Origin of the sequence: Aquitalea sp. (genome assembly GCF_030150775.1) — a bacterium.
Taxonomy (GTDB): Bacteria; Pseudomonadota; Gammaproteobacteria; order Burkholderiales; family Chromobacteriaceae; genus Aquitalea; species Aquitalea denitrificans.
Genome location: NZ_JASLFG010000034.1, coordinates 57055 through 113661 on the forward strand (window position 1 = coordinate 57055; position 56607 = coordinate 113661).

Here is a 56607-nt window from a genome sequence, read left to right on the forward strand (position 1 = left end):
AGTGCAATAGTGAAATTGTCTACTTGCTGGGTGATGTAATCACCTTGTTTTAATTCATTTATTTTCAATTAATTTCCTTGTGACCATATTTTCATGCTTGGTCTTTAGCGTCTTGGCCTTCTTTGAGGCTGATGTGCTGGCTTGGCAGTCGGGTGGCGGAAATTGATACGTCCTTTGGTTAGGTCGTAGGGTGACATTTCAACAGTGACCCGGTCGCCTTGCAGTACGCGGATGCGGTGTATCTTCATCTTGCCTGAACCGTACGCGAGAATTTCCACATTATTATCGAGCCGGACACGGTAACGTGATTCCGGCAGCATCTCGATGACAACGCCTTCGAGCTCAATCATGTCTTCTTTGGACATGGTGTTTCCAATCTGAAAAAGTAAGCTGTCACACCGGTAAAAATACGGTGTGGCATGAGGATTGGCTTCGTGGACCTGGGCGGAAATTGCTGTAGCGAAACGGCAGCAGTTAAGGCAAGGCAGGTGATAAGAACATCACCTTTGGGAAGAGGTGACAGAACGATAAACTTATCTCATTGATTTGTCAATAATTATTCCCAGCCAGTACCGGCAGGGACATAGGATGGCATGCACTCCCGCGTATTCGGCCTTGCCGCACATGGGCAGGGCTTGCAGGCACTCGGGATGCACGACCTCACAATCTGCAGTTGCACGAGCGGCGGATCGATGCTTCTGCTGGTGTAGGAATCAAAGCATAAGGTCAAGCTTATAAACACAAGACTGTTTGGTGGACCTGACTATATGCAACACATTGTATCGTCACGCACAATCCTGGCTGGTGTGTTGCTGGCCTTAGCGCTTGTCCTGCCTTTGCTGCTTGGCCGACTTGGCGGTTGCGCCGCTGGTCAGATATCCAGAGGTAGCCGTGAATTGAACTTTATTTCCTTCAGTGCCAGGTTCGAATGGATTGAGCTGATTCCGGGGATGGCCCGCAGCGCTTCGATAAAATTGCTGTAATCGTCCAGATCATGAGCCAGTACTACCAGCAGGTAGTCCGCTTCGCCGGTGATTTTGTGACAGGACAGCACCTGTACATGGTCCTGAATGAGTGCTTCGAACCGGTTGGGCTGTTTGTCACCAACATTGCCAAAGCTCAGGCTGACAAAAGCCATGACGTCTAGTCCCAACTTGCGCCGGTCCAGATTAGCCTGATAGCCCAGGATATAGCCTTCTTCTTCCAATCGCTTAAGTCGTCGCCAGCAGGGCGTTACGCTCAGTGACAGCTGCTCAGCCAGCTTTGGAGTGGACATCGCGCCATCGCTCTGCAGATGTTTCAGGATGGTTAGATCTACAGCATCTAATGCTGCTATTGGTCTGTTCTTCTTCATATTTTGGTAAAAAGTGATTTTTCTTTTCTTATGTTGCCTAATTTTCGACAAGAAAAGCAAAAAAATTACTTACGCCAATCTGCATAATTTGCATCAGGACAACCGCCATGTGATGTCAAGATGCTTACATTCCACAACCCCGATCATCATCTGCACCATGCTTCCGAACTCAAGGATGGCAAGGTGTCTCCCTGTTTTGAACTCCCCCATCGCGCAGACACCATACTCGCCCGCGTACGTCAGACCGGCTTGGGTGGAATTGCCTTGCCTGCCTACTACGTCAACGAACGCTATGCCCGGGTTCATAGTGAGCGGTATGTACATTTCCTGGAAACGGCCTGGCAGGAGTGGACCGCACTGGGTCATCGGCACGATGCCTTGCCTCTGGTCTGGCCGGTACGTGATTTGCGCAGTGATATAGAGCCTGAGCATATCGACGGCAAGCTGGGTTTTTATGCCATGGATGCCGGTGTCGCCATTACTGCGGGGACTTGGCAGGCAGTACGTCGCAGTGCCGATACCGCGCTAAATGGCATGGACCACCTGCTTCAGGGCAATGGCAGTGCATTTGCACTCTGCCGCCCACCCGGCCATCACGCTGCTGCTGAATACATGGGGGGCTACTGTTACCTCAACAACGCCGCGATTGCTGCTCAATCCTGCCTGGATCAGGGCGGGAGGCGGGTGGCCATTCTAGATGTGGATTTCCATCACGGAAACGGTACGCAGAGCATTTTCTACGATCGCCCAGACGTGCTCTTCGTTTCATTGCATGGAGACCCGCGTTGCTCCTATCCCTATTTTTCCGGACACCGTGATGAGACCGGCAAAGGCGCAGGCCAAGGCTTCAATCTCAATTACCCCCTGCCGCACGGTACCGCCTGGGAAAGCTATGCGGTATCACTAAGTCATGCATGCCAGCGCATTCGCGATTACCAGCCTGATGCGCTCGTGATTTCCCTCGGGGTAGATACCTTTGAAAATGACCCGATCAGTCACTTCAGGCTGACGAGCCAGGACTATTTCAAGATGGGGGCGGCTATTGCTTCCATCGGAGCGCCGACGCTGTTTGTGATGGAAGGTGGGTATATGGTCGATGAAATTGGCATCAACGCGGTCAATGTGCTGCAAGGTTTCGAAGGAGAAAAATGAATGAGTGTTCGTACATCCGAACTCACGGCTCCAAGAATCTGGCAAGCCAATTTCAGACGCGCTATTCGATATTGCTGACATTCGCACCCTCCTGAGCCGGAAAGGCATGGAAAACGTATTGCTGGAGCTGGTGGCAGACATCGAATCAGCTTATCGCCGCGGGCAAAATTTTCAGAAGTAGGCCCGTGTAGCCAATCACTTGCAGGAAGGCGTCATTGAGCTGATGCCGGTGTCTGACAGCCAGTTGTATGGTTTCAAGTATGTAAAGACCATCCTGCCAACACCTTCCGGAACATGCTGACGGTGATGGTATTTGGTGCTCTTGCTGATGTTGCAAGCGGTTTTTCTTGGCGGCTGAGTGAATTCACCATCGTCACGGCCTTGCGTACGGTGGCTACTTCAGCCTGGGTTGCCGGTTCTGCCGGCCCCAAGCGCTCGATAACTGATAATCCGGGAAGGCTGTGCAGGGCAAAACAACAGACATTAAAGTATCTGGCAAATCAGTCGTAATTCAGCCATAAAACTATTTAGCAAACTAGTGGGGCCGCCAAGGGTTTTTTACCGTGCGAGACATGCCGTAAAAGTAGACATGGGGTTAGTCAGTCTAGGGATCGGGGGCAAGCAGATGAAATGGAAAGAGCATGGCAGTATGCGGGCCGGCTGGCTGTGCTGGTTCTTCCTGTTGCTGGCACCGATGGCGATGGCGGAGGAGGCGGGTATCGGTACCATCAAGACGGTAAGCGGCAATGTGCAGGTCAAGCGCGGCGCACAGATTGTGCCGGCGCAGCCCGGGCTGACACTGCAAGAGGCCGACCTGGTGCAGACCGGGGCTGCGAGCGCGGTGGGTATCATATTGCGCGACAAAACAATGCTGTCTGCAGGGGCGATGTCGGTGTTGCAACTCGATAAATTCAACTTCGACAACAAAACGCAGCAGGGAGCGCTGCAGGCCACGCTGAGGAAAGGCCGACTGGGAGTGATTTCCGGTGCTATTGCCAAGCATTCGCCCGAGGCGGTGCAGTTTCGCACCTCGACCATGACCCTGGGTGTGCGCGGCACCGAATTTATCATCGAAGCACAGGACCGGGGGGATACGCCATGAATGGGGTAATCCTGGTAGTGCTGACGGGCATAGCGGCCTTGGTATATCAGCCGACTTCGGATCGAGTGGTACTGTTGCCGGCACCGGATGGCAGCGTGGGCAAGGTGATTGTTCGTGCTGCCGGTGAAGAGAAGGAAATCGCACAGGCCTACGGCACGGCGGCGGTCAAGCCCGGTGGCAGCATGCAAAGCGGTAGCGAAACCGAGGCCGAGGTTGCTACCCATTATGCTGACGTACTGAAGGCGCAACCCCGACGCCCCGCCAGCTACCTGCTGTATTTCCAGAACGATAGCGACCAACTGACTGCTGCATCAGAGGCCACGCTATCGGCACTGAAGCAGGATGTGGCCAGCCGACCGGTGCCGGAAATCCTGGTGATCGGCCATACCGACCTGGTGGGCAGCAGCGAGTACAACGACACGCTGTCGCTGCAGCGGGCGCAGGTGATTGCCGGCATGCTGCAGCAGCTTGGGGTACAGCCCCGGTCGCTGGAGGTGACCGGCCGCGGCATGCGCGACCCGCTGGTGCCGACAGCCAGTGGCGTGGAGGAGCCGCGCAATCGCCGGGTGGAGGTCTCGGTGCGTTGACCCGTGGCCGATGCCCGTCACCGGCCGGCTGAGCTGACAAGTGGGGTGTCATGTCTTTTCCCTTGCGTTCACAAAACATGCTGCGTCGCCTGCTGGTAGGGGGGCGTGGGCGGCCGATGGCTGCCTTGCTGCTGGCGATGCTGTTGCTGTTGCAGCTTGCAACCCAGCTGCCGTCCGTCTGGCTTCAGCAACTGCCGCCTCAGCTTGCGGTAGGGCTGGCTGTAGCGGGTGCACCGCTGGAGGGGGCCCGTAGCTGGCTGTTCGACAGCTTCCAGAAGCTAATGCCGCGCAAGGTACATAGCCAGCCGGTGACCATTGTCGCCATCGACGAGAAAAGCCTGCGGCAAGTGGGGCAATGGCCATGGCCGCGTGACAGGCTGGCAGCATTGATCGGCAGCATCCAACAGCGCCAGCCGGCGGTGTTGGGGCTGGACATCTATATGCCGGAGGCGGATCAAAGCTCACCGGATCTGCTGGCGGCACGCCTGCCCGCCAGTCAGCAGGCGCTGGCAGGCCAGTTGCGTGCCCTGCCCAGCAATGACCGTTTGCTCGCCCAGGCGCTGGCGGCAGCACCAACGGTGCTGGGCGCTGCCGGTTTCGATTTTCGGGCCTACACCACCACCAGCGGCATGCGCAGCGTGCCGGTACGGGTGATGGGGGATGACCCGCGTCCCTTCGTGCATCACTATCCGCAGGTGCTGGCCAGCCTGCCGCAGCTGCAGGCCGCAGCCAGCGGCCAGGCATTGCTGAGCGTGGACGCGCAGAGTGGCGGTGTGCGGCGTATCGCCATGATCGCCACGGTAGACGAGCAACTGGTGCCGGGGCTGGCACTGGAAATGTTCCGCGTCGGCACCGGTGACGATGCGATCCGGGTGACTACCAACGCACACGGCGTGGCATCAGTGCGGGTGGCCGAGCTGGATGTGCCCACCCAGAGCAATGGCGACATCTACCTGCACTTTGCCCGCCAGGCGGACGGTATGGCGCGCTACGTTTCGGCGGTGGATGTAATGCAGGGCCGGGCGGATGCCTCGATGCTGGCTGGCAAGCTGGTGTTGGTGGGGCTGACCGGCTCCGGACTCAACGATATGCGCTACACCGCACTGCAGGAGCTGGTGCCGGGCATCGAGATCCAGGCACAAGTGATGGAGGCGCTGTACGACGGTGCCTTCCTGCAGCGGCCTTGGTGGTTTCTGTGGGCAGAGCTGGCAGCAGGACTGCTGTTGGGCATCAATCTGCTATGGCACATACCGCGTGGTGATAGCGGCCCGGCTCGCTGGCTCAGGCAGCGGCCACAGCGTGCGGTGTGGCTGAGCCTGGTGCTGGTGCTGCTGGCCTATGCGCTGGGGCTGGCGCTGTTCCAGTATCGCGGCCTGTTGCTGGATGTCAGCGCCATCGTGATCGAGCTGCTGCTGCTGTTGGCGGTGCTGTTGGGTAGCAGCATCCTGGCCAGCCTGACCGATGCCCGTATCAAGCTGGCGGGTCTGGTGGAAAGCGGCCTGGCGCTGGGGCGGCTGCAGCAGCGTGACCTACTGTTGCAAACCACGCTGCAAGCGGCATGCGACATGGCCTATTGCGAAGGCGCGGCGGTGCTGCTGCTGGGCGACGACAACATCTTGCGCTACGTGCTGCATACCTATCCGGGTGCGCTGCCGGCAGACACCCGCTGGCAGAACAGCCTGCCGGGACAGGTGCTGACCAGCGGCAAATCGTGCCAGGTTACCGGGCTGGCCGCCAGTGATGACAAGCTGGAGGCCAATACTTACGAGTTGCTGCGGCAGATTGGCATCGAGGCGGACTCGTTGCTGGTACTGCCGATGAAAGCACACGAAAACGCCGTGGTCGGGGTGATGCTGCTGTGCAATGCCCGCGACGACTACAGCAAGGCGCAGATTCCCTTCGACCCCAAACTGCTTCCCTTCATGGAAGCGCTGGCTGCGCAGGCGGCAGTGGCGATGGAAAACCTGGCACTGGCAGAAGCACAGAAGGCGCTGATGGAGGCGATGATCCGCGTCCTGGCCGGTGCCATCGACGCCAAGAGTCCGTATACCGGTGGCCACTGCGAGCGAGTGCCGGAGCTGGCTTTCATGCTGGCCGAGGCCGCCTGTGCAGCAGAGCAGGGGCCGCTGGCCGATTTTTCCTTCCGCAACGAGGACGAGTGGCGCGAGTTCCGCATCGGTGCCTGGCTGCACGACTGCGGTAAGGTCACCACCCCGGAATACGTGGTGGACAAGGCCACCAAGCTGGAAACCATCTACAACCGCCTGCACGAGGTGCGTACCCGCTTCGAGGTGCTGCTGCGTGACGCGCGCATCGCCAGGCTGGAGGCCATTTACCTGCACGGCGCAGACCCGGTGCTGGAGGATGCAAGCTTGGCCGCACGCGAGGCCGAGCTGCAGGACGACTTCGCCTTTGTGGCAAGCTGCAACCTAGGTGGTGAATTCATGGCACCGGAGCGCATCGAGCGCTTGCAGCATATTGCCGCACAAAGCTGGTGGCGCCATTTCGACGACCGGCTGGGGCTGTCGCAGGAGGAGGAGATGCGTTGCGCCAGCATGGCAGCAGCTGCGTTGCCCGCCAAGGAACAGCTGCTGGCCGACAAGGTGCAGCACCTGTTCGAGCGCCCGCCCAGCAAGGCGCTGGACCCGAAATACGGCTTCCGTCTGCAGGTGCCGCATTATCTGTACAACCAGGGCGAACTTTACAATCTCAGCATTGGGCGCGGCACGCTGACCGAGGAAGAGCGTTTCAAGATCAACGAGCACATTATCCAGACCATCGTGATGCTGGATCAGATGCCACTGCCCAAGTCGCTGCACCGGGTACCGGAATACGCCGGCACCCACCACGAAACGCTGACCGGCAGCGGCTACCCGCGCAAATTGACTGCCGACGTGCTGTCGATACCGGCGCGCATCATGGCTATTGCCGACATCTTCGAGGCGCTGACTGCCTCCGACCGGCCGTACAAGCGCGGCAAGACCTTGTCCGAGTCGGTCGCCATCCTGTACCGCTTCAAGCAGGACAAGCACATCGACCCGGTACTGTTCGACCTGTTCCTCACCTCTGGTATTTACCGCCGTTACGGTGAGCGCTACCTGCGCCCGGCACAGCTGGATGAAGTGGATATATGCCGCTATCTGGGGTATTGAAGCAGCGGGATTTCTCTTGGTTTGTTCATTTGTACTTATTTCTGTTTTCTCTACAGGTGAATGCCTGCCATTTCTTCGTCAGTTAACGCCAGGATGCTGGCTGTTCTTCTTGTTTCCAGCCCGGCTTCCCCAATCGGCGACATTAGGTTTTGGCAAGCGTTTGCCAGCCAATTGACGTGCGAATTGAAAGTCATATTAGGTATTTTTACAAGTAAAAATCCGTTAGGAAAATTCAATTTCGTACATTATGCTTTTTGTATTAATGCGCAAAAAATGGCGAGTTGCATCGCTGTTTTTTCTTCTATCTTGGTCATTGCCTTCCTTTCTGTACTCAGAGTGCGGTCGGAGCGGATCGGGATACCAAGCTAGAAATAAATCCGGGAGAGCAAGATGGGTTGGTGGAAATCAGCGCAGCACGCGAAAGCCAGCGATAAAAAAAACAATGAATCCAAACCCTCCCGCGTGCTCTTGCAGGCGCTGGAACCACGTTTGATGTTCGATGGGGCTGCAGCGTCCACGGTGGCTGCAGCGGCACATGTGGACATACCACACCCCGCCGAACGCAGCTTGCCTGCATCACCGAGCCCGGATAGCCCGCATCCTGGCAACGATCGTTCCACAGAGAAAATGCCCGCGCTGCTGGAGGCGGCGCAGGCAGCCAAGCAAGTCGTATTCATTGAGTCCAATGTCAGCAATTACCAAAGCCTGATCGCCCAACTGCCTGCGGGCATGGAAGTGGTCATTCTGGATGCCAGCAAAGACGGCTTGAGCCAGATTGCCACCTGGGCAGCAACCCATCATGGCTATGCCGCGATTCATATTATTTCGCATGGTGAGAGTGCTGATCTGATGCTGGGCAGCAATGAACTGACCACCGCCAAGCTGGATAGCCGTCAGGCAGACCTGAACACCATAGGCCAATCCCTGCGCTCCGGGGGAGATATCCTGCTGTATGGCTGCGACATCGCAGCCGGCAGCGGCGGCGCCGCCTTCGTCAGCGCCTTGTCGCGCTATACCCACGCCGATGTGGCGGCTTCCACCGATGCCACCGGCGCGGCAAGACTGGGCGGCGACTGGACGCTGGAGCGCAGCAGCGGCCATATTGACGTGGACGCGCTGCATTTCAGCTACGACGCGCTGCTGGCGCGGCCCACGACGGGCACTACCGATTTCACCGCCTCGGATGGCAACTCGTACAACCCTTCCGGCAGCGTGGTCAATGCCAGCCCTGTCCAAGGCTGGGATTTCTCGCTGCAACTGGGCTCCATCAATAACGGTGGCCAGACGATTATTGTCGAAAAACCCGGATCGGTGACCACGGAAACGGTGGACGGCTACAGCGACGGCACCATCCCCATCTCTTATTTCAGCGTCAAGTCCAACGACAACAGCCGCTTCACGCTGAATTCCATCGGCGTGGTGCTGAACGGCTACGATTCCGGCACCACCGGCGGCAATTTGCAGTTGGTCGGCTATATCAACGGCGTGGCGGTCAGCGGCGCGACGCTGACGCTGAATGTGGGCGACGCCTTGCAGGGCAGCGGCGGCCTGGTGACCTTCACTGTGTCCGGCAACAGCGCTTTCCAGGGCATCGATTCCTTCCGGGTTCTGGCGGCCAACGGCCATACGGTGACCGGCATGATAGGCATCGGTGCCATCAATGCCATTAATTTCGGCTTTGCGCCGACGCTGACCACCAGTGGCGGCTCCAGCGCCTACAGCAGCGGCAGCGGCAGCGCGGTGGTGGTGGACAGCGGCATCACGCTATCCGACTCCGACAGCAGCACCCAGGCCAGTGCCACGGTGTCCGTCACCGGCAACTTCCACAGCGGCGAGGACGTGCTGGCCTTTACCAACAACGGCAGCACCATGGGCAATATCAGCGCCAGCTACAACAGCGGCACCGGGGTGCTGACGCTGACGTCCAGCGGGGCGACGGCGACGCTGGCGCAATGGCAGGCGGCCTTGCGCGCGGTGACCTATTCCGACAGTTCGCTGACCCCGAACACCAGCAGCCGCACCATCAGCTTCCAGATCAACGACGGTGCGATCAACAGCAGCGCGGTGACCAAGACGGTGACGGTAGCTGCGGACTCAGCGCCGGTGATAAGCAACCTTAACGGCGACAATCCCACATTCACCGAAAAAGGCGGTGCGGTGAAGCTGGATGTGGGCACTGCGGTGACGGTGACGGACAGCGACACCTCCAATTTCAACAGCGGGAATCTGACCGTACATATCTCCGCCAATGGTCAAAGCGGCCAGGATGTGCTGGGCGTGGATACCAGCGGCACAGTGTCCTTGTCCAGCGGCACCAGCGTGGGCAGCGTGGTGACGGTGGGCGGGGTATCCATCGGCGTGATCGCCAGTAATGGCGACGGCGTCAGTGGTCATGATCTGATTGTCACATTCAACAGCAACGCCACCGCGTCGCGGGTGAGCACGCTGGTGGCGGCGCTGACTTACAACAACACCAGCAACGATCCCAATACCGCCACCCGTACCGTCAATGTCAGCGTCAACGATGGCCGCGGCGGCACCGGGTCCAGCAATGTGACGGTGGCGGTGGCGGCGGTCAATGACGCGCCCACCGGCAGTGCCAGCGCCAGTAACCCCACCTTCGCCATGGGCGGTTCCGCGGTGACGGTGTTCAGTGGAGCCAGCATCAGTGCGGTGGAGTCCAGCCAGAACATCATTTTTCTGACATTGACCGTATCCGGTCTGCATGACGGCAGTAGTGAAATCCTGTCCATCGATGGCAGCAATGTGGCGCTGACCAACGGCAACTCAGTTACCACCAGTGGTAACGGTCTGGGCATCACCGTGTCGCTCAGCAGCGGCACCGCCACCGTATCCATCAGTAGCAGCGGCATTTCCTCCAGCACCGCGGCCAGCGTGATCAACGGCATCAGCTACCGCGATAGCAGCGGCAGCCCCACCGCCGGCAATCGCGTGGTGACGCTGACCAGCGTCCAGGACAACGGCGGCACCAGCAACGGCGGCGTGGACACCACCACGCTGGCCGTGGCCTCCACCGTCAATGTGGCGGTGGTGCCGGTGGTGACCCCCAGCGGCGGCAGCGCCGCCTTTACTGCTGGTGACAACACCGCATCAACGCCAGTGGCGGTGGACGGCAATATTAGCGTGACCGACAACGCCAGCAGCACGCTGGTCAGTGGCACGGTATCCATCACCGGTAACTTCCACAGTGCCGAGGACGTGCTGGCTTTTACCAACGATGGCAGCAGCATGGGCAATATCGTTGCCAGCTACAACGCAGGCACCGGGGTGCTGACGCTGAGCTCCAGCGGTGGTAGCGCCACCTTGGCGCAATGGCAGGCTGCTTTACGCGCGGTGACCTACACCGATACCGCAGTGACGCCCAACTCAGCCTCCCGTACGGTCAGCTTCCAGGTGAACGATGGCAGCTCCAGCAGTGGTGTGGCCACGCGCACGGTGACGGTAGCTGCCACCGATCAGACGCCCATCGCCACCGCCAGCGGCGGCAGTGCAGCGTTCACCGCGGGTGACAATACCGTGTCAACGCCAGTAGCCGTGGATTCGGGCTTTACGGTCAGTGATCTGGACAACACCACATTGGCCAGCGGCACAGTGTCGATTACGGGCAATTTCCATAGCGGCGAAGATGTGCTGAGCTTTACCAATACCAGCGCGGTTACTTATGGCAACATCGTCGCCAGCTATAACAGCGGCACCGGGGTGCTGACGTTGACATCTAGCGGCGCAACGGCAAGCCTCGCCCAGTGGCAGGCAGCCATGCGCGCGGTGAAGTACACCGATAGCGCGGTCACGCCCAACACCGCCACTCGCACCATCAGTTTCAGTGTCAACGACGGCAGCAAGAGCAGTGCGGCGACAACCAGGACGGTAACGGTAACCAGCACAGATCAAACACCCATCGTTTCCGCCAGTGGCGGCAGCGCAGCATTCACCGCCGGCGATAATGTCACCTCGACACCGGTGGCGGTAGACAGTGGCATTACCGTATCAGACCTGGACAACACCACGCTGGCATCTGCCACGGTATCCATCTCCGGCAATTTTCATAGCAGTGAAGATGTACTGGCCTTCACCAATAATGGCAGTACCATGGGCAATATTGCCGCCAGCTACAACAGCGGCACCGGCGTACTGACGCTGACGTCCAGCGGTGCTACGGCCACGCTGGCGCAGTGGCAAGCTGCTTTGCGCGCCGTAACTTATACCGACAGCGCCATCACACCCAACAACGCCACGCGTACCATCAGTTTCAGTATTAACGATGGCAGCAAGGACAGTGCTGTGGCGACGCGGTCGGTAACGGTGTCGGCTACAGATCAAACGCCCATTGTCACCACGACAAGCAGCAACGGCAGCTACACACTCAGCAGCACGCCGACCCCGGTGGCGGTAGACAGCGGCATTACTGTATCGGACCTGGACAACACCACACTGGCATCCGCCATGGTATCCATCTCCGGCAATTTCCATAGTAGTGAAGATGTGTTGGCCTTCACCAATAATGGCAGCACGATGGGCAACATTACCGCCAGCTACAATAGCGGCACCGGCGTACTGACGCTGACTTCCAGCGGCGCAACGGCCGCATTGGCGCAATGGCAGGCTGCACTCCAGTCGGTGACTTACAATGACACCTCGAGCACCGCCAGTACCGCCACCCGCACCATCAGTTTCGTAGTCAGTGACGGAACGACAAACAGTACTGTCGCAACCCGCAGCATAGCCATCCAGCTGCCGGCCCCAACTGTCAGCGGTTTGACCACTGCAACCGATACGGGTAGCAGCCACACGGACGGCATTACCGGCAACAACACCCCCACCGTAACCGGTACCGCACTGGCCAGCAGTACGGTGACGGTATACGTCGATGGCGTCAGCGTTGGCACTACCACGGCTGATGGCAGCGGTGCCTGGAGCTACAATTTGGCCTCCAGCCTGGTCGATGGCAGTCATGCCATTACCGCGATGGCGAGCAGTGGCGGGGTGAACAGCAACGTGTCCTCCAGTTATTCCATCGCGATTGACACCAGTGCCCCCAGTGCGCCGACCAGCCTGGCGCTGACCACGGCAACCGATACCGGCAGCAGCCATAGTGATGGCATTACCAACGACAATACCCCCACCGTACAAGGCAGTGCCGAGGCCAATAGCACGGTGACGGTATACGTTGATGGCACCGCGGTAGGCACAGCTACCGCCAATGGCAGCGGGGCGTGGAGCTACACATTGCCTTCTGCACTGGCTGACGGCAGCCACAGCATCCGTGCCACTGCAACCGATACTGCTGGTAATGCCGGCGCGTTGGCTACGGCATACAACATCACGGTGGATACCGCGGCACCACAGGTTCAATCGATAACACAGCTGGATCCTGCTTCAACCAGTTCCAGCAGCGCCCGCTATGATGTTGTATTCAACAAGGCAATCAGTGGCCTGACTGCAGATGCATTCAGCCTGATAAGCAGCGGCAGTGCTCATGGCGTGATCGCCTCGGTTACGGCCATAAGCGATAGCCACTACATCGTAACCCTTGCCAGCCTGGGAGGAGATGGTTCATTGGCACTGGCAGTCAGGCAGAATGGTGCCAGTGATGTGGCGGGCAATAGCAATGGCCAGCAGTTTGTCGCACAGGCTTATCAACTGCTTGCACCGGTGGTGATCTCTCCTTCGGTACCCAGCCCGGCACCGGTTACCGTGCCGGACAGTACTGCCACCATCATCAATGTTGGCACCATCACGCCGAATATCGTGCTGGCTGCGGTCAGCGGTACCGGCCATCCAGTCAGTACGGGAAGTGTGATGCCGGCAATCACAGGTGATCCGGGCATTGTTGGGCAAACAGCAGGCCAGATCCAGTTTGGTCAGGACCACTTTGTCCCGTCGTCGCTTGAGCCCTTTGGCACCGGTCATGCCAATCCGTCCTTTGTTTCAAATCTGACAGGCAGCACCGGCCCCGCTTTGCAGGTGATGCCGGACCTGGGTACCCAGCAGCTGCAGGCCGGACAAGGCTTCACTTTCAACTTGCCGCACAGTACGGTGATCACGCAGGGCTCGGACATCGTGCTGAATGTCCAGGTCCGCCAGAGTAATGGTCAGCCATTGCCAGCCTGGCTGAAATTTGATCCGCAGACCGGGCGTTTTAGCGGCACACCACCTGCCGGCTGGGACAAGTCTTTGTCTCTGGAGATTACCTTCCGTGATCAGCACGGCCATCGTGGCGTGAGTCATATCAAGTTGCAAACTCGCCAGGGACAGCAAGCTGCTACGGTGAGCGACAAAGTGGCAATGGCCGGCAAGCCTGCCTTGCATGAGCAGTTCCGCCAGCACGGCAAGTTGTCTTTTGACGAGCAGGTGGCTGAATGGCTGCAGCAGGAAAATATAGTCTGAAACGTCCAGGACGGACGTAAATCAACAATGTGCAATTCAAGCAGCAGTTTTAGGGGGACACTATGACTCGACCGACCAAACGGCATGCATCCCGGGCTTTTCCGGTTCTGGCAACGCTTACCATGCTGGCCTTGACAGGTTGCGCCGTCAGCCCGGCACCAATGAGCCTGGGTGACAGACAAGCCACACTGCAGGCAGACCGCCAGAACATGTTTGGCCATCAAGAGCCGCTGAGCGGGCCTGTCAGCTTGCAAGAAGCCATGGCGCGTGCACTGAAGTACAACCTGGACTACCGGGTCAAGTTGATGGAAGAGGCCATGGCGCAGCGCCAGCTGGATTTGTCCAGCCTGGACATGCTGCCCAAGCTGGCTGTGGCTGCTGGCTACACTGCCCGCAACAAGGATAATGCGTCCTCATCGCAAAATGTTGTCACCGGCGAACAATCCCTGGTGCCGTCTATTTCCTCCGAAAAGCGTAGCAGTACGGCAGATCTCAGTCTTAGCTGGAATGTGCTGGACTTTGGCGTCAGCTATTACACCGCGCAGCAACAATCTGATCGCGTTCTGATCCTGCAACAGCGCAAGCGCAAAGTTGCACAACAGTTGATACAGCAAGTCCGTGAAGCATGGTGGCAAGCGGTAGGTGCGCAGCAGCTGGAAGATCGCATTGATACATTGCTGGCCGAAACCAACCGTGCCCTTGAAGATGCACGCCAGGTGGAGAAACTCAAATTACGCGCTCCACTGGAAATGCTGAACTACCGTCGCCAGCTGCTGGATGTCATTCGCCAGATGGGCATGGTTCGCAACGCGCTGGCCCAGGCCAAGCCAAGACTGGCCTCCATCATGAATGTCCCGCCGGGTACCGATTTCAAAGTGGCTGTTCCCAAAGACCTGCCCAGTCCGGAATTGGGCATCAAGCTTGAGCAGATGGAAGAAATGGCGCTGCTTGGCCGCCCCGAGCTGAATGAAGCGCGCTACAACGAGCGTATCAATGTCATCGAAACCCGCAAGGCTATTGCCAAGCTGCTGCCGGGTCTGGAATTCAGCATTGGTCAGCACTACGACAGCAACAAATTCCTGGTCAACAATTCCTGGAGTGATGCCGGTTTGCGTGTCAGCTGGAACCTGTTGAACCTGTTCAGCGCCGGGCCCATCACCAAGGCAGCCGATGCCCAGTTGCAAGTAGCCCAGGCTCAGCGCATGGCCCTGAACATGGCGGTACTCACCCAGGTGCACGTGGCCTACCTGGACTTGCAGGGCAAGTCCCGTCAGTTTGCTCAGGAACAAGAGCTAAACGATGTTGAGCAACGCATCTATCAGCAAAACCGCAATGCCACCGATAGTGGAGTGCAAGGCCGCTTGCCTGCGATTCTGGCTGATGCCAACGCGGTATTCTCCACCTTGCGCCTGTATCAGAGTTACGGTGACCTGCAAAACGCCTATGGCCAGATGGCCTCCAGCCTGGGCCTGGATGCATTGCCGGAAAGAACCAGCAGTTATGAACTGCCTGCCTTGACCGCCGCTTTCCAAGGGGCGGAAACACACTGGCAAAGCCAGGTTTCCGGGAGCAAGCAATGACACGGGCGGCAAGCCATGCTTTGGCTTGCTTGCTGATTTCGGCAAGTACTCTGGCGGCAACGCCACCATCCAAGCCACTGGTCACGCCAGCGGGCAATATCAGTGACGGTCGTATTCGCGTGCAGTTGATTGCACGCAACGCCGTTACCTTGTCTGGCGAAATAGCAGCCAAGATTGCGGCCCTGCCCGTACCAGAGGGCGGTAGCTTCAGCAAGGGCCAGGCATTGGTGCAATTTGACTGTGGCAGTTATCGGGCCCAGCTGCATAAGGCCCAGGCCTCGCTGGAAGCAGCCACCCAACTGCTCAAGGTCAACAACCAGTTGGCCAAACTTAACTCGGCAGGTGCGCTGGACATTGCCCAGGCAGAGGGAAAAGCCAAGGAAGCCGCTGCCGACACCAGCTATATGCAAACCCTGGTGGGCAAATGCGTTATCAATGCGCCGTTCAATGGCAGGGTGGCACGCCGCATTGCAGCCGTACACCAGTATGTCAGCCCGGGCAACCCGGTACTGGATATCGTCGATTCCGGTGCCCTGGAGCTGCGCATGCTACTCCCTTCCAAATGGCTGACCACTCTCAAGCCCGGCAAGAAATTTACCGTGAGTGTGGACGAGCTGGGCAGCAGTTTCCCTGCCCGGATTGAACGACTGGGAGCGCAAATCGACCCGGTAAGCCAGTCCATTCTTGCAATAGGCGTCATCGAAGGCAATGGGTCCAGCCTGCTGCCAGGGATGAGTGGCTGGGCCAGCTTCAAGTAGGACATTTATGGGTCATGCGGATAGAAGCCGGGAATTAGCCGGCCTGTTACAACTGTTGCACCGTGCGCGGGATGCCATCAGCGCAGAGCAGTTGGGATTCATCATTGTCAACGAAAGCCAGCAACTGTTGCCTTACCGGCAGGCAGCATTTTGGCGGGAAGGCACCCTCCGCCACGTTGCGGCACTGTCCGGCCTGGCCGAGCTGGACCCCACCGCACCGTATATGCAGTGGCTGTCCCGGTTGTTCCGGCATTTGGCAGCCACGCCAGCGGCCGACGGTAGCAAGCCGGACAGCCTGCGGGTGGATACCCATGCGCTTCCGCCTGCATTGGCCGAGGAGTGGCAGTCCTGGCTGCCAGCCCATGCACTATGGTTGCGGCTGGGCGAGCAGGGTGCCTGCCTGTTGGTCCGGGACATTCCCTGGAACGACTACGAATGCAAGCTGGCGGAAGAGTTGGCGCATGGCTACGGACATGCGCTGCTGCGTTTTGCCCCGCGCCACAACTGGAGAGAGCAGGCAGGCCAATGGTTGCGCCCCGGACGCAAGCAACGGCGTGTGTTGCTGGTTCTGCTTCTGCTGGCCTGCATGCCGATACGGCTTAGCGTACTGGCCCGCGGTGAAGTCACACCACAAGATCCGGTATTGCTGCGTGCACCGCTTAGCGGCGTCATCGACCGGATTCAGGTTCAGCCCAATCAGCAGGTAAAAGCGGGGGATGCCTTGTTCGACCTGGACGCTACTGCGCTGGCCGGTCAATTTGCCATGGCCGCCGGTGAGCGTGATGCCGCGCAGGAAAGCTTTCGTGCCAGCGCCCAATTGGCAGTGACCGACGACAAGGGCAAGCTGGCCATGGCGCAGGACCGTGCCAGGCTGGAAGAAAAAAGCATCGCCGCAGAGTACACCGGTCTGGAGCTGCAAAGACTGCACGTTACCGCACCCAGTGCAGGGGTCGTGGTATTTTCCGACCGCAATGACTGGCAGGGCAAAGCCGTAACCCTTGGTGAAAAAGTCATGACCCTGGCCGATCCTGCTCATGTAGAGCTGGCCGCCTGGCTACCCGCAGCCGAAGCCATCGATGTGGCACCCGGAGACAAGATCACCCTCTACCCCAATGCCTCGCCCACCGAGTCTTATGATGCTGAAATCACCCGCGTCGCCTACAAGGCAGAAGCCGTGGAAAACGGCTTGCTGGCCTATCGCTTGCAAGCGCGCTTCGTCAATGGCAGCACGCCAAGACTCGGCCAGATGGGAACCGCCCGGGTTTACGGCAATTGGGTGCCACTCATTTATTACGCTTTGCGCCGGCCACTGACCGCAGCACGACAATGGCTGGGATGGTGAACATGAAAACCACCGTCCTGCCGGCACTGCGCCAGGAGCTTACCCTGTACCCGGGCCCTACACAGTCCGATGGCTCACCCAGCTGGACGCTGCACGATCCGAGTGCCAACCGCTTTTACCAGCTGGGCTGGGCCAGTTTTGAAATTCTGTCGCGGTGGTCGCTTGGCAATGCCGCCGACGTACTGCAGGCGGTCAATCAGGAAACCACGCTGCAACTGGGTAGCGAAGACCTTGATGCCGTATTGCTGTTCCTGTCGCGCCATCAGCTATTGCAAACAACGACGGCCGAGCAAAGCAACTGGCTGTGGCAGCTTCACCAAGCCAACCGTCCCAGCCATGCCATGTGGCTACTGAAGAACTACCTGTTTTTCCGGATTCCGCTGGTACGACCAGAAGCCCTGCTTAACCGCTTGCTACCGTGGACCGCATGGTTGTTTCACCCCCGCTTCTGGTTGGGCATGGGCGGTGTATTGTTGCTGGCGCTGGCCTTGGTATCGCGACGTTGGGACGAATTCACCCACACATTTTCCGGTTATGGCGGTGTTGGCGCAGCAATTGGCATTGGCCTGTCACTCAGCTTGGCCAAAATCCTGCACGAAATGGGGCATGCACTGGCGGCACGCCACTTTGGTTGCCGGGTTCCAGCCATGGGTGTTGCCTTCCTGGTGATGATGCCCGTGCTGTACACCGATACCAATGACGCCTGGAAACTCGACAAGCGGCGCCAGCGCCTGTTGATTGGTGGAGCCGGCATGCTGGCAGAACTGCTGCTGGCGGCCTGGGCCACATTGTTATGGAGTTTTTTGCCGGATGGCCCACTGCGTGCTGGTGTGTTTCTGCTGGCCACCACCACCTGGCTTGCCACGCTGGCCATAAATGCCAGTCCCTTCATGCGTTTTGACGGCTACTTCCTGCTCGCCGATTACCTGGGGCTGCCCAATTTGCACAGTCGTGCCTTTGCGCTGGCACGCTGGCAGCTACGCAAGACCTTGCTGGGACTGGACGACCCGGTACCAGAACACTTTCCCAAATTGCGCCAACAGGGTCTGATCCTGTTTGCCTGGGCAACCTGGCTCTATCGGCTGGTACTGTTCCTGTCGATTGCCTTCCTGGTTTACCACCTGTTTTTCAAGGCAGTTGGCTTGCTGTTGCTGGCTGTGGAGCTGGGGTGGTTTATTGCCCGTCCCATCGTCAGCGAGCTGAAAATCTGGTGGCAACGCCGTAAGGAATTGCACTGGTGCAGGCAAGTCCGCCGCAGTACAGCACTCTTGCTGTCACTGCTATTGGTCCTGATATTACCCTGGCAACAGGAAGTGGCCAGCCCGGCCGTGCTGGGTGCCCTGCAATCACAAGGCTTGTACGCGCCGGCCTCCGGGGTGGTGGCGGAAACGCTGGTGCGCGATGGCCAGCAAGTCAGGGCAGGCCAGGTGCTGGCTCGCTTGCGATCGTCAACACTGGAAGCGCAGCTGGCGCTGGCCAATGCCCGCGAGCGTGACCTGGCCTGGCAAGTCTCACAACAAGCCTTTGATCCCGAGTTGCAGCGGCGTGGCCCGGTATTGCAAAAGCAATGGCAGGTTGCGCAGGAACAAGTGAATACCTTGCGCCAACAACAGGCCAGGCTGACACTGAGCGCACCTTTTGCTGGCCGTGCCGTGGATATCAGTGAAGCACTGCATGCCAAAACCATTGTTGCAGAGGGCGAGCATCTGCTGGATGTGGTAGGTCCTCATGGTGTCAAAGGCGAGGCCTTTGTTGATGAAGCTGCCTTGTCTGGTCTCAAACCCGGCTATATCGCCCGTTTTGTTGCTGATGGGGGAGAATTCCGCAGCGTACGGTGTCGTCTGGGGGCAATTGACCGGCTTAATCTGCCACTGCTGGATCAGCCGCTGCTGGCTTCCAGTTATGGAGGTCCCATTCCCACCGAGCAGCACGAACATGGGCTAAAGCCCTTGTCCGCCATTTTCCGTGTCCGGTTAGAGCAGTGTGAGCATCAGGATGCTCCACTAAGAGAGCTTGCCGGGCTGGCAAGACTACAAACAGAGCGTTACAGCTTGCTGGAGCGTGGTATGCGGCAATTACTCGCCATACTGCGTAAAGAAGCCGGATTATAGAAACCGCTGTTTACTTGTTTACTGTTAGCCGACCGGCGATTGCGTTTAACGCTATCGTCCACAGGATTAACCTGTATCAAGATTCAGGCGAGCCAAGGGCTGGAAATGGTGTCAATCACGGGTGAAATAAGATGGACGGTGGGCTGGGTGCCGGTTTTGCGATCCGTCTGGACCGTGCTGGCGCGGCCCATCACTTTGTATTTGCCGCAAGGTTAGCCCTGGTTCTGTGATGCGCTGATTTTGGCCTGCGGCAACAGCGGCTTTTCGCCACGCATCTTGCATGAGGTGCGTTCGGTGGCTGCGAAAATTGCCTTTGTCGGCTGCAAGCAAGGGCTGGCTTTGGTGTCTGACTCCTTGCAGATGATGGCGTCACCCGGCGTGGGGATCCGTCCGCTGGGCGACCGGCTGCATGTGGGTGCCACTGCCATGGCATGGCGCAGTAAACGTAAGAATCCCCTGGGCGACATTGTCATCGATACCGTAGGGGAAATTTATTCGCAGCAGGTAGCTGCTGGATGGCAGGAAGAATTGGCAGGAAGAATAAGTGTGCTTGCCTGAATCAGGCTTTTGCTTGTGCAATCAGCATGCTGGTTGCTGCTGACGGCTGGCCGACTGGGCGCTTGTCATCGCTTCATCTCAATGCGGCTGACATAAAAAAACTACCGCTTCCTGGTGTAGAAGCGGTAGTTTTGATGAGACTGATCTAAACAGCCTGGTGCTTAGTCGGCGCGCTGAGTGCTGCGCTGGCCTTGGCCGCTGCCGGCAGAGCGGGGGCCGCGACGGTCGTAGCTGCCGCTACCGCTGCCGCCAGTGCCACGGCCATAGCCGCCTTCGCGACGATCGCGGCCATAGCCGTTACCGTTACCATTGCCGCTACCACCACGACGTTGACCCTGGGCACCATAGCCACCCGGCTTGCCATTGCGACGCGGGCCTTTCGGCGGACGACGGGTCGGCTCCATGCCTTCGATCACGCCTTCGGTGATCTGACGCTTCAGGTATTGCTCGATGCGGCGTACCTTGTGGAATTCTTTCGATTCCGCCAGGGTGATGGCAGTGCCGTCACGACCGGCACGACCGGTACGACCGATACGGTGAACATAGTCTTCAGCCTGTTTCGGCAGGTCGAAGTTCACCACGTGGGTGATGGTGGGGACGTCGATACCGCGTGCAGCTACATCGGTAGCCACCAGAATCTTGATACGACCGCGACGCAGGTCGTTCAGGGTACGGTTACGCCAGCTTTGCGGCATGTCGCCATGCAGGCAGGCGGCGGAGTAGCCCTGGTCGGACAGCTTGTCGGCCAGTTCTTCGCTGTAAGCCTTGGTAGCGGAGAAGATCACGCACTGGTCAAAACCGGATTCTTTCAGGATGTGATCCAGCAGGCGATGCTTGTGGTTCAGGTCATCCGCGTACAGCAGGTGTTCTTCGATGGTGCCGCCCGAAGTTTCGGTACGGGCAATTTCGATGCGCTGCGGTTCGCGGGTGATCTTTTCAGCCATGCGGCCCACAGTGCCATCCAGCGTAGCGGAGAACAGCACGGTCTGGCGGCTTTCCGGAGTGGCCTTGACGATGGTTTCGATGTCTTCGATGAAGCCCATGTCCAGCATGCGGTCGGCTTCGTCCAGCACCAGCATTTCCAGGCGGGAGAAGTCAACACGGCCGGAACGCATGTGGTCCATCAGGCGGCCCGGGGTGGCCACGATCAGGTCGATCGGGCGAGACAGGGCGCGGGTCTGGTAGCCGAAGGAAGCGCCGCCAACCAGGCAGGCGGTTTTCATCCAGCGCAGATCCTTGCCGTATTCCAGGGCGTTCTTTTCCACCTGTTGAGCCAGTTCGCGGGTCGGGCACAGCACCAGAACGCGCGGGCCTTGGCCCTTGCCGGTGGAACGTTCGGACAGCTTGGTCAGGGCCGGCAGCAGGAAGGCTGCGGTCTTGCCGCTACCGGTTTGGGCGGAAACCAGCAGGTCGCGGCCAGCAATGGCAGCAGGAATGGCTTCGGCTTGTACGCCGGTAGGGGTGTCGTAACCAGCAGTTTCGAGTGCGCGCAGAATGGTCGGGGCTACGCCCAGGTCGGAGAAATGCATAATGTCCTTTCAAACCGGAATAGAGCCGGTGTCGCTTGGCCAGGAGATGTGGCGGTTAGCAGCCTCGTTCAGAGGCTGTCGGTCATCGGCACCAACCTGTGCAAGCGGCGAACAGCAGTCCAGTCAAAAGAGACACTACGTGGACGAAGCCTGGAATATCGGTCAGGGACGATGAAGCATCACGCCGGCAGTTGCTGCATTACTGCTGCTGAATCTGCCGGTGGAAATTGGAAATCAGAAGGGTTCGCACTCTACGGTAAAAAATAGCGCTTTGCAAGCATTTTCTGCAAAATGGCCGGCTAAGTGATTGATTCCCTGTCAGGAGATGTGGCAAAAAATCAAAAATTGCAGCCGGCTGCAAGTTTCAGTCCCGCAGTGCAGCACCAACCTGCTGGGCATGCAGCGGGGCCAGCCAGCCCATGTCGCCGTTATTGTCACGGTATTCTGCGCCGCTCCAGAAGGCATAGGGCAGGGCCTTGATTTGACTGAACAAGCTGGCAAAGTCCAGCGAGCCGCTGCCCGGAGCGCCACGGCCGGGGTAGTCGGCAAACTGCAAATGGCCAATGCGCGGCCAGTGTTCAGTCAGCAGGCTCGCCAGGGGTTGCTCCATGCGCGCCATATGGTAAAGGTCGATTTGCCAGAAAAGATTGGGGTGATCGGGTAGTTGCTGCAACTCATCTACCGTACTGATCAGAAAACCTGGCATGTCATGGCGGTTGATCGCCTCCACTGTGCAGCGGATATGCTGTTCGGCCAGCGCGGTGGCAGCCAGTTGCAGGTTGCCGTGCAGGGTGTCCAGTGCCTGCTGGCGGCTGCTGCCTTCGGTCAGGCGTCCGGGCAGGATGTTGACCGCCTCCACACCCAGTTGCCGGGCGTAATGCAGGCATTGCTGCAGGCCGCTGGCAAATTCCGCCTCCTTGCCGGGAGTGCCGGCCAGCCCTGTGCCTCCTTGCATCAGGTCCCCGGCCGGGGCGTTGATCAGTACCAGCTTCAACTGATGCTGACTCAGCCATTCCTGCAGCTGTTCCACCGTGTGTTCATAGGGAAACTGGATTTCCACTGCGGCAAAACCGGCGGCGCGGGCGGCGGCAAAGCGGTCCGGCCACGGCAGGTGGCTGAACAGCATGCTGAGGTTGGCGCAGAGCTTCAACATGGTCTGGTTTCCTGGTCCTGGTACAGATTGATGACGCTGCTGAGGTCGGCCGTGGCATGGCCTTGTGCTGCATGCAGGCGCATCAGCTGGCTGGCCAGCGCGGCCAGCGGCGTGGCCGACTGGCTTTGTTTTGATAGCTGACCGGCGTTGTCCAGATCCTTCAGCAAGGTAGCCACTTTCCATTGCACCGGCTCGGCCTGACGCGCCGCCATGCGCGGGGCCAGGATTTGCAGCGGCAGCGAATCGGCAAAGCCACCGGCCAGCGCCGGTGCCAGCAGGCTGGCATCCACGCCGTTGTTTTCGGCCAGTGCCACCGCTTCGGCAATCAGCATGGCATTGGCGGCCACAATCAGTTGATTGCAGATCTTGGTGACCTGACCGCTGCCGACATCGCCCATGCGGGTAATGCGCTGCGACAAGGCTTGCAAGGGCAGGCTGGCGCGCTGGATGTCCGCCTCGCTGCCACCGGCCATGATCACCAATGTGCCTTGCTCCGCACCCTTGACGCCGCCGGACACAGGGGCATCCACCCAGCTGGCACCCTGTTGCCTGACCTGCTCTGCACAGCGGCGGGTGGTGTCAGGGTCGATGCTGGATAGATCGATGAGGAGTTGCCCGGCACGCAAGGCGGGCTGTAACTGGGCGACGACGCTTTGCACCGCGGCGGCATCGGCAATGCAGAGCATCAGGATGTCGCTGGCAGTAGCCAGTTCCACCAGCGAGGTGGTAGCTGACATGCCCTCGGCACGGGCTTCGGCCAGTTTGCCGGCCGAGCGGTTCCAGACAGTGAGCGGGAAGCCTGCAGCCTGCAGCCGGCGGCACATGGGCAGGCCCATCAGGCCCAGGCCGATAAAACCGATTCTTTCCATGATGCTAGCCTTTGTCACAAAGCGGGATGGCGAAATTCTAGTGGCATGCTCACCGCAGCGTCGAGTCTTGGGCGATGGCATGAAAAAAGCGACCCGGTCGCGTGTGCAAGCGGGTCGCCTTGGCGCTGCCCGATCAAGGGCAGTGCGGGCTTAGGCCTGCCATTCGATCAGCGCGTAGTTTTTCTTGCCGCGCTTGAGCAGGCTGAAGCGGCCAAACAGGCGGTCAGCGGCAGTAAAGCGATGCTCGATGCTGTCTGCCTTGTTGCCATTGATGCTGACCGCGCCGCTCTGGATAAAGGTGCGCGCCTCGCTCTTGGACTTGGCCAGACCGCCATTGGCCACCGCGTCGATCAGGCTGTCGTCGGCGCTGTTCAGCACAAAGTGCGGCAGGCCGTCCTGCGCCAGCTGGGCGAAGTCGTCTTCGGTCAGGCTGGACAAATCATTGCTGAACAGGCTGTGGGTGATGCGCTGGGCGGCGGCCAGCGCAGCCTTGCCGTGTACCAGCTCGGTCACTTGTTCGGCCAGGATGCGCTGGGCTTCCGGCTTGCCCTCGCGTGCCTTGTCTGCCTCTTCGATGGCGGCGATTTCGGCTACCGACAGGAAGCTGAAGTAGCGCAGGAACTTGTACACGTCGGCATCTGCGGTGCCCAGCCAGAACTGGTAGAAGGCGTAAGGCGAGGTTTTGCGCGCATCCAGCCAGATGGTGCCGGATTCGGTTTTGCCGAACTTGGTGCCGTCCGATTTGGTGACCAGCGGCATGGTCAGGCCAAAAACCTGCTGCTGGTTGAGGCGGCGGGTAAGGTCGGTGCCGGCGGTGATGTTGCCCCACTGGTCGGAACCGCCAATCTGCAGCTTGCAGCCCAAGCGACGGTTCAGCTCGGAAAAGTCATAACCCTGCAGCAGGCTGTAGGAGAACTCGGTATAGGAAATGCCCTGGTCGTCGCGGCTGATGCGCTGCTGTACCGCTTCCTTCTTGATCATGGCGTTGACCGAGAAATGCTTGCCGATATCGCGCAGGAATTCCAGTGCGCCCATGCCGCCAAACCAGTCGTAGTTGTTGGCCATGATGGCGGCGTTATCACCGTCAAAAGACAGGAAGGGTGATACCTGGGCGCGGATTTTTTCCACCCAGCCTTCGATGATGTCCGGGGTGTTCAGCTTGCGCTCGGTGGCCTTGAAGCTGGGGTCGCCGATCATGCCGGTGGCACCGCCAACCAGGGCAATGGGGCGGTGGCCGGCTTGCTGGAAGCGCTTGAGCATCAGGATGGGAACCAGGCTGCCGATGTGCAGGCTGTCAGCGGTCGGGTCGAATCCGCAATACAGGGTAACCTGTTCCTTGGCCAGTAGTTCGGACAAGGCGGCGGCGTCTGTGGTTTGCGCGATCAGGCCGCGGGCCTCCAGATCCTCGATCAGTGAAGCTTGGGTCATTACTTTCTCCAACTCAATGCGTGAAAACAGTGCCACATGGGGCTGTCAGTGCGTTGGCCGTCTGCCGTTCTCATCCGGGCAGGCCGGAAAGGAAGGGGCGGCGAAAGGGCTGATTCTACCCGAAAACGGCATTTTCAGAATCCAAAACCGGCATTCTCCCGTGATTACCCCTGTCCTTGGCGGGGGGACACAGTCTTTAACCAGACTGCAGTAGGCAGTCTTGCTGCCGCTGGTTACACTCTGGCCTTTGAATGTGCTGCCTGGTGAGTGTGAGCATGGAAAAGATGATCAAGGTGTGGGATGCGCCAACCCGGCTGTTTCACTGGAGCCTGGTGCTGTTGTTTGCTGGCATGTGGTTTACCGGTGAGCAGGGCGGGGACTGGCTGCACTACCACGTATGGTGTGGCGAGGCGATTGCTGCTTTGCTGCTGTTCCGGCTGATCTGGGGCGTAGTGGGCAGTGAAACCGCGCGTTTCCGCCAGTTTGTCAAAGGCCCGGCTACCATCCGTCGCTATCTGCGTGGCGGACAGGCAGAACAGCCCGGCCATAATCCGCTGGGTGGCCTGATGGTGGTGGCGTTGCTGCTGGTGTTGCTGGTGCAAGTGGGCAGTGGCCTGTTTTCCAGTGATGTCGACAGCTACACCTTTGACGGGCCGCTGGCCAAGCTGATTGCCAGTGGGCTGTCGGAAGCGGTTACCGGCTTTCACAAGCTGTTTTTCAACATCATCCTGCTGCTGGTGGCCATGCATGTGGCTGCCATCATCGCTTACCGCGTGCTGAAAAAGCAGAATCTGGTGCGGCCGATGCTGACTGGCTACCAGCCGGTGCAAGGCAAGGTGTCGCCGCTGTACTTCCGTGGCTGGCCAGTAGCGCTGCTCACCCTGTTGCTGTCCTGTGGTGGTGTCTGGCTGCTGCTCACCCGCCTGTAGCTAATACAGCTAGTTGCAATGAAAAAGCCCTGAATCATCAGGGCTTTTCAGGCTGCTGATAAGGTAATCTGGTGCGATTGTACTGGACCCGGCAAAGCCGGGTCTTCCGACTCAGTGATAGATTGCGCAGCCTTCTCATCCTATTCCCAATCCCCCCGCCCTTGCCCTGCAAGGGAGTCTCGTTTTCTTTTCAGAACGCGAGAGTGGTTTGTCAATAAACAGAAAAGCCCTGAGTTACCAGGGCTTTTCTGTTTTCTGCCGTGTGCAGATCATTTTTCCGGGCCGCGGAAGCTGTCATGACAGGCCTTGCAGCTTTGTGCCACCACGCCGTAGCTCTTCTTGATGCTGGCCAGGTCGCCATTGTGGGCGGTGTTGTCCAAGTCATTCACCGACTTGAGGAAGGTGTCGCGCGCAGCCTGGAACTTGGCCGGCTGGCTCCAGATTTCCGGCTTGGCGCGGCTCTTGCCGTCAATGCTGCCCGCAGGGAAGTGGTTGAACGGTTCGGCGGCAATCTGCTTCAGGCCGTCTGCCATGGCAATGAACTTGGTCTTGTTGTAAGGGTCGCGCTCACGCACCACCATGCCCATCGGCTCGAAGGCGCGCAGGATTTTCTTGAAGCTCTGAGTGCGGATGTCGGCCGGGGAGTCGGCCATGGCGGCGGGAATGGCCAGTGCTGCAAGCAGCAGGGCGGTGATGGTCTGTTTCATAAGCGGCTAGGGTGTGTTGGCTGTGGGGTGTGAGGAGGTTTCCCGGAAGAAGTTCAGCAAAAATCATGAGCTTCTTCAGGGTAATCAAAAATTCTATCAGTCTTTGCGGAAGGCGTCGTGACAGCTTTTACAGGATTTCTGCACCGCGCCAAACTGGTTCTTGATGCTGGCTGCATCGCCGTTGGCTGCCACTTGCTTCAGCTTGCCGGTTTCTGTCTTGAAGTTATCGACGGCCTTGTTCCAGTCGGCGGATTTGCTCCAGATTTCCGCTTTGGCATCGGTTTCGTGGCTGGTCTTGCCGCTGGCGGTGCCGGCCGGGAAGTGCTGCCACGGCTGCTGGGCAATGGCGTCCAGATGCATGGCCAGCTTGCTGAATTCGTCCTTGCTGAAGTTATCAGCTTTCACCAGCTTGCCCATGGCGGCGGCGTCTTTCTTGAACTGCTTGAAAATCGCCTGGCGTGCCGTGACCGGATCGTCGGCGGCAAAGGCCGGGCTGGCCAGCAGGGCGCAAAGGCTGAGCATGAGGGTGGTTTTCATGAAGTCTCCTTCAGGTGGTTGCAGTCTGCTTACAGGGGATAACGCAGGCTAGCACGGATGGATGACAGCCAATACCCATTGAGTGTTAATGGTTGTGTTAGTGTGATGTTATACAGTAACATTCACTTCATCTGACAGGAGCAGTCTATGGACAGCAATCATTATTTGCAGGCGGCTGAGGCGCATTGCGAGCGTCGTGGCTGCAAGCTGACGGCCCTGCGTAAACAGGTGCTGGAGCTGGTGCTGCGCCACCAGGGTGTGGTCAAGGCTTACCAGGTGCTGGCCGATCTGCAAAAAGAGCGCGGCATCGCGGCACCGCCTACGGTGTATCGCGCGCTGGATTTTCTGGTAGAGCAGGGTTTGCTGCATCGGGTTGATGCACTGAACGGCTTTATTGTTTGTGACCATTTCGAGTGTCAGCACGAAAGCATGATTCTGGTGTGTGAAACCTGCGGCAAGGTGCAGGAAGTCGACGTGATGGCGGCACTGGCCGGCCTGCGTGATGTGGCTGCGGCCGCCGACTTCTCCCTGAGTAGCCAGAACCTGATGCTGACCGGACTTTGCAAGGCATGTCGCGTATGAAAAAAACCATCGTCAATCTGTTTACCGGCTTTTTGGGCGTGGGCAAGACCACGGCATTGCGCCATCTGATTGCCACCCGCCCGGCCAGTGAAAAATGGGCGGTCATTGTCAATGAATTCGGCGAAGTGGGCATCGACGGTGCCGCGTTGATGAACGACGACCTGCCGGTAGCGGAAATCGCCGGTGGCTGCCTGTGCTGCGTGGCCGGCCCGCAGATGACCGCCACCGTGGCCACCCTGCTGCGGCGCGAGCGCCCGGACCGTCTGCTGATCGAGGCCAGTGGCCTGGCCCATGCTGCCGGGGTGATTGACGAGTTGCGTGCCAAGCCCTTGGGCGACGCACTGGAAGTGGGTGCCGTGCTGACCCTGGTGGACCCGCGCCAGTTCGTCAGCCCGGATTATCTGCGCCAACCGCTGTACCGTGATCAGGTGGCCATTGCCGATGTACTGGTGGCCAACAAGATCGATATGGCGGATGTAGAAACCATGGATGCCTTCCGCGTGCAGGCCGGCAAGCTGTTTCCGCCCAAGTCAGTCATCGCCGAGGTGCGTGACGGCCTGGTGAATGTGCAGTGGCTGGATGCCGCCGTCACCATCAAGCCACGCTACCGTCCGGCCATTCCGGCGGAGAGCGGCAATGGCTGGGATTCCGCCGGCTGGACCTTCCCGCCGGAGCAGTCCTTCAGCGGCGAAAAACTCACCGACTTCTTTGACGATTTGCCCAAGCTGCTGCCCGGACTGGTACGCGCCAAGGGCGTGTTCAAGGTGCTGGACAGCTGGGTATGGCTGAACTGGGCCGAAGGCCAGTGGGGTGCCAGCCAGGTGTCCTGGCGGCGTGACAGCCGTTTCGAGCTGATTGCCCCGGCACTGGATAACGCCGCGATAGAGGCTGCCCTGCAAGCCTGCTTTGAGTAAGCAAATACATGAAACATCAACATTCTTCGTCTGGTGATCAGCATGCGCATTCACATGGCCATGATCACGCGGCCGCGCCGCATCAGCATCTGACTGCGGCCAATCTGCGCCCACCGGTCAGCCTGCTGGCGATGTCTGCCTGGCAGCGGCTGGTGCTGGCCCTGCTGCTGCTGGCTTTGCTGTGGGGCGTGGTGCTGTGGGCATTGCAGGAGGTGGCATGAAGGTCGAACTGGATAACCTCACCGTGTCCTATCAGCGTCATCCGGCGGTGCATCACGTCAGCGGCAGCTTTGCCAGTGGGGACGCCACCGCCATCTTCGGCCCCAATGGTGCGGGCAAGAGCACCTTGCTCAAGGCCATGATAGGCGCGCTCAAGCCCGATTCCGGTCAGGCTCGGCTGGACGGCTTTGCCCGCCAGGACATTGCCTACTTGCCACAGCAATCCGAGATCGACCGCTCGCTGCCGGTCAGCGTGCTGGATCTGGTTGCCACCGGTCTGTGGCATCGCACTGGTCCGTTTGGCATGGTCGGCCGCGCCGGCCTTGGCCAGGCAATGGATGCACTGGAGCAGGTGGGCCTGGCCGACTTTGCCCCGCGTTCCATTTCGGCCTTGTCCAGCGGTCAATTCCAGCGGGTGCTGTTTGCCCGCATCCTGTTGCAGGATGCGCGGCTGATCCTGCTGGACGAGCCGTTTACCGCCATGGATGCCAAAACCACCTTCGACCTGCTGGAACTGGTACGGCGCTGGAAGGAAGAGGGCCGCACCATCATCGCCGTGCTGCACGATTACGAGCAGGTGCGCGCCTATTTCCCGCATACCCTGCTGTTGGCGCGGGAGGTGGTGGCCTGGGGACGCACCGAGCAGGTGCTGACGGATGCCAATCTGAAACGGGCGGTGGAAACCGCCGCCCACTGGCAGGACCGCGCCGCGGTGTGTCAGGTTGACGGGATCAATGCCTGATGCAACACCTATACGATTTACTGATCGCTCCCTTTGTGGACTTTGCCTTCATGCGCCGGGCGCTGGCCGGTTGCCTGGCGCTGTCGCTGGGCAGCGGCCCCATCGGCCTGTTTCTGGTTATGCGCCGCATGAGCCTGATGGGTGATGCCATGAGCCATGCCGTGCTGCCCGGCGCTGCCGTCGGCTTCATGCTGGCCGGCCTCAGCCTGCCGGCCATGAGTCTGGGTGGCTTTGTTGCCGGTGTGCTGGTGGCGGTGCTGGCGGGCCTTGCCACGCGCTTTGCCGGTATCAAGGAAGATGCCAGCTTTGCGGCGTTCTACCTGTTGTCACTGGCCATCGGCGTGCTGCTGGTGTCGAAGAGCGGCAGCAATGTGGACCTGATGCACATCCTGTTCGGTTCGGTGCTGGCGGTGGACGACGCTGCCTTGTATCTGGTGGGCGGTGTGGCGTCGGTCACCCTGATTACCCTGGCCTTCATCTATCGCCCGATGTTGCTGGAAAGCCTGGACCCGGTGTTCCTGCGTTCGGTTGGTGCCCGTGGCGGGCTGTGGCATATGGCTTTCCTGATGCTGGTGGTGCTGAACCTGGTATCCGGCTTTCAGGCGCTGGGTACGCTGATGGCCGTAGGCCTGATGATGCTGCCGGCCATTACCGCCCGCCTGTGGTCGGAAACCGTGGAAGGCATGCTGGTGATGGCGGTGAGTGTGGCCTTTGGCAGCGGGCTGGCTGGCCTCTTGCTGTCCTATCACTTTGAGCTGCCCTCCGGCCCCGCCATCATCCTGGTGGCCGGCCTGTTCTACCTGTTTTCGCTGCTGTTCGCTCCGGCGGGCGGTGCCTTGCCGCGCTATATCCGTGCGCGGCATTTTGAATCCTGAGGAGAAGGCATGAAAAAGCGTCTATTGAGCCTGCTGTTGCTGAGTTTGCCGATCACGGCCATGGCAGCCAAATTGCCGGTGGTGGCCAGTTTCAGCATTGTGGGTGACATGACCCGTGAAATCGGTGGCGACCGGGTGGACGTGGTGTCGCTGGTCGGTCCTGATCAGGATGCCCATGTGTTTCAGCCGGCCCCGGCTGATGTGAAGCGCCTGTCGGCTTCTCGCCTGTTTGTCACCAACGGTCTGGGTCTGGAAGGCTGGATGGGCCGTCTGACCAAGGCTTCCGGCTACAAGGGGGTGATGGTGGAGGCGGGTAAGGGCATCAAGACGCGCATGGCGCCGGCAGAGGAAGGTGAGGGTCATGGTCACGATGTGGTGGACCCGCATGCCTGGCATGATCCGCAACGGGTGCAGGTGTATATCCGCAATATCACCGCCGGACTGATCAAGGCCGACCCGCAAGGCAAGGATGAGTACAATCGCCGTGCTGCCGATTTTTCCGCCCGGCTCAAGCAGGAAGATGACTGGGCTGCCAAGCAGTTTGCTGCCATTCCAGTAGCCAAACGCAAGATGCTGACCTCGCACGATGCCTTCGGTTATTTTGGCGAGCGTTATGGCATCAGGATGCTGGCCATCCAGGGTGTAAGCACCGAGGCAGAAGCCTCGGCCAAGGGGGTGGCGCAGTTGGTGAAGCAGGTACGGCAGGAAAAGGTGAGCGCGGTGTTCATGGAAAACATGACCGACAAGCGCCTGATGGAACAGCTTACCCGCGAAGCCAAGGTAAAGATTGGCGGCGAATTGTATGCAGATGCCCTGTCCAAGCCCAATGGCCCGGCGGCCAGCTATCTCAAGCTGTTCCATTACAATGTGGAAACCGTTTTGCAGTCGCTGCGCTGAAGACCTTTGTTGGCACAGCCAGAGTCTGAAAGCCGCCTGCTCCTGCCGGGGCGGCTTTTTTAGTGGCTGGATGCCAGCAACAGCAGCCGGGCCAGCCCCATGCCGGCAACCAGCAGGCCCGCCAGCAGCCGTACCGGCTTTTGCTGGATAAACTGGCGCAGCGTGTCGGCAAACACCCCCATCAGCAACAAATTGGGCAGCGTGCCCAAGCCGAAGGCCAGCATCAGCAGGCCGCCTTGCAGTGCCTTGCCGCTGGCCAGGGCCGACAGCGTGGCACTGTATACCAGTCCGCAGGGCAGCCAGCCCCATAGCATGCCTGCCAGTAGTGCTGTCCGCGGACGGCGGATGGGCAGCAGCCGCGACAGCAGAGGTTGCAGCCTTGCCCACACAGGTCGCCCCAGTTTTTCCAGGGAGATGATGGCAGTGGAGAATCCGGCTAGGTACAGGCCCATGGCAATCAGCATCAGATTGGCTACTACCAGCAGAGCCAGTTGTGCCGGTCTTGCGCTAAGCAAAGTAAGGCCGGCTTCGGCCAGGCCACCCAGCAAGACCCCGGCCATCACATAGCTGAGAATACGTCCGGTGTTGTAGGACAGCATGATCTGCCAGCGTTGCTGACCGGCAGGCAGATTCAGCGTCAGTGCGGTCACAATCCCGCCGCACATGCCCATGCAATGGCCGCCGCCAAGCAGGCCAGCAAGAAAGATCACCCAGAAACCTGTTTCTAACATGCGACAACCTGTTGCTTAAATCCCTATTCTACCAGAGGGCATAATATGCCGGCTTGCCTGATTTTTAAGCAAAATGTGACATTGTAATTGTAAAATATTTCTAAATTCTGTTTGGCATTACTGTGTGTGGACAGCTAGAAAAAAAGTAGGGGGGAAAGGAAATCCGCGCTGGAAAAAGGCGGGCTCTGCCCTGAGAATGCTCATTCTTTCCTGTCAGTGATCGGGGATGGCCTGAATAACAAGGCCAAGCTGGCAGGAGCTGCAATGTGTAACGACCCAACAGAGAAACTGAGGAAACTACATGGCCAAGTATTTGACGCTCGAACATCTGGGCCAGTCTGCAATCATCACCATCAATAATCCTCCCGCCAATGTGTGGACCATCGCCAGCCTGCGCGAACTGGCAGCGCTGATGAACGATCTGCAAGCTGATAGCGCAGTACGTGCCGTCGTGATTACCGGAGCGGGCGACGCCTTCTTCTGTGCCGGCGCGGATTTGAACCTGTTCAGCAATGGCAGCAAGCAGGAAGTGGCAGATTTGCTGGATGCCTTTGCTACGGCTTTTGCTGCGCTGCGCAATTATTCCGGCGTTACCGTAGCGGCCATCAACGGTTATGCATTGGGTGGCGGGCTGGAATGCGCGCTGATGTGTGACTACATGGTGGTGGAGCGCGGTGCCAGGCTGGGTTTGCCTGAGACCAGGGTGGGTTTGCTGCCGGCAGGTGGTGGCAGCAAGACGCTTGCCGACAAGGTGGGGGTGTCCTGGGCCAAGCGCATCCTGCTGGGAGGCGAAATCCTGAATGCAGAAAAAGCCTATGAAATCGGCCTGGTGGAGGAAATTGTCGATCCGGGTTTTGCCAAGATCATGGCGGTAAGCCTGGCCGGCAAGGTGGCTAATCAGGCCCCGCAGGCGGTAGCGCGTGCGCGCCAGCTGATTGAATCCAGTGTTGGCACAACGCTGGAGGAGCACCTGCAACAAGAACGTGCAGCCCTGTTGTCCCTGATTGGTGAGGCCGAGCAGCTGGAGGGCGTATCAGCCTTTCTGGGCAAGCGTGCACCAAGCTGGGCGGACGAGGACTGAAACTGATCTGCCAACGGGATTGGACCATAAAACAGCCGGGCGAGTCCCGGCTGTTTTATTGCCCGGAGCAACTGGTGAAGTGCAGTGCTGTGCCTGGGCTGGAGTATCTGCCAAGCAGGTTGTGATTCACAATTTGCTAATTTTTAGGGAAGAAAACTGGAACTTGGGCCAGTACCGTCTGATTTTCATGTTGATGATAATTATTATCAATCAAAACGTAAGTATTGATTGTTTTTTTAATAGATCAATGAAGCCAGAATCCCATGCAAAGCAAAAAACCTGTCTTTTCCCGTGGCTATCTGTATAAAACCATTGTCCTGAGCACCAGTCAGCTTGTGCTGGCTGGCTGCAGCAACACCATGTCGGCCAAGCAGACTGACCCGGCAGCGACCCGGCCTGCTTATGAAAAGGTGGCGGACCATTATGTGCTGAATACCAGCTTTACCGCCCAGGGCCAGGATGAGCGCATCCGATTTGTCATCCTGCATTACACGGCGCTGAATCAGGCGGACTCCCTGGCCATGCTGACCGGCCCGCAGGTCAGCACACATTATCTGGTGCCGGAAAACCCGCAATGGCGTGGTGGAGAGCCAGTCATCATGCAATTGGTGCCGGAAAGCAAGCGTGCCTGGCATGCCGGCCTCAGTAGCTGGGGCGGCTGGCGTGCGCTGAATGCGTCTTCGGTGGGCGTGGAAATGGTCAACCGCGGCTACACCGAATTACCTACTGGCTGGCGTCAGTGGTATCCGTATACGCCTCAGCAGATCAAGGCCGTGTCGATTTTGCTCAAGGATGTGATTGCCCGGAACCAGGTCCAGCCCTATAACGTGCTGGGTCACAGCGACGTGGCGCCCTTGCGCAAGTCCGACCCTGGCCCCTTGTTTCCCTGGGAGCAATTGGCCGGCTTGGGGATCGGCGCCTGGCCGGACCCGCAAACGGTGGAAAAACATCTTGCTGGACGCGCGCCCAAACAGGCTGCCGTGATATTGGAAGTGCAAAAAAGCCTGAAACGCTATGGTTATGACCAAATTCCGCAAAGCGGTGAGCTGGATGAAGATACCCGCAAAACCATCAGTGCATTCCAGATGCACTTTCGCCCGTCAGACTACAGCGGCAATGCCGATGCGCAAACCGAGGCCATTGCCAAAGCCTTGCTGGAAAAATACCGCCAGTAAGCCGGCTGATGTCCGCACGGCCCACGACGCTGCCCGGCACCGGGGTGCCAGACGAAAAAAAGCCACGACAAGTCGTGGCTTTTTGTTTGGCAGGACCGGCAATGTTAGCCGCCGATTTTTTCCTTGCCGCCCATATAGGGGCGCAGCACGGCCGGAATGGTCACGCTGCCATCGGCGTTCTGGTAGTTTTCCAGTACGGCCACCAGGGTACGGCCTACAGCCAGACCGGAACCGTTCAGGGTATGCACCAGCTGGTTCTTGCCGTTTTCGTCCTTGAAGCGGGCCAGCATGCGGCGCGACTGGAAGGCTTCACAGTTGGAGCAGCTGGAAATTTCGCGATAGGTGTTCTGTGCCGGCAGCCATACTTCCAGGTCGTAAGTCTTGGCCGCACCAAAGCCCATGTCGCCGGTGCACAGGGTAATCACGCGGTAGGGCAGTTCCAGCGCCTTCAGGATGTTCTCGGCATGGCCAACCATTTCTTCCAGTGCGGCATAGGAGTGGTCCGGGTGCTCGATACGCACCATTTCCACCTTGTCGAACTGGTGCTGGCGGATCATGCCGCGGGTGTCACGACCATAGCTGCCCGCTTCGGAGCGGAAGCAAGGCGAGTGGGCAGTCAGCTTCAGCGGCAGCTCTTCCATTTTCATGATGCTGTTGCTCACGGTATTGGTCAGGGTGATTTCCGAGGTGGAAATCAGGTACTGGTCCACCGTGCCTTCTTCACCGCCCTTGGTCACCTTGAACATGTCTTCGGCAAACTTCGGCAGCTGACCGGTGCCCAGCAGGGCGCTGTCGTTGACGATGTACGGGGTGTAGTGCTCGGTATAGCCATGCTCGCCGGTGTGGGTGTTGAGCATGAACTGCGCCAGCGCGCGGTGCAGGCGGGCAATGTCGCCCTTCAGCACGGTAAAGCGCGCACCGGACAGCTTGGCACCCGTGTCGAAGTCCAGACCCAGCGGTGTGCCGATATCGACATGGTCTTTTACTTCAAAGTCGAATTGGCGCGGTACGCCAATACGGCGCACTTCCACATTGTCGTTCTCGTCCTTGCCTGCCGGTACCGATTCGTTCGGCAGGTTGGGAATGCTCATCAGCAGGGCGTCCAGCTTGGCTTGCACGGCTTCGAAGGCGGCTTCGGCTGCTTTCAGCTCATCGCCCAGGTTTGCCACTTCGGCCATGATGGCGGAAACATCCTCACCCTTGCGCTTGGCTTCGCCAATTTGCTTGGAGGTGGCATTGCGGCGCGATTGCAGTTCCTGCATGCGGGTTTGCAGTGCCTTGCGGTCGGCTTCCATTTCGGTGAAAGCGGCGGTGTCCAGGGTGTAGCCACGGCTGGCCAGGCGGGCAGCAACAGCGTCCAGATCGTTACGGAGCAATTGAATGTCTAGCATGGAAAATCCTGATGGTATTGAAGTGTCTTGCTGGTAGCGGGCTGTGCAACAGCATCAGCCCTTTACTGAATCCTGCATGCGGAGGGAAAGCAACCGCTGTGTGATGCTGCACTGCCTGCCTGAGGCTTGCAGCACCAACCTGTTCTCTAAAAACACAAGTGTAACGGCAACCGGCAGGCTTTGTCCTGCCTGTTGCAGGCAAAACCAGCATTATAAGCAATGCTGGCGGGCTTGTAGATGCTGGCAGACGACGTCCAGTTGGCCTGCGGTCGATGCCAGTCAGCCATGGGTCAGCCCGTGATTGGAGCGGCAGCTTTATTTCTTGCCGGCTTCTTCATCCCACTTCTTCAGCTGTGCAAGTTTTTCACCAATCTTGATTTCCAGCCCGCGCGGCACCGGCTGATACCAACCCGGTTCTTCTATCCCGTCAGGAAGATAGGTTTCACCGGCAGCGTAGGCATTCGGTTCGTCATGGGCATAGCGGTATTCATGGCCATAGCCCAGCTCTTTCATCAGCTTGGTGGGCGCATTGCGCAGGTGTACCGGCACCGGGCGGCTCTTGTCCTGCTTGATGAAGGCGCGTGCCTGGTTGTAGGCCATGTAGCCGGCATTGCTCTTTGCCGCCACGGCCAGGTAAATGGCAGCCTGCGCCAGTGCCAGTTCGCCTTCCGGGCTGCCCAGCCGCTCGTAGGTGGCGGCGGCGTCGTTGGCAATCTGCATGGCGCGCGGGTCGGCGAGGCCAATGTCTTCCCAGGCCATGCGCACCAGGCGGCGCGCCAGATAGCGTGGGTCCGCTCCACCATCCAGCATGCGGGTGAGCCAGTACAGTGCGGCATCGGGGTTGGAGCCGCGCACCGATTTGTGCAGGGCGGAAATCTGGTCGTAGAAGGCATCGCCGCCCTTGTCGAAGCGGCGGGCGTTGACGCTGAGCACTTCGGCCAGAAAATCCTGCGTGATCTGGCCGGTTTTGCGTGCCAGCGCGGCGGTGCGGGTTTGCTCCAGCAGATTGAGAAAGCGCCGTGCATCGCCATCGGCATAGCCGGTGAGGGCAGCGATGGCCTGCTCGTCGAATTCCAGCCCGTCCAGTACGCCCTTGTCGCGTGCGCGCTGGAACAACAACACCAGTTCGTCTTCACCCAGACTGTTCAGTACATAGACCTGCGCCCGCGACAGCAGGGCGGAGTTCACCTCGAAGGACGGGTTTTCCGTGGTGGCACCAATAAAGGTGAGCAGGCCGGATTCAACAAAAGGCAAAAACGCATCCTGCTGGCTTTTGTTGAAGCGGTGGACTTCATCGACAAACAAAATGGTGTGACGGCCAGAGCGTTGCAGCGCGGCATGCGCCTGTTCCACCGCGTCGCGAATGTCCTTCACCCCGGAGAACACGGCAGAGAGCGGAATGAACTCGGCATCGAAACTGCCCGCCAGAATGCGCGCCAGCGTGGTTTTACCCACGCCGGGCGGGCCCCACAGAATCATCGAGTGCAAGGTGCCGGATTCCACTGCCAGTCGCAGCGGCTTGCCGGGGCCGATCAGGTGCTGCTGGCCAATCACCTCATCCAGCGCGGCGGGGCGTAGCGCCTCGGCCAGCGGTTTTTTGGCTTCCTGGGCAAACAGATCATTCATGGCGGCTAATATGGCAGGAGAAACGGCCTGCTAGTATATCAGCTGAACAATGCGCACCGCAGCGGCTGGCACGAGGATTGAGTGATGAAGAAATACATTGTTTTGCTATTGCTGGCCCTGGCTTTCCCGGCTGTGGGCGGGCCATTGCGGGATTGGCTGCAGCAACGCACGGCCAGTCACGATGGCTTGGCAGAGGAGGATGCCGCCAGTCGCCGCAGCCTGCCATCCGGAGTGCGCAAGCTGGCTGACCTGGCATATGGCCCGGATGTGCGGCAACGACTGGATGTCTATCTGCCTGCGGGCGAAGGGCAGGGCCGGCCATTAATGGTAATGGTGCACGGCGGTGCCTGGCGCATGGGCAGCAAGCAGGCGGCCAATGTGGTGGATAACAAGCTGGCGCACTGGCTGCCTGCCGGGGTGGTGCTGGTGTCGCTGGATTATCGCCTGCTGCCGCAGGCTCCGGTGGAGGAGCAGGCAGAGGACGTAGCCAGTGCCGTGGCCTGGGTGCAGGCGCATGCCGCCGAATGGGGGGCAAACAAGCGGCAGCTGGTCTTGATGGGGCATTCGGCCGGTGCGCATCTGGCGGGTTTGCTGAGTACCGATGCCGCGCTGCGCCAGCGCCATGGCGTGCAGCCATGGCTGGCAACCGTGCTGCTGGATAGTGCGGCACTGGAGGTGGCAGGCATCATGCGCGGCCCGCATTTTCCCTTGTATGAAAAGGCTTTTGGTAGCGATGCCGCGCGCTGGGACCGTTTGTCGCCCACTAGCTTGCTGAGCGCGGGCACGCCGCCGCTATTGGCGGTGTGCTCCTTGCAGCGGGTGGAGTCCTGCACGCAGGCGCACGGGCTGGCTGACAAAGGCAGGCAAGCCGGGGTGGTGGTGCAGGTGTTGCCGCAGGACCTGAGCCACGGTCAGATCAACCAGCAGCTGGGCGCGGCGGGCGACTATACCCGGCAGGTTGACCGCTTTTTGCAGCAGTCCGGCTGGATGGTGTCACCCTGATCCTGTGCGGGCAAGTCCTTTGCCGGATGCTCAGTCGCCGCTGACGACATCCACCCCCTTGGGCGGGGTGAAACTGAAATGGCTGGTGGCCAGGGCCGGGTTTTTCTGCTGGTTGGCAAAACGGATGCGGGTGTTATTGCCAAAGCTGTCGGTCAGCTCCATTTCCACCAGCATCTTGTTGCTAAAGCCCATGCGGATGGCGTTGAAGGTGTTGTCCTGTTTTTTCGGGCTGGCGCTCAGCCACTCTACATCGCCCTGTTTACCTGCTTCTTTCAGGATGTAGTCGCGTTCGATGGCATTGTTGCCGGCCAGCAGCGCGGCCGGGCTGCTGCCCAGTGCGCCATCCAGGTTCTTGCGGGTGACCTGGGCCAGGTCCTTGTCGTAAATCCACAGCGTTTTGCCATCACCGACAATCAGCTGCTCGTAAGGCTTGTTGTAACTCCAACGGAATTTGCCGGGGCGGGAGATTTCCAGCTGACCGGCGACTTCTTCTTTCTTGTTCTTGGCGCTTACCACCTGGGTAAAGCTGGCGGACAGGGTTTTGGTGTCATTGACAAAGGCCTTGAGCTGGGCAATGGCGGCAGCCTGTACCGGCAAGGTCAGCACGGTGGCCAGCATGGCCAGGGCAAATTTTTTCATCTGGGGTCCTTGAGGCAGTTGCAGGTGACTGTCATGACAGTGCGGCCTGCTGCCGGATGGCAAACGCCGCCCCTGTCATGCCTCACCTTGCAGGGCAGCAAAGTGTGACAGCAAGTGGGGGCGGCGGTTCGGATCATGCTGTTAAGGAGTGTTGGCGGCGATTACTTGGTCAGGTCCTGCAGCCATTGCGGCTTAGGCAGCTTGTCGTAGTCCACGATATCCGCTGCTGCGGGCTGATAGGCAAACACCGGCTTGCCGTGATTGCTGTAGCGCATGTGGAGATAGGCCAGGCCGCGCAGCTGCGGGGTGTCCAGCGTGATTTCCTGATTCATCCCCAGCAGCTGGCCCTGACGGTTGGCATACAGGTGCGACACGGTGCGACTGGCTTGCATGTCGGCAGCCGAGCGTTGGGTCAGTGCCCGTATCAGTTGCGAGGCAGAGGCCGCCTGCTTGCCATCCTCCGGGCGACCCTGGCGTTCGGCTTCCTGTTGAATCACCTTGACCAGGCCATCCACGATATGTACCACCACCTGGCTTTCCTGCAGCGGATTCATGGCAATGCGCAACTGGTAGCTGGCACCCAGCTGGCGGGCGGTGTCATCCAGCGGCTCCAGTGCAAATACCTGCTTGTCCACCGTGCCGTAACCTTCATCCACCAGGCCGGGCAGGGCTTTTATCATGGCATCCAGCGGAATTCTGGCGGCGATGTCGCTGGGTAGCTTGAAGCGGACAAAACGTGTTTGCTCGCTATACAGCTCCGGCACGAATAGGTCGAAGGCGGAAGGGTCCACCAGCAGCGAGAAATCCTGCAGGTTCAGTTGCAGGGGCAGGGTGATGCTGGCCTGCATATTACGCCGTTCAAAGCGGAAGGACGGAATCAGCTCCATGCGCTTGCTGGACTGGTCCAGTGCGCCATTGATGGCCACCTTGGTGGAACGCGCTACCTGGTTGATGGTATAGGCCAGTTGTGGCTTGGCGTCGTCGGCGCTGCTGCCGTGCAGCGAGGTAAAGCCCAACTCGCCGCTGAAGTTGTAACTGGCATGTTGCAGGTTGTCACGCAGTACCTGACGGGTGGCGAGGTCTGCCGGTTTGCCGGCCAGCGGGCTGGCGCAGCCGGTAAGCAACAAGGCGGCAAGCGGAAGAGCGGCGAGTGCAGGGCGAAGGTTCATGGTGATCCCGGAGTCATTTGTTATGTTATGGAGGTGTGTGCGGGCTGCATGGCTGAGCAGCCCGCCAGACTTCAGCTGAACTTGTTGGTGATGGGGTAGCGCCAGTCCTTGCCAAAACCGCGCTGGGTGACGCGAGGGCCAACCGGTGCCTGGCGGCGCTTGTACTCGTTGATCTTCAGCAGGCGCACCACCTTGCGCACATCGGCTTCGGCAAAGCCATCGGCGATGATCTGTTCGGCCGACAGGTTTTCTTCCACATAGCGCGCCATGATGGCATCCAGCACGTCGTAAGGTGGCAGGCTGTCCTGGTCTTTCTGGTCCGGGCGCAGCTCGGCTGAAGGCGGACGGGTGATGATGCGCTCCGGAATGATTTCACCCTGGGTGTTACGCCAGCGGCACAGGGCAAACACCAGCGTCTTGGCCACATCCTTCAGCACGGCAAAGCCGCCGGCCATGTCACCGTACAGCGTGCAGTAGCCGGTGGTCATTTCCGACTTGTTGCCGGTGGTCAGCACCAACTTGCCGGTTTTGTTGGACAGCGCCATCAGTAAGGTGCCGCGAATGCGCGCCTGCAGGTTTTCTTCGGTGGTGTCTTCGGCAAGGCCGTTGAAGTTGGCCGCCAGCGCATTCATGAAGCTTTCGTACATTGGCCAGATTTCAATTTCGTCGTACTTCACGCCCACGCGGCCAATCATGTCGCGCGAATCAATGACGGAAATATCGGCGGTATAACGCGACGGCATCATCACCGCATGCACCTTGTCCGCTCCCAGTGCATCCACGGCAACGGCCAGGGTGAGGGCGGAGTCGATGCCGCCGGACAGGCCCAGCAGCACGCCGGGGAAGCCGTTTTTGTTGATGTAGTCGCGCACGCCCACCACCAGCGCGCGGTACACGCTTTCCAGCGGGTCGGGCAGGGCTGCCTTTGCGGGAGCGGCTTGCAGATCGCCCGCGGCAAAGTCCACCAGCAGCAATTCGTCATCATAGGCGGCGGCCTGTGCGACGACCTCGCCCGCCTTGTTGACGGCAAAGGACGCGCCATCAAATACCAGCTCGTCCTGACCGCCCACCAGATTGACATAGGCAAACGGCAGGCCGGTTTCCTCGCTGCGGTAGCGCAGCACTTCATGACGGGTTTCAATCTTGTTGCGATGGAAAGGCGAGGCATTGAGCACCACCACCACATCGGCCCCTGCGTCGGCGGCCTCGGCAGCAGGGTCTACCGACCACACATCCTCGCAAATCAGCACGCCCACCTTGTGCTCACCCTGCTGGAATACCAGCGGCATGGCACCAGGAGTAAAGTAACGGCACTCGTCAAACACTTCGTTATTGGGCAGCAGCATCTTGTGATACTGGCCCAGGCGGTTGCCGTCGCGCAGCACGGTGGCGGCATTGAAACGTTCATGACCCAGCTTGACCGGATGGCCAATCACCAGCGTAATGCCATCGAGCTCCAGCAACTGGTCCATGGCGGCCGAACAGGCCTGATAGAAGCTGTCGCGCAGCAACAGGTCTTCCGGGCTGTAGCCGGTGAGCGCCAGTTCCGGCGTCACCAGTACATCCGCCCCCTGGGCGATGGCGACCTGGGCCAGATCGAGAATTTTTCGGGTATTGCCGGCAATATCGCCAACAACGGGGTTGAACTGAGCGAGCGCAATACGCATGTTGAATACAACCATGGGTTTGGATAGTGTCGATTTTACCCCAAGAATGGCGGCTTGCCCGAAAGGAAACCACGTGAATCTGCAACTGGCCGATCAACTCAATGCCCTGGATGCGGCAGAATGGGACCGCCTTGCCGCAAATGCCGGCCTGTTCATGCAGCGGCAATGGTTGACCGCACTGCATGACAGCGGCTGTGCCACCGCGGCCACCGGCTGGCAGCCCTTGCCCATCTGGAGCGAGCAGCACGGCCAGCTGCAAGGCCTGGCACCCGCCTGGCTCAAAAGCCATTCACGCGGCGAATACGTGTTTGACTGGGCCTGGGCCGAAGCCTGGCAACGCGCCGGGCTGGACTACTACCCCAAGCTGCTGCTGGCCTCACCCTTCACCCCGGTTACCGGCCAGCGCCTGCTGGGGGAGGCCCCGGTGCGGGCCGCGCTGCTGCAAGGCCTGCAACAGGTAGTGGCAAATCATCAACTCTCCTCCGCTCACATCTTGTTTCCGGCCGAGGACGAACTGGCACTCATGCAGGATGCCGGCTGGCTGCTGCGCGAAGCCGTGCAGTTTCATTGGCAAAATCAGGGCTATGCCGATTTCGACGCTTTTCTGGCCGCCCTGTCGCAAGCCAAGCGCAAGAAAATCCGCCAGGAACGGCGCAAGGTACGCGATGCCGGCATTGTCGTGCAGGCGCTGAAAGGCGCAGAAATCACCGATCAGCACTGGCAGTTTTTCGAACGCTGCTACCGCCAGACTTACCTGGAACACCGCTCGCCACCTTACCTCGACCTGGACTTTTTCCGCATGGCAGGCCGCTTGCTGCCCAGCCACTGCATCCTGTTTGTCGCCAGCCGCGGCGACCAGCCCATTGCAGCCAGCTGGTGCCTGCAAGACGGCAGCACACTGTATGGCCGTTACTGGGGTGCGCTGGAATCGGTGGATTGCCTGCATTTCGAGTTGTGCTATTACAGCGGAATCGAATACGCCATCCAGCATGGACTGCAATGCTTCGAAGGCGGCGCGCAAGGTGAACACAAACTGGCCCGTGGATTTACCCCGGTCATCACCCACTCGGCACACTGGATCGCCCATCCGCAATTCCGCCGTGCCATTGCCGATTGGCTGGCGCGCGAGCGTGAAGCCATCCGCGATTACCGCGCCACGCTTTTTTTGCATGCCGCTTACAAAAAGCCTTGCACAGCTGCTTAAGGGCTTATATACTGCGCAGCCTCTGAGGCCGAAACGCAGTAAAGACAGCCTCAGCAGCCATCTGGAGAGGTGGATGAGTGGTTTAAGTCGCACGCCTGGAAAGCGTGTTTAGGGTAATACCCTAACGGGGGTTCGAATCCCCCCCTCTCCGCCAAACATCCCTAAAGTGTTGTTTTTACAGTAAATTAAGGTTCTACAAGGCTTTTTTGCCCCTGAGTTCTACACAACACTCCTACACATTGGCGGTAATAAGTTCAGTTTTCTTCCTGGTTCCCTATACTCTGGATCGGAACACCATGAACCATGCCAATGTTACCCACAGGCCTGCAGCGCCACCCCCAATCCGGCACCTACTATCTTCGTCGTCGCATCCCGACTGACGTTCTTGTTTGCTATCCCGGCAAAAAAGAAATCACGTTTTCGCTACGCACCAAAGACTACCGCACGGCTGTTGAGCGCCATCGCGCCGAAGAAGCCCGCCTGACCTCCGAGTGGGAGGAAAAACGACAGCGGCAGGCGGAGCGTTACGCGCGTACGCAACTCGCCGCTATCACTCACATCGACGCACTCACCCCTGAAGCCATTGACGCTATCTGCCTGCATGCCGAGTCGGTTAGTCTGGCCGGGGATGAAGCACGCCGCGAAAACGGCCACTACACGCTGGACGAAATCGAGGAATACCAGACCGGCTATACCGAGGCCAATCGCATCCTGAAAGGCGCCGTGGCCATTGGCGATTACGAACTATTGCGTCGACCGCTGGAACAGTTCCTGCGGCTGTACCGCTACCAGCTCAAAGCCACTGAACCCGAAATGCGCCGACTGGCACTGGCCTATGGCCGCATGGCCATCCGCACCAACGAAAAGCTGCTCAGCCGCTATGACGGCAAGGAAGTGCCGACACCGGTCATGGCACAGCGGCTGGAAACACCGATGCTGTCAGAAGTCACCCAAAGCTATCTGGCCTACTACCAGAAGCTGGACAAGGTGGCGATGCTGCGCAAGGTGACTGCCGTGATGCCGCTGCTGGTGGATATCATCGGCGACAAGCCCATCGGCCTGCTCAAGCAAACCGACCTTGAGGCTTACTTCGAAGCGGTGCAAACCCTGCCACCACGCTGGAAAGACATCTGCCGTCAGGAAAAACTGCGGCCACTGGAGCTGGCCAAACAGCAACGCGGCGAGATGAGCAAGGGGACCTTCGACGGCACCTACCTCGCAGTGATGACCCCGTTCATCAAATACTGCCGCCGCAAGTGGCAGGACCACGGCTGGCCGATGACGCTGACCACCGATGGGGTGCAATACCTCGGCTCGCGCCGTGACCCCGAAGGCGGGCAACGGGCCTTTGAATCGGCAGAACTGAAGCGTCTGTTCGAAGGCCCGGAAATGGCACGTTTTGCCCGACGACCAGCAATGGCACACAAGTACTGGCTTCCCCATCTGGGCCTGTTCACCGGGGCGCGGGTCAATGAATTGTGCCAACTGAACCCGCAAGTCGATATCACGCAGGATGCCCAGACTGGTACCTGGTATATGGACATTACCGACGAATCCGAAGGTGATGTCCGCATCGACAAGTCAGTCAAAACCGGCGGCTCCAAACGCAAGCTGCCCATCCATCCCAAACTGATTGAGCTGGGCTTCCTCGACTATGTGGCGGCAGCCAAGAAGCGCGGTGACACCTTGCTGTTCCAGGCCTTCCCGACCGCCGCAGGCCGCGCCTCGCCCAAAGCGATGAAGTGGTTCACCGAATTCCTGCTGGAAATCGGGCTGCGCGATGAAACCCCGAATGCCCGCATCGTCGGCATGCACGCCTTCCGCTCCACCTTCCTGCACCGGGCGATGGTGCTGGGCGTGGTCAGTGCCGAAACTATCACCGGCCATGCCAGCAATATCACCAGCATCGAAACCATTCAAAACGGACAAGTGAACCAGGAAGCGTCAGCGGTGGTGAAGAAATACCGAGGCGAACTACCGGTCGACAAGAAGCTGGAAATCCTGTCGCGCATCACCTTCCCAGAGGTGGAGTTTATTTGGGTGGATAAGCTGTAAGGGAGGTGTCCCTGGTAAGACCTTGAAGGCGCGTATGATGACTCTGCTGGGTAGCAGGCAATCAGTGCTTGCAGCGAGTTCAGTGTCGCCAATGTGGTGGCGAAACGCGTGTGGCAAACATGGGTGCGCTCATTCGGCACCAGCACCTCGACCTGCTGCTGCACATAGCGTTTGAAACTGCCATGGCATTGGCCGACCAACTGAAAGTCCGCCAGTCTGGTCGGCTGCAGTTCGGCCTAAGCGGCCAATCAGCATGTGGGATTGCAACGTCTGCTTTACATGACAGACCGGATCAACTCCTACGAAGAGCCCAGTCGCTCGCGCAGAAACTCAATGAACCGTTGTGTCTTGGCCGGAATCAGCCGGGTCTCGGTGATGGCATAGACCGGAAGCGGTGTGCCATACCAGTCAGGCAAGATGCGACGTAGCTTGCCAGATGCAACATCGTCGGTAACGATAGCCTCAGGCATCAGGATAATCCCCATGTCCAGCGTGGCCAGGCGGCGGATCATGCCGACGCTGTTGAGGGAGAAGCGTCCGCCCACACTGACCGTTTGCATTTCGCCATCCCGTCCCAAGGTCCATGAACCCGCGCCGGACTTGAGCATGCTCAGACACTCGTGCTTGGACAAATCGGCGGGACTTTCAGGCTCTCCACTTTGCGCAAGATAAGCCGGTGATGCATATAACTGTGCACGTAGTGATGCCAGTGGGCGTGCGATAAGCTGGGAGTTTTCTGGCTCCCCCATGCGGATGGCTACGTCAAACGGTTCACTGACCAGATCGGAACGCCGGGGGGTCAGGTCGAAATCAAACGTCAGCCCAGGATACCGTCGCGCAAATTCTGCAATCAGCGGTGCCAGATAGGTGACCGAAAAGTCCACTGGCAGTGATGCCCGCAGTACCCCACTCGGTTGCGCCAGCATCTCGCCCAGTTGCTCATGGGCAATCCGTGCCTCTTCCACAATGCGCCGGCAGCGTTCGTAGTAAATCTGTCCCGCTTCTGTCAGCTCGACTTTCCGCGTAGTACGGTGCAGCAGCCGCAAGCCAATCGCTTTTTCCAGCGCACTGATGCGCCGGGATAGGGTCGAGTTGGGCACGCCGCTGGCTTCTGCCGCCCCTCGGAATCCCTTGGCCTTCACGACCTCGACGAACAAGGCCATGTCATTGAGGAACTCCATCTCATTGCCTTATTTTTGGATCAATCATTTCCAAAATACCATATTTATCCCGATATGAAATAAGACGATGATCACCTCCATCAGGAACACGAGGTAAGTCAGATGGCGTTGGACAAGAAAGTGGCTTGGCGAGCGAAGCCAGTAGCAGCAGGAGCACTGCAGGGCAAACAAGTTGCCATCATCGGAGGAACGGGCGGACTGGGAAGAGCGCTAAGCCGCGAGCTGGCTGCTGCAGGTGCAAGGGTGACTGTTGTTGGCCAGACCTTCCGCGACGGCAACATCGCCAATATTCACTTCATTCAGGCAGACCTGAGCCTGATGAAGGAAGCACAGCGGGTTGCGGCTTTGCTGCCTGCGGAAGAGCTCGACCTGCTGGTTTTCACCACCGGCATTTTTGCCGCACCTCAGCGCCAGGAAACGGCGGAAGGTATCGAGCGAGACCTGGCGGTCAGCTATTTGAATCGCCTGCTGATGCTGCAACAGTTGGCACCCCGTCTTGGCATCCTGCGCCAACAAGCGGCATTGAAGCCGCGTGTATTCCTTATGGGCTATCCCGGTAGTGGCCAAAAGGGTGTGTATGCCGACTTGAATGCCGAGCAGTCCTACAGCGCGATGGCTGCCCACATGAATACCGTAGCGGGCAATGAAATGCTGGTGCTCGATGGGGCCAGACGCTACCCCCATGTGACTTTCTTCGGCCTCAATCCCGGACTCATCAAAACCGGTATCCGTGACAATTTCTTTGGCAAAGGCAGCCTCAAGTCTCGTGTCATGGAAACACTGATTGGCTGGCTAACGCCGACGCCGGAACAATACGCACAGCGGATGCTGCCACTGTTGCTCAGCCCGGATCTGGAATGGTATAGCGGTTCGTTCTTCAACCGTAAAGCGCAGGCCATTCTTCCCTCGCCCGGGCTGGATGCACAGCACATCCAGCAGTTCATGGCCGCTTCAGAACATCTGCTGGCAAAAACCGGTGTGTATGAAACAACACAAACCGGAAGCCACTCCCCTGCAACACACCCCATTCGATAACAAAGGATTTCCACATGAAACAGATCTTCACCCCGACCACACTTGGCCGTTACACCCTGAAAAACCGTGTTGCCATGGCTCCGATGACACGTAGTCGTGCAGAATTTGTTGGCACCCCCGGCAAACTGACTGCTGAGTATTATGCCCAGCGCGCCGAAGTAGGCCTGATCATTGCCGAGGGCACCCAGCCTTCTGATGATGGCCAGGGTTATCTGATGACCCCGGGCATCTATACCGATGCACATGTTGCCGGCTGGAAGCACGTCTCCGATGCCGTACACGCCAAAGGCAGCCGTTTGTTCATTCAGTTGATGCATGCTGGCCGTATGTCGCACCCCGACAATACGCCGCATCATCGCCAAGGCGTTGCTCCTTCTGCCATCGCACCGGGTGCACAAATGTTTACGCCGACCGGCATGCAGGATGCACCCGTTCCCCGTGCTCTTAGTACTGAGGAAGTGCACCAGACCATCCAGGACTTCCGTATTGCAGCGCGCCGTGCCATTGAGGCGGGTGCCGATGGCGTGGAAATTCACGGGGCTAACGCCTACCTCATTCACCAGTTCCTGGCACCCAGTGCCAACACCCGTACCGATGAATATGGCGGCGCAATCGAAAACCGTGCCCGCTTTGCCATCGAAGTTGCTGCCGCCATCGCTGCAGAAATCGGCGCTGACCGCACGGCAATCCGCCTGTCCCCGGGCATGAACATGTGGGGCATTGATGAGGGTGAAAACGGCCCCGCGCTTTACCGTTACCTGGTTGCCGAACTGAACAAGCTGGGCCTGGCCTATTTGCACCTGATGCACCTTGGTCACGAAGACCTGCTGCAAGACATCCGCATCCTGTGGAAACAAAGCCTGATCCTGAACCGCCCAGGCAAGCCGCGCGAGCAAATCGGGGACGATGTGGCTGCCGGACTGGCGGACCTGGAGTCCTACGGGCAAATGATTCTGGCGAACCCGGACTTCATCACAAGACTGGAAGCCAACGCGCCATTCAACGAGGCCGACCGTAGCACTTACTTTGGCGGCACGGAAAAGGGCTTTACTGACTATCCGGCACTCAGCACCACGCACTAAACGGAAACCAATATGCCAGTTATTGCTCCTTTGCAGCGGATGAATCACGGTGGTCATTTCAGAGCCTATACCCTGCGTGCCGAAGGCAACGTACTCGCTCCTTTCCTTGGTGTTGACCACGCCTGGATGAGCGGGCCGACCTTCCCGTCGCACCGACATGCCGGATTCTGTGCCGTGTCCTATGTCTTTCTGGATTCGGAGACCGGTATCGACAACCGGGACTCTCTTGGCACCCACAATCTCATTCGCCCCGGTGGGCTGCATTGGGCAACAGCTGGCAGCGGGATCATCCACCAGGAAGACCCTGCCGAAGAAGGCAAGACCGTGCACTCCTTGCAGATCTTTGTGAGTCTGCCGCCGGAGCTCGAACAGACGGCACCTTCTGCACTCAGTCTTGAGCCAGAAAACATCCCGATGCTGCGGGTGCCGGGCAGCAAGATTCGTGTGGTGCTGGGATCGCTGTCTGGGGTGACGTCACCGTTAAAGCCGCCAACCAATGTGACTTTGCTGGACATCTCGCTGGAGGACAGTGCGGAACTGGATATCCCGGTCCCCGCCGGGATGAACATGTTTGCGATGCCTATTTTTGGCGAGACCAATATTAACGGTGAAGCCTTCTTCCTTGATGGCCATGGGCTTCCTGTCTACACGGCAAGCGAACACCCACGAGAAGTACGCTTAAAAGCAGAGTCTGGCCCCGCCAAAGTGGTGATGTTCTGGGGCGATTCACGGTAAGGCATGTTCTACACTCCGTGCAAACCAGCCGTTGTCCAGCAGCCTGTGGAAGGTCCGCTTTGGCCGATGAGGGCACCGTTGGCTGCGAATGTCCGCTGCCAACTTCCTTGTGGCTACCTAGATTTCAATCGGCTCTGAAATTTCCAGAGCATCATCGACTTCGATACCTAGGTACCGAACCGTGCTCTCCAGCTTGGTGTGGCCAAGTAAGATTTGTACAGCACGCAGATTTTTTGTCTTTTTGTAGATCAATGTTGCCTTGGTCCGACGTAATGAGTGTGTGCCATAAATGGATGAGTCCAGCCCAGTTGTCGAGACCCACCTATGCACTATCCGTGCGTATTGGCGAGTCGATAGGTGTGGAGAGTCCGCCAGCCGACTAGGAAACAGATATTGATCGCTTCGCAGGTGCGCTTTTTCTAGCCATGCGGACACGGCCAGCCTTGTCGGCTCCGTCAGTTCAAATTGCACAGGCCGTTGAGTCTTGCGCTGAATAACAATCGCACGGGGCAGAATCTGGTTTCCATGTGTCACGTCACGAACCCGTAGGTTAACGAGATCACATCCACGAAGTTTGCTGTCGATAGCTAAGTTGAACATCGCCAAGTCACGCACCGCATGCTTGTTCTGAAGATGGATCCGGATAGCCCAGATATCCTTTGGCTTGAGTGGTGGCTTTTGGCCAATCATCTCGCCCTTGTTCCAAGCTTCGCGCTTTTGTGCAGTATCCATGTCAGACTCCTTTTCAGTGAGAAGGAATCTGAGTATTGGCTGTCATGAACAGCATGGCAGGAAGAGCTTGATTTCGGCCAAAGCCGACCCTAGGTTTCTTGCCAGGATAAGATTGCAATGAACAGGATGTTCGCGGTACACCGTCCAGCGCAATTCGTGTTGTTCATTGACGACAGAAGAATTGCGCCGTAGGTGGTGCACGACAACCTCACTCGTCAGGCGACGAAGCCGCCATCTACCGGGAGCGCTACACCCAATACCATGCTGGCGGCAGGGCTGCATAGCCACAACACTGCTGCTGCGACCTCCTCGGGACGACCCATCCGGCCAATCGGCTGCAACTTCAGAAACTCGGTCATTGCGGTCGGGGCGATGTTGTCGCCCATGGGGGTATCGATGCAGCCGGGACACACTGCATTGATGCGGATGCCTTTGCTGGCTACATCGAGCGCGGCACTCTTGGTAAGGCCGATGATCCCGTGTTTACTTGCGTGGTAAGCCGCGCGACCTGACAGGCCTACTAACCCACCCAGCGAAGAACAGTTGACGATGGCTCCACTACCCTGTTTTTTCATTTGCAGTAGTTCGTGCTTCATGAAAGCCCACACACCGCGTAGATTGACTGCCAGAGTGGCATCAAAGCCTTCCACTGTCTCTTCAGACATTTCACACATCGGGCCGAGGATGCCTGCATTGTTGTAGGCCATGTCTAGTCGTCCGAATTCACTTACTGTACGTTCCACGGCGGCCTTGGCCTGCGCTTCATCGGACACATCGCAGACAATCCAGATTGCACGGTGACCAGCTTCTGTCAGTGCCAAGGTCGCTGCGGCAACTCGACTAGCATCATGGTCAACGAGTGCCACAGCTGCGCCGGCTTTGGCAAAGGCTTGCGCGGTTGCCAAGCCCAGTCCAGAGCCGGCACCAGTTACTAGGGCAACCTGCCCGTCGAAGTTGTAGGTAGGATTCATGTAGTACTCCATCTAGTGATTTTTCTGCGGTCTTGCAGTGAATGCCATTACTGTATGCGCATGACGTTCATGTGACTAGATGTCACAATCCGCATAAACTTGTGAATAGGATTCAGCTATGCCGCGCGATAGAATCAGCGATGTTCAAGCATTTCTCGTGGTCGCTCGCGAGAAGAGCTTCACCCGGGCAGCTGCACTTCTGGGAGTTTCACCCTCGGCGTTGAGTCACACAGTTCGGAACCTGGAAGAGTCCCTTGGGGTACGCTTGCTGGCGAGGACAACGCGCAGTGTGTCGGTAACAGATGCTGGCGCGCAGCTGGTAGAGTCAGTGGGGCCACGTCTGGCCGAGGTGGACGCAGAGCTTAATGCGGTTAGCGATCTTGCAGACAAACCCAAAGGCACGATCCGCGTTACATCAACCGACTATGCCGTAGATACAGTGTTGTGGCCGAAGTTAGCGCCGCTGCTTCTCGACTACCCAGATCTGAAAGTAGACATCGCTATCGACTACGGCTTGGTGGACGTTGTAGCGCAGCGCTATGACCTCGGTATCCGTTCTGGCGACCAAGTTGCCAAGGACATGATTGCGGTACGGATCGGGCCAGACCGTCGGATGGTGATCGTAGGCACACTTGACTATCTTCAATCAAGGCCCTTGCCTAGAAAGCCGGAGGATCTCCTTGGTCACAACTGCATCTCCCTGCGTTTCGCCAGCGGGGGGCTTTACGCGTGGGAATTGAAAAAGGGGAAACGTGTGCTACAGATCCGCGGTGATGGGCAAGCAACATTCAATGGAGCCTACCAAACGCTCAACGCTGCACTTACCGGTTGCGGCCTAGCATTCGTTCCAGAGGATTTGGCCGAGCCGCATGTCACAGCCGGCAAGTTGCAGTACGTGCTCGAAGATTGGTTCCCCACCCTCCCAGGGCTGCACATGTACTATGCTAGCCGGCGTCAGCCATCCCGCGCACTCTCATTGATCATCGATGCACTGCGATACAGGGGCTAAGCACACGATAACGCGTCACAGTATGCGGCTTTGATCGGCAGACCAGGCAGTGTCGAGCTCCTCATGACAAAACGTAGCGGTCATTTACCACCATGAGTGCAAACGGCAGGATTAAGTGCGGCTGCGGACGTAGTCACCTATAGCTGCGATTGTCTGCTAAGGCCGACCACCTGACAGTTCGTCAACTTGGTTGGCAGGAGTTCGGCCTAAGCGGACGGTGAAGCTGCATTTCTTGAAGAACCGCTGTGTAGCGGTTGCTGTCCTTCGGCGTCTGCGGTCGAACAGTCAGTGTTGGCGATCTGCTGGCCACTCGCTTGCGCGGCCTAACCCCGCACGAACAGGCGGTCTGAGAGTCGCTGCGGTCATTTGGCACCAGTTCCTCACGCCAGCGGAATACAGTGGCGGGGGCGATAGCATTCGAAGACCCGACCCAAGTGAGATCTTCCTTCGCCCCAGCTAACTGGACCTCTAGCGACCGTCGTTCGATCCATGCGCCGAAATAGCAAGTCAAGTGTTGCAGTTCTCGAGAGACATACGTACGATATTAAGTAATAATGTAATTAAATTTACTTAACAAAGAGACCGTACATGAAGTCATCGTCGCTCGTGGAACTCGCACTGTCCGCTCAGGGCTGCACCCAGAAGGCACTTGCCCTTAGGCTCGGGGTTTCGCCTGCACAGATTAGCAAGTGGAAGAACGGCGAGCACATTTCATTCGAAATGAGCGAAAAGTTGAGCGAACTGGCGGGCTTGGACGATCTGGATCCGGACATTGTCTTGCTTGCTGGCTCCAAAGAAGATGCCAAGAAATGGGTAAAGCTTATTCGCTACCTTGCTGATCTCGCTGAGTGCAGTGCGGAGACTGGCTACAAAACGGCACCGTTAGTTGAGGATGTGGATGACGACAATTGCGTCCTATTCTGGAACACCTTTCATGTGCTTCAAGAGATGGGGGTTAATATTCCTCAGCCATTTCCCGAGGAGTTGGGGGCTTCCATAGCGGAGGATGACGATGATGAAGGCGAGGCCGTCTGGGACAACGAGATTGCTTCACTCATCTATGACATGTTCAAGTCACTCACAAATGTGTACGGCTTCTATGCAGCGTTCGTGTCGGATTTGGTTTTCGACGACGAGTTGGATCTATTCGACACCCCAGCTTGGGAACTTGATGCTGCACTGCTCAGCCTGGCCGCATCGAAGCTGGATCTGGACGAGAACAAGGTTCCTGGCTTTCCAAGTTTCAAGCACAAAGTAGAGTCTGAGGTCACTGAAATGGTCGCGTATCTGAAGGAGCGTGCATTTCGTGCTGGCATCCCTCTCAGAGCCGAGTTGATGGATCTGGTCTTTGATTCCCACGACGAGTTGGGTCAGGCCGCAGAAGCGCGTAGCCTTGGCTTTGACCAAAGTCGCCTCCATCCGGACATCTATATGAATGAACTGCTTACCGGCATGCGAGTGATTCATCAAGTGTTGCCAGCAATCATGAAAAAGCTTGGCATTGAAGACGAGTTTGAGCTTGATACTTCCAAACTCCGGCTTGGCCGGTGGCGGTGAATCGCCCCACGTTTGCTGGATACTTTTGTGGCCGCTTCCAATCGGTAAGCGGCCACAGTCAATCTGGAACTCGAATGTCTACTTTGGCCGACCTGCAGCCAGTCTGAGTTAGGGCAGATCGCAGTCCCAAGCAAACTTGTACCCCTGCCACATAGATTGACATCCCTATTTGCTGCCTACAGAATGAACCATATGACAAGCCATGACCAATGCATGATCGCAATTATTACCACCATTCTTGGAATGGTGGGTTAGCACGCATCAAGGCTTTGGCCAAGCAACCCGCCCCAGCAGGCGGGTTTTTTTGTTTCCGTCTGCTTGGTTACCACACTACAGACCAGGAGCAAATCCATGCCTCAGCAGGAACTGAAGGAAATCATCGCAGCGGCCGACCACGCAATCAACCGGGAAGACTTTGATGAGCTGATGGCGTTTTATGCTAGTGACGCCGTGCTCGTGGTTCAGCCCGGCATGCTCGCTCGAGGTGGTGAACAGATTCGCGCAGTCTTCCCCGCCATCGCCCAGTACTTCAACCACACCCTACAAGTCAGCCAAGCAGACATGCAAGTAGTCGCTGGTGGTGACACCGCACTAGTACTAGCTCGTACCGAATTACAGGCGGAACGTGAAGCCGGACAAGCTTGGCAGGCAACCCGGTTCGCCACTTATGTGTTCCGCCGGGATCCAGCAGGTGTCTGGCGCTGTGCCATCGACAATTCCTACGGCACCAGCCTGATTGAGATGCCACCATCCCTGCATCTGCTGTGCGGCAAGATTTGCTCTGGAAAATCAACCCTGGCACGGAAACTAGCCAAAGAACCCAAAACAGTACTGATTAGCGAGGATGAGTGGCTGGCTAGGCTGTATCCAGATGCCATAAAGGAAGTGGTCGACTATGTGCGCTGTTCTGGACTATTGAAAGATGTGTTGGGAGGGCATGTAGAAGAGTTACTGCAAGCTGGCCTTTCAGTGGTACTGGACGTGCCGGCTAATACCGTTGCATCTCGGCAGTGGGCTATGTCTGTCTGCACTCGGGCCGGAGTAGCTCACTCTCTACATCTTCTGGATGTACCAGATTCACTCTGCAAGGAGCGCCTGCACTTACGAAATCAATCCGGCACTCACCCATTTACCGTTGACGATGTAACATTTGAACGTATCTCCCGATATTACGAGCCACCGCGGGAAGATGAATGCTTGAATGTGATTCATCATTGAAAGCCGTATGTTCCCCAACTAGCCGGATACCAAAATGGCTGAGTTCCAATACGAAAGCAGCCATTTTAAATGGGATGGAAACAACTCTAGCCGAACTCGACGCTGTTGACGGATGTGTGTTTTATCTTTCTTCTTCGGGTCGAAAATGGCCCTAAGCAGCCGGCGAATGCAGCCATTCAGACAAAGTGGTCGCCACGGGCAGCTAGCGGACTGATTGCTGAATGCGTGTCATGCGGAACTGGCCGTTTTCCGCCATCAGCAGGCGGCTGGGTAATCCACCTGCTTCGCAACGGTCCCAGAAAGCGGTGAGTTCCGGGTCATTACCATCGGCCACACCGGCTACCGAATGGTTTTCCACGAAGGAGTTGAGCAGTTCCGGGGGAGAGCCTTCGCAGGGATAGCACTCGCGGTTGTTTTCGAATACCAGTTTCCAGTTGTCCTTTTCCACGATGGATGACTCATGCGCCACCTTGCAGTTGTCCAGTTGGTGCGGAGCGAGGAAAGGTTGCACTGCGCTGGCAAAGGTGTCGAAGTCCGGGGTGGTTTCGGCCACACAGACATAGATACAAGTTTCCACTACGGCACCGTGCACCGGCTTCAGCCCGTGTGCATTCACCCATATTGCCGGCGTACAACAGTTTGCCATCCAGACCAAACGTCCATTGGTGATAGGGACCGGCCATTTTTGCTGATTTTCCGCTGTCACCCTGACATATCTTGGCACCGCGATGACGGCAGACATCATTGAATGTCCTTACGGTGCCATCGTTGCCGCTAACCACGGCAACCGGGTGATCCCCGATTTGTACCGTCATGTACTGGCCCGGTTTTTCCAGCTCCAGGGTATGGCCGACAAAAATCCATACGCTATGCCAGATTTGCGCGGTACACAGCCGGGTCGGTATAGCGCTCCCGGGTAAGGGCGTGGCGCGCTTTACGGTGGTGGATCAATTCCAGCCTTGTCGATTCCTGCGTCATGACTGCTTTCTCCTTTGACGATGTGGTGCAGCTCTTTCTGTGACGGGCTGTCAGCAATGGTTTTGTACTGTTCTGATGGTGTTGACATCAGTTTTGCTGAGTATTGAAGTGGTTGGAGATAGCGTCAATGCGGTTTATTTTTGTTTATGCGGAATGGGGCGTGGAACCAGGAGCCAAGGCCAGCATGAAATGTAAAACAGCGAATACCGACTGGTATTCGCTGTGGATGGGGAGTAATGGACTGTTGCAGGTTCAGGCAGCTGTCTTGTGTTGGAATTTCTTGATGGTGCCGCGCTTGATGCGCATTTCGGTGGGAGTCAGGCCGAATTCCAGTTTGAAGCGTCTGGAAAAATGGGAGCAGTCGACAAAGCCGCATTCAAACACGATGAAGGAAATGCGGTGGTCGGTGTTCAGGATCAGGTGCCGGGCGTGATCCAGCCGCAGCTTGGCGGAATAGCTTCTGGGCGTCATGCCCAGTTCGGCATGGAACAGCCGCTCCAGATGACGGATGCTGACATTCACCTTTTGCGCGATGTCGTCCACCGTCAGCGGATTGCTGATATTGCGCTCGATCAGCTGCACTGCCTTGCGCACGCTGCGGTTGTACACCTTGTCGGTGATGACCGAATGCGGCTGCGGCGTGGATGCCGGCAGGGGCATTTCTTCCAGCATGATGCGCAAGGCCTGGGCTGCCTCGAATTTGCCGCAGTGCTTTTCAATCAGATGGGCCGCCAGGTGCATGACCCCGGCACCGCCAGCGCAGGTCATGCGTTTGCCATCAATATTGAACAGCTCGTCCGAGCTGACCGGATATTTCGGAAATTCCTGCTCGAAGTGATGGTAGTGAAACCAGCTGACGCAGCTGTGATAACCATGCATCAGCC

General features: G+C 58.4%; 49 protein-coding genes, 1 tRNA gene and 2 pseudogenes (2 of these 52 cut by a window edge). 30 read left to right on the forward strand and 22 right to left on the reverse strand.

Translation table 11 applies throughout. The annotated features are described in order from the left end of the window. The 3 genes from QVF59_RS11170 to QVF59_RS11180 all read right to left on the reverse strand — a co-directional run. A protein-coding gene (locus QVF59_RS11170; RefSeq protein WP_159877871.1) for a hypothetical protein crosses the window boundary here: on the reverse strand, positions 1–68 show its 5' portion. It extends 112 nt beyond the left edge of the window; the window shows 68 of its 180 coding nt (coding positions 1–68); the start codon lies at positions 66–68; its stop codon lies beyond the left edge, outside the window. A 36-nt stretch (positions 69–104) separates the two neighbouring features. After that, positions 105–365, reverse strand: a complete 261-nt coding sequence (gene infA, locus QVF59_RS11175; protein ID WP_159877869.1) for a translation initiation factor IF-1 — start codon at positions 363–365, stop codon at positions 105–107. Between the two features lie 506 nt (positions 366–871). Then, positions 872–1354 carry an Lrp/AsnC family transcriptional regulator gene (locus QVF59_RS11180; protein ID WP_159877867.1) on the reverse strand — a complete coding sequence of 161 codons (483 nt, stop codon included), beginning with the start codon at positions 1352–1354 and terminating at the stop codon, positions 872–874. Between the two features lie 120 nt (positions 1355–1474). Between QVF59_RS11180 and QVF59_RS11185 the strand changes: the two genes are divergently transcribed. The 11 genes and pseudogenes from QVF59_RS11185 (at position 1475) to QVF59_RS11235 (ending at position 20104) form a co-directional block, all read left to right on the forward strand. Continuing rightward, entirely contained in the window at positions 1475–2506 is a 1032-nt protein-coding gene (locus tag QVF59_RS11185; protein ID WP_287879843.1) for a histone deacetylase family protein, read from the forward strand. Positions 2507–2779: 273 nt separating this feature from the next. Beyond that, a pseudogene (locus QVF59_RS11190) lies at positions 2780–3016 on the forward strand (hypothetical protein); the annotation flags it as partial. A gap of 115 nt (positions 3017–3131) precedes the next feature. Further along, the gene (locus tag QVF59_RS11195; protein ID WP_287879845.1) at positions 3132–3608 is read left to right on the forward strand and encodes a FecR family protein; all 477 of its coding nucleotides are present in this window, start codon (positions 3132–3134) and stop codon (positions 3606–3608) included. After that, the gene (locus QVF59_RS11200; protein WP_287879848.1) at positions 3605–4195 is read left to right on the forward strand and encodes an OmpA family protein; all 591 of its coding nucleotides are present in this window, start codon (positions 3605–3607) and stop codon (positions 4193–4195) included. Before QVF59_RS11195 ends, QVF59_RS11200 begins: the two co-directional genes overlap by 4 nt. 50 nt (positions 4196–4245) lie before the next feature. Further along, entirely contained in the window at positions 4246–7347 is a 3102-nt protein-coding gene (locus QVF59_RS11205; RefSeq protein ID WP_287879850.1) for a CHASE2 domain-containing protein, read from the forward strand. A gap of 492 nt (positions 7348–7839) precedes the next feature. After that, positions 7840–13755: a DUF4347 domain-containing protein gene (locus tag QVF59_RS11210; RefSeq protein ID WP_502866806.1), complete on the forward strand. Its 5916-nt coding sequence runs from the start codon at positions 7840–7842 to the stop codon at positions 13753–13755. A 122-nt stretch (positions 13756–13877) separates the two neighbouring features. Then, entirely contained in the window at positions 13878–15335 is a 1458-nt protein-coding gene (locus QVF59_RS11215; RefSeq protein WP_287879855.1) for a TolC family protein, read from the forward strand. Continuing rightward, positions 15332–16093 carry an efflux RND transporter periplasmic adaptor subunit gene (locus tag QVF59_RS11220; RefSeq protein ID WP_287879856.1) on the forward strand — a complete coding sequence of 254 codons (762 nt, stop codon included), beginning with the start codon at positions 15332–15334 and terminating at the stop codon, positions 16091–16093. Before QVF59_RS11215 ends, QVF59_RS11220 begins: the two co-directional genes overlap by 4 nt. A 7-nt stretch (positions 16094–16100) precedes the next feature. Continuing rightward, positions 16101–17435, forward strand: a complete 1335-nt coding sequence (locus tag QVF59_RS11225) for an efflux RND transporter periplasmic adaptor subunit (protein ID WP_287879858.1) — start codon at positions 16101–16103, stop codon at positions 17433–17435. Positions 17436–17437: 2 nt separating this feature from the next. Continuing rightward, complete coding sequence (locus QVF59_RS11230; protein ID WP_287879860.1) at positions 17438–19546, forward strand: efflux RND transporter periplasmic adaptor subunit; 2109 nt, start codon at positions 17438–17440, stop codon at positions 19544–19546. Positions 19547–19786: 240 nt separating this feature from the next. Further along, positions 19787–20104, forward strand: coding sequence for a LysR substrate-binding domain-containing protein (locus tag QVF59_RS11235; protein WP_287879862.1), 318 nt, complete (start codon positions 19787–19789; stop codon positions 20102–20104). 161 nt (positions 20105–20265) lie between these two features. Here QVF59_RS11235 and QVF59_RS11240 read toward each other — a convergent pair whose 3' ends face one another. From QVF59_RS11240 to tyrS, 4 genes are all read right to left on the reverse strand, one after another. Then, entirely contained in the window at positions 20266–21633 is a 1368-nt protein-coding gene (locus tag QVF59_RS11240; protein ID WP_159877830.1) for a DEAD/DEAH box helicase, read from the reverse strand. A gap of 364 nt (positions 21634–21997) precedes the next feature. Continuing rightward, positions 21998–22786 carry a hydroxypyruvate isomerase family protein gene (locus QVF59_RS11245; protein ID WP_287879865.1) on the reverse strand — a complete coding sequence of 263 codons (789 nt, stop codon included), beginning with the start codon at positions 22784–22786 and terminating at the stop codon, positions 21998–22000. After that, on the reverse strand, positions 22780–23736 hold the full coding sequence (locus tag QVF59_RS11250; protein ID WP_287879867.1) for an NAD(P)-dependent oxidoreductase: 957 nt from the start codon (positions 23734–23736) through the stop codon (positions 22780–22782). The genes QVF59_RS11245 and QVF59_RS11250 overlap by 7 nt, the downstream gene beginning before the upstream one ends. Before the next feature lie 69 nt (positions 23737–23805). Beyond that, entirely contained in the window at positions 23806–25083 is a 1278-nt protein-coding gene (gene tyrS / locus QVF59_RS11255) for a tyrosine--tRNA ligase (RefSeq protein WP_287879869.1), read from the reverse strand. Positions 25084–25358: 275 nt separating this feature from the next. On the opposite strand from tyrS, the gene QVF59_RS11260 reads away from it, so the two are divergent. Further along, positions 25359–26012 (forward strand): cytochrome b/b6 domain-containing protein, encoded by a 654-nt coding sequence (locus QVF59_RS11260; RefSeq protein WP_287879872.1) that lies wholly within the window; start codon positions 25359–25361, stop codon positions 26010–26012. Positions 26013–26281: 269 nt separating this feature from the next. Here QVF59_RS11260 and QVF59_RS11265 read toward each other — a convergent pair whose 3' ends face one another. Further along, a complete protein-coding gene (locus QVF59_RS11265; RefSeq protein WP_287879874.1) occupies positions 26282–26719 on the reverse strand; it encodes a c-type cytochrome in 438 nt (145 codons plus the stop codon). Positions 26720–26815: 96 nt separating this feature from the next. Beyond that, the gene (locus QVF59_RS11270) at positions 26816–27256 is read right to left on the reverse strand and encodes a c-type cytochrome (RefSeq protein ID WP_287879875.1); all 441 of its coding nucleotides are present in this window, start codon (positions 27254–27256) and stop codon (positions 26816–26818) included. 147 nt (positions 27257–27403) lie between these two features. Here QVF59_RS11270 and QVF59_RS11275 point away from each other — a divergent pair, with 147 nt between their 5' ends. The 6 genes from QVF59_RS11275 to QVF59_RS11300 are packed head-to-tail and all read left to right on the forward strand — an operon-like array spanning position 27404 to position 31485. Beyond that, positions 27404–27838, forward strand: coding sequence for a Fur family transcriptional regulator (locus QVF59_RS11275; RefSeq protein WP_159877820.1), 435 nt, complete (start codon positions 27404–27406; stop codon positions 27836–27838). Continuing rightward, positions 27826–28752 (forward strand): CobW family GTP-binding protein, encoded by a 927-nt coding sequence (locus tag QVF59_RS11280; RefSeq protein ID WP_287879878.1) that lies wholly within the window; start codon positions 27826–27828, stop codon positions 28750–28752. Before QVF59_RS11275 ends, QVF59_RS11280 begins: the two co-directional genes overlap by 13 nt. 8 nt (positions 28753–28760) lie before the next feature. Next, positions 28761–28973, forward strand: a complete 213-nt coding sequence (locus QVF59_RS11285) for a hypothetical protein (protein WP_159877818.1) — start codon at positions 28761–28763, stop codon at positions 28971–28973. Beyond that, positions 28970–29713 (forward strand): metal ABC transporter ATP-binding protein, encoded by a 744-nt coding sequence (locus tag QVF59_RS11290; protein WP_159877816.1) that lies wholly within the window; start codon positions 28970–28972, stop codon positions 29711–29713. The genes QVF59_RS11285 and QVF59_RS11290 overlap by 4 nt, the downstream gene beginning before the upstream one ends. Further along, positions 29713–30588 carry a metal ABC transporter permease gene (locus QVF59_RS11295; protein ID WP_287879882.1) on the forward strand — a complete coding sequence of 292 codons (876 nt, stop codon included), beginning with the start codon at positions 29713–29715 and terminating at the stop codon, positions 30586–30588. The genes QVF59_RS11290 and QVF59_RS11295 overlap by 1 nt, the downstream gene beginning before the upstream one ends. Positions 30589–30597: 9 nt before the next feature. Beyond that, positions 30598–31485, forward strand: a complete 888-nt coding sequence (locus QVF59_RS11300; protein ID WP_159877812.1) for a metal ABC transporter substrate-binding protein — start codon at positions 30598–30600, stop codon at positions 31483–31485. Positions 31486–31544: 59 nt separating this feature from the next. On the opposite strand, the gene QVF59_RS11305 is transcribed toward QVF59_RS11300, so the two are convergent. Further along, positions 31545–32216, reverse strand: a complete 672-nt coding sequence (locus QVF59_RS11305) for a sulfite exporter TauE/SafE family protein (protein ID WP_159877810.1) — start codon at positions 32214–32216, stop codon at positions 31545–31547. Between the two features lie 301 nt (positions 32217–32517). Here QVF59_RS11305 and QVF59_RS11310 point away from each other — a divergent pair, with 301 nt between their 5' ends. Together QVF59_RS11310 and QVF59_RS11315 are read left to right on the forward strand one after the other, a co-directional pair. After that, on the forward strand, positions 32518–33297 hold the full coding sequence (locus tag QVF59_RS11310) for an enoyl-CoA hydratase (protein WP_159877808.1): 780 nt from the start codon (positions 32518–32520) through the stop codon (positions 33295–33297). A gap of 263 nt (positions 33298–33560) precedes the next feature. Continuing rightward, the gene (locus tag QVF59_RS11315; RefSeq protein ID WP_287879885.1) at positions 33561–34472 is read left to right on the forward strand and encodes an N-acetylmuramoyl-L-alanine amidase; all 912 of its coding nucleotides are present in this window, start codon (positions 33561–33563) and stop codon (positions 34470–34472) included. A 104-nt stretch (positions 34473–34576) separates the two neighbouring features. Here the strand turns inward: QVF59_RS11315 and serS are convergent, their stop codons facing one another. Together serS and QVF59_RS11325 are read right to left on the reverse strand one after the other, a co-directional pair. Continuing rightward, entirely contained in the window at positions 34577–35863 is a 1287-nt protein-coding gene (gene serS / locus QVF59_RS11320; protein ID WP_287879887.1) for a serine--tRNA ligase, read from the reverse strand. Between the two features lie 315 nt (positions 35864–36178). Further along, complete coding sequence (locus tag QVF59_RS11325; RefSeq protein ID WP_287879888.1) at positions 36179–37489, reverse strand: replication-associated recombination protein A; 1311 nt, start codon at positions 37487–37489, stop codon at positions 36179–36181. An 84-nt stretch (positions 37490–37573) separates the two neighbouring features. Between QVF59_RS11325 and QVF59_RS11330 the strand changes: the two genes are divergently transcribed. Next, the gene (locus QVF59_RS11330; protein ID WP_287879889.1) at positions 37574–38491 is read left to right on the forward strand and encodes an alpha/beta hydrolase; all 918 of its coding nucleotides are present in this window, start codon (positions 37574–37576) and stop codon (positions 38489–38491) included. 30 nt (positions 38492–38521) lie between these two features. Here the strand turns inward: QVF59_RS11330 and lolA are convergent, their stop codons facing one another. From lolA to QVF59_RS11345, 3 genes are all read right to left on the reverse strand, one after another. Next, positions 38522–39130: an outer membrane lipoprotein periplasmic chaperone LolA gene (lolA, locus tag QVF59_RS11335; protein ID WP_287879891.1), complete on the reverse strand. Its 609-nt coding sequence runs from the start codon at positions 39128–39130 to the stop codon at positions 38522–38524. Positions 39131–39291: 161 nt separating this feature from the next. Beyond that, a complete protein-coding gene (locus QVF59_RS11340; protein ID WP_287879894.1) occupies positions 39292–40299 on the reverse strand; it encodes a hypothetical protein in 1008 nt (335 codons plus the stop codon). A 71-nt stretch (positions 40300–40370) separates the two neighbouring features. Next, positions 40371–41966, reverse strand: a complete 1596-nt coding sequence (locus tag QVF59_RS11345; RefSeq protein ID WP_287879896.1) for an NAD+ synthase — start codon at positions 41964–41966, stop codon at positions 40371–40373. A 73-nt stretch (positions 41967–42039) separates the two neighbouring features. On the opposite strand from QVF59_RS11345, the gene QVF59_RS11350 reads away from it, so the two are divergent. The 3 genes from QVF59_RS11350 (at position 42040) to QVF59_RS11360 (ending at position 45225) form a co-directional block, all read left to right on the forward strand. Further along, on the forward strand, positions 42040–43170 hold the full coding sequence (locus tag QVF59_RS11350) for a GNAT family N-acetyltransferase (protein WP_287879898.1): 1131 nt from the start codon (positions 42040–42042) through the stop codon (positions 43168–43170). A 63-nt stretch (positions 43171–43233) separates the two neighbouring features. Next, positions 43234–43324: transfer RNA gene (locus QVF59_RS11355), tRNA-Ser, on the forward strand. A 155-nt stretch (positions 43325–43479) separates the two neighbouring features. Next, positions 43480–45225 (forward strand): site-specific integrase, encoded by a 1746-nt coding sequence (locus QVF59_RS11360; RefSeq protein ID WP_287879900.1) that lies wholly within the window; start codon positions 43480–43482, stop codon positions 45223–45225. A gap of 299 nt (positions 45226–45524) precedes the next feature. Here the strand turns inward: QVF59_RS11360 and QVF59_RS11365 are convergent, their stop codons facing one another. Further along, positions 45525–46406, reverse strand: a complete 882-nt coding sequence (locus QVF59_RS11365; protein WP_287879902.1) for a LysR family transcriptional regulator — start codon at positions 46404–46406, stop codon at positions 45525–45527. Positions 46407–46508: 102 nt separating this feature from the next. Here QVF59_RS11365 and QVF59_RS11370 point away from each other — a divergent pair, with 102 nt between their 5' ends. Genes QVF59_RS11370 through QVF59_RS11380 form a run of 3 tightly spaced genes read left to right on the forward strand, consistent with a single transcriptional unit; the run spans position 46509 to position 49258 of the window. Then, the gene (locus QVF59_RS11370; RefSeq protein ID WP_287879905.1) at positions 46509–47441 is read left to right on the forward strand and encodes an SDR family NAD(P)-dependent oxidoreductase; all 933 of its coding nucleotides are present in this window, start codon (positions 46509–46511) and stop codon (positions 47439–47441) included. Positions 47442–47455: 14 nt separating this feature from the next. After that, positions 47456–48523 (forward strand): alkene reductase, encoded by a 1068-nt coding sequence (locus QVF59_RS11375; protein WP_287879907.1) that lies wholly within the window; start codon positions 47456–47458, stop codon positions 48521–48523. A 12-nt stretch (positions 48524–48535) separates the two neighbouring features. After that, complete coding sequence (locus QVF59_RS11380) at positions 48536–49258, forward strand: pirin family protein (protein ID WP_287879910.1); 723 nt, start codon at positions 48536–48538, stop codon at positions 49256–49258. Positions 49259–49375: 117 nt separating this feature from the next. On the opposite strand, the gene QVF59_RS11385 is transcribed toward QVF59_RS11380, so the two are convergent. Together QVF59_RS11385 and QVF59_RS11390 are read right to left on the reverse strand one after the other, a co-directional pair. Then, complete coding sequence (locus tag QVF59_RS11385; RefSeq protein ID WP_287879913.1) at positions 49376–49990, reverse strand: tyrosine-type recombinase/integrase; 615 nt, start codon at positions 49988–49990, stop codon at positions 49376–49378. A gap of 215 nt (positions 49991–50205) precedes the next feature. Beyond that, positions 50206–50961, reverse strand: coding sequence for an SDR family oxidoreductase (locus tag QVF59_RS11390; RefSeq protein ID WP_287879916.1), 756 nt, complete (start codon positions 50959–50961; stop codon positions 50206–50208). Between the two features lie 118 nt (positions 50962–51079). On the opposite strand from QVF59_RS11390, the gene QVF59_RS11395 reads away from it, so the two are divergent. From QVF59_RS11395 to QVF59_RS11405, 3 genes are all read left to right on the forward strand, one after another. Further along, a complete protein-coding gene (locus tag QVF59_RS11395) occupies positions 51080–51970 on the forward strand; it encodes a LysR family transcriptional regulator (protein ID WP_287879918.1) in 891 nt (296 codons plus the stop codon). Positions 51971–52558: 588 nt separating this feature from the next. Then, complete coding sequence (locus QVF59_RS11400) at positions 52559–53527, forward strand: helix-turn-helix domain-containing protein (protein ID WP_230723991.1); 969 nt, start codon at positions 52559–52561, stop codon at positions 53525–53527. A 351-nt stretch (positions 53528–53878) separates the two neighbouring features. Then, a complete protein-coding gene (locus tag QVF59_RS11405; protein WP_287879923.1) occupies positions 53879–54745 on the forward strand; it encodes an AAA family ATPase in 867 nt (288 codons plus the stop codon). Between the two features lie 202 nt (positions 54746–54947). On the opposite strand, the gene QVF59_RS11410 is transcribed toward QVF59_RS11405, so the two are convergent. From QVF59_RS11410 to QVF59_RS11420, 4 genes and pseudogenes are all read right to left on the reverse strand, one after another. Next, a complete protein-coding gene (locus QVF59_RS11410; RefSeq protein WP_287879926.1) occupies positions 54948–55361 on the reverse strand; it encodes an SRPBCC family protein in 414 nt (137 codons plus the stop codon). 73 nt (positions 55362–55434) lie between these two features. Then, positions 55435–55560, reverse strand: a pseudogene (locus QVF59_RS20845) (Rieske 2Fe-2S domain-containing protein); the annotation flags it as partial. 119 nt (positions 55561–55679) lie between these two features. Then, on the reverse strand, positions 55680–55811 hold the full coding sequence (locus QVF59_RS11415) for a hypothetical protein (protein ID WP_276608552.1): 132 nt from the start codon (positions 55809–55811) through the stop codon (positions 55680–55682). A 164-nt stretch (positions 55812–55975) separates the two neighbouring features. Beyond that, positions 55976–56607, reverse strand: partial view of a GlxA family transcriptional regulator gene (locus QVF59_RS11420; protein WP_287879928.1) — the 3' portion only. The gene runs 397 nt beyond the window's last position; only the last 632 of its 1029 coding nucleotides appear in the window; its start codon lies off the right edge, out of view — the gene reads right to left on this strand; the stop codon is at positions 55976–55978.

What these genes read in the sequence shown, in the direction of transcription:
- infA (WP_159877869.1), bottom strand. Translation starts at nt 365, where the DNA reads ATGTCCAAAGAAGACATGATTGAGCTCGAAGGCGTTGTCATCGAGATG.
- QVF59_RS11180 (WP_159877867.1), bottom strand. Translation starts at nt 1,354, where the DNA reads ATGAAGAAGAACAGACCAATAGCAGCATTAGATGCTGTAGATCTAACC.
- QVF59_RS11185 (WP_287879843.1), top strand. Translation starts at nt 1,475, where the DNA reads ATGCTTACATTCCACAACCCCGATCATCATCTGCACCATGCTTCCGAA.
- QVF59_RS11195 (WP_287879845.1), top strand. Translation starts at nt 3,132, where the DNA reads ATGAAATGGAAAGAGCATGGCAGTATGCGGGCCGGCTGGCTGTGCTGG.
- QVF59_RS11200 (WP_287879848.1), top strand. Translation starts at nt 3,605, where the DNA reads ATGAATGGGGTAATCCTGGTAGTGCTGACGGGCATAGCGGCCTTGGTA.
- QVF59_RS11205 (WP_287879850.1), top strand. Translation starts at nt 4,246, where the DNA reads ATGTCTTTTCCCTTGCGTTCACAAAACATGCTGCGTCGCCTGCTGGTA.
- QVF59_RS11210 (WP_502866806.1), top strand. Translation starts at nt 7,840, where the DNA reads ATGTTCGATGGGGCTGCAGCGTCCACGGTGGCTGCAGCGGCACATGTG.
- QVF59_RS11215 (WP_287879855.1), top strand. Translation starts at nt 13,878, where the DNA reads ATGCTGGCCTTGACAGGTTGCGCCGTCAGCCCGGCACCAATGAGCCTG.
- QVF59_RS11220 (WP_287879856.1), top strand. Translation starts at nt 15,332, where the DNA reads ATGACACGGGCGGCAAGCCATGCTTTGGCTTGCTTGCTGATTTCGGCA.
- QVF59_RS11225 (WP_287879858.1), top strand. Translation starts at nt 16,101, where the DNA reads ATGGGTCATGCGGATAGAAGCCGGGAATTAGCCGGCCTGTTACAACTG.
- QVF59_RS11230 (WP_287879860.1), top strand. Translation starts at nt 17,438, where the DNA reads ATGAAAACCACCGTCCTGCCGGCACTGCGCCAGGAGCTTACCCTGTAC.
- QVF59_RS11240 (WP_159877830.1), bottom strand. Translation starts at nt 21,633, where the DNA reads ATGCATTTCTCCGACCTGGGCGTAGCCCCGACCATTCTGCGCGCACTC.
- QVF59_RS11245 (WP_287879865.1), bottom strand. Translation starts at nt 22,786, where the DNA reads ATGTTGAAGCTCTGCGCCAACCTCAGCATGCTGTTCAGCCACCTGCCG.
- QVF59_RS11250 (WP_287879867.1), bottom strand. Translation starts at nt 23,736, where the DNA reads ATGCCATCGCCCAAGACTCGACGCTGCGGTGAGCATGCCACTAGAATT.
- tyrS (WP_287879869.1), bottom strand. Translation starts at nt 25,083, where the DNA reads ATGACCCAAGCTTCACTGATCGAGGATCTGGAGGCCCGCGGCCTGATC.
- QVF59_RS11260 (WP_287879872.1), top strand. Translation starts at nt 25,359, where the DNA reads ATGGAAAAGATGATCAAGGTGTGGGATGCGCCAACCCGGCTGTTTCAC.
- QVF59_RS11265 (WP_287879874.1), bottom strand. Translation starts at nt 26,719, where the DNA reads ATGAAACAGACCATCACCGCCCTGCTGCTTGCAGCACTGGCCATTCCC.
- QVF59_RS11270 (WP_287879875.1), bottom strand. Translation starts at nt 27,256, where the DNA reads ATGAAAACCACCCTCATGCTCAGCCTTTGCGCCCTGCTGGCCAGCCCG.
- QVF59_RS11275 (WP_159877820.1), top strand. Translation starts at nt 27,404, where the DNA reads ATGGACAGCAATCATTATTTGCAGGCGGCTGAGGCGCATTGCGAGCGT.
- QVF59_RS11280 (WP_287879878.1), top strand. Translation starts at nt 27,826, where the DNA reads ATGTCGCGTATGAAAAAAACCATCGTCAATCTGTTTACCGGCTTTTTG.
- QVF59_RS11285 (WP_159877818.1), top strand. Translation starts at nt 28,761, where the DNA reads ATGAAACATCAACATTCTTCGTCTGGTGATCAGCATGCGCATTCACAT.
- QVF59_RS11290 (WP_159877816.1), top strand. Translation starts at nt 28,970, where the DNA reads ATGAAGGTCGAACTGGATAACCTCACCGTGTCCTATCAGCGTCATCCG.
- QVF59_RS11295 (WP_287879882.1), top strand. Translation starts at nt 29,713, where the DNA reads ATGCAACACCTATACGATTTACTGATCGCTCCCTTTGTGGACTTTGCC.
- QVF59_RS11300 (WP_159877812.1), top strand. Translation starts at nt 30,598, where the DNA reads ATGAAAAAGCGTCTATTGAGCCTGCTGTTGCTGAGTTTGCCGATCACG.
- QVF59_RS11305 (WP_159877810.1), bottom strand. Translation starts at nt 32,216, where the DNA reads ATGTTAGAAACAGGTTTCTGGGTGATCTTTCTTGCTGGCCTGCTTGGC.
- QVF59_RS11310 (WP_159877808.1), top strand. Translation starts at nt 32,518, where the DNA reads ATGGCCAAGTATTTGACGCTCGAACATCTGGGCCAGTCTGCAATCATC.
- QVF59_RS11315 (WP_287879885.1), top strand. Translation starts at nt 33,561, where the DNA reads ATGCAAAGCAAAAAACCTGTCTTTTCCCGTGGCTATCTGTATAAAACC.
- serS (WP_287879887.1), bottom strand. Translation starts at nt 35,863, where the DNA reads ATGCTAGACATTCAATTGCTCCGTAACGATCTGGACGCTGTTGCTGCC.
- QVF59_RS11325 (WP_287879888.1), bottom strand. Translation starts at nt 37,489, where the DNA reads ATGAATGATCTGTTTGCCCAGGAAGCCAAAAAACCGCTGGCCGAGGCG.
- QVF59_RS11330 (WP_287879889.1), top strand. Translation starts at nt 37,574, where the DNA reads ATGAAGAAATACATTGTTTTGCTATTGCTGGCCCTGGCTTTCCCGGCT.
- lolA (WP_287879891.1), bottom strand. Translation starts at nt 39,130, where the DNA reads ATGAAAAAATTTGCCCTGGCCATGCTGGCCACCGTGCTGACCTTGCCG.
- QVF59_RS11340 (WP_287879894.1), bottom strand. Translation starts at nt 40,299, where the DNA reads ATGAACCTTCGCCCTGCACTCGCCGCTCTTCCGCTTGCCGCCTTGTTG.
- QVF59_RS11345 (WP_287879896.1), bottom strand. Translation starts at nt 41,966, where the DNA reads ATGCGTATTGCGCTCGCTCAGTTCAACCCCGTTGTTGGCGATATTGCC.
- QVF59_RS11360 (WP_287879900.1), top strand. Translation starts at nt 43,480, where the DNA reads ATGTTACCCACAGGCCTGCAGCGCCACCCCCAATCCGGCACCTACTAT.
- QVF59_RS11365 (WP_287879902.1), bottom strand. Translation starts at nt 46,406, where the DNA reads ATGGAGTTCCTCAATGACATGGCCTTGTTCGTCGAGGTCGTGAAGGCC.
- QVF59_RS11370 (WP_287879905.1), top strand. Translation starts at nt 46,509, where the DNA reads ATGGCGTTGGACAAGAAAGTGGCTTGGCGAGCGAAGCCAGTAGCAGCA.
- QVF59_RS11375 (WP_287879907.1), top strand. Translation starts at nt 47,456, where the DNA reads ATGAAACAGATCTTCACCCCGACCACACTTGGCCGTTACACCCTGAAA.
- QVF59_RS11380 (WP_287879910.1), top strand. Translation starts at nt 48,536, where the DNA reads ATGCCAGTTATTGCTCCTTTGCAGCGGATGAATCACGGTGGTCATTTC.
- QVF59_RS11385 (WP_287879913.1), bottom strand. Translation starts at nt 49,990, where the DNA reads ATGGATACTGCACAAAAGCGCGAAGCTTGGAACAAGGGCGAGATGATT.
- QVF59_RS11390 (WP_287879916.1), bottom strand. Translation starts at nt 50,961, where the DNA reads ATGAATCCTACCTACAACTTCGACGGGCAGGTTGCCCTAGTAACTGGT.
- QVF59_RS11395 (WP_287879918.1), top strand. Translation starts at nt 51,080, where the DNA reads ATGCCGCGCGATAGAATCAGCGATGTTCAAGCATTTCTCGTGGTCGCT.
- QVF59_RS11400 (WP_230723991.1), top strand. Translation starts at nt 52,559, where the DNA reads ATGAAGTCATCGTCGCTCGTGGAACTCGCACTGTCCGCTCAGGGCTGC.
- QVF59_RS11405 (WP_287879923.1), top strand. Translation starts at nt 53,879, where the DNA reads ATGCCTCAGCAGGAACTGAAGGAAATCATCGCAGCGGCCGACCACGCA.
- QVF59_RS11415 (WP_276608552.1), bottom strand. Translation starts at nt 55,811, where the DNA reads ATGTCAACACCATCAGAACAGTACAAAACCATTGCTGACAGCCCGTCA.